Consider the following 57,671-nt stretch of genomic DNA (forward strand, 5'->3'; position numbering starts at 1 on the left):
TCGGGGTGAGACAGGTTTCTTTCAACCTGACGGGTTTGCCAGCTTCGCTGGGCAAACAAAAAACCACAGCCTTTAAAGACCGTGGTTTTTATTTTTCATATAAGTACAGAAAGAATTACTGACTCAATTCATTTACATTTTCTCTAAAGTAAGCAAGCGCTGCTTTTGCATCCACTTTGCGATCAGAAACAGAGTCAATCCATACCTGATCTATTCCCGCTTCTAATCTATTCATCTCTTTTACGATGGCGTCATCTTTAGATAGGTAAACTACGTTAACGCCATTCGCTTTTGCCTCTAAGATGCCGTCTTGATCAGCTTTCCCCCAAGCGGCACCAGCCAGCCTTGAAAGCTTTTCACCCGATACGCTCATGATAGCGTCCTGGTCTTTTTTACTCAGGCTATCTAACGTATCTGGATTCATCACAATACTAAATGCGGTGGTATAAAGCCCTTTAGGAAACAAGGTGAGATCAGTCGTCACTTCACTTAACCGAAGCGTTTTTTGCTGTTCAGCAGGCAAAAACGTACCATCTACTACGCCTTGCTGCATCATTTCATAAGATTTCGGCGCAGGAGCAGAAACGGGGGTCACCCCTAAACGTTCAGCAAGGGTATTCACCAAACCACCACCGATACGCATTTTTTTACCTTTCAAATCTTCTAATGAATTAACTGGAAAATTGGTATTCAACTGACCTGGACCATGAACAAACAAGGCAAGTAATTCAAGTCCTTTGAATTCTCCATCGGCTTTAAAGAATTTTTCATAGGTATGCCATAACGCCACAGAACCCACTTCTGCATCGGTGATCTCACCTGGGATTTCGGAAACGCTGGTTAGTTTGAATCGACCCGGTACATAAGAGTTAACAGCAAAACTAACATCATAAACGCCATCTTCTACAGCATCAAAAATCGCTTTAGGGTCACCAGTATAGTTTTCAATAACCACTTCAACACGACCCTCAGTAGCCTGTTCAACCCATTCTTTCCAAGTTGGCCAAACAATTGAGTTTTGCGAACTCGTTGGTGGTAACCAAGTCGCCACATGCAAAGTCGTTTCTGCTGCTGAAGTCAGTCCGGATGCTAAAATAGAAGTACCGCATACGGCCAAAAGTAGATTTTTTTTAACATTCATCATATTTATTATTCCTATAGTTTATGATTTACATTGATAAAAATTTCGCTCTCTCATAGCAATGACTTTACAACCTTATGGTTATTGAAAGTCATAAAAACGCCCCATTAATAAAAAAATTCATTTGAAAAATGTTTACTCATATAAAAAATTAGGCAAAAACATCGATACTGGAACGATGAACACAATGATCAAAAGTCGGATAATATCCGCACACCAAAACGGTGTAACCCCCTTGAAAATCGTGCCTGCTTTTACGTCTTTTAATACTGCACTTAATACAAAGACATTCATCCCCACTGGTGGCGTTATTAAACTGATCTCAGTCACTACAACAACAACAATGCCAAACCAAACAAGATCAAAACCTAAGCTAGACACAAGAGGAAAAAAAACCGGCACCGTCAGTAGCAACATGGAAAGACTTTCGAACACCATGCCAAGAATGATGTAGATGACGAGGATAACCATGATGACCAGCATAGGACTTAACTCCAATGCCGTAACAAAGCTCAATAAAGCATCAGGCAAGCCCGCTCGGGTAATAAAATCCGAAAAAATAAACGCGCCAATCACCACACAAAACAACATGGCAGACGTTCTCGAGGTGTCTACTAGCGTCTCAACAATTCCAACAAAGCTTAGACTACGGCGAGTCAAACCAATGATTAGCGCACCACCCGCCCCAATACCAGCCGCTTCGGTCGGCGTGAATACACCTAAATAAATACCGCCCATCACAATAGTGAAAAGCAATAAAACGCCCCAAATACTTTTTAGAGCAAGCATTCGTTCTTTAAAGCCCATCCGCTCCCCAGCGGGGCCCGCCTTAGGGTTTCGCCATACAACGTAACGAACAGCACACATATACAAGAAAATGCCTAACATGCCGGGAATAAAGCCAGCTGCAAACAACTCACGGATACTGGTCTGGGTTAACAAACCATAAATCACCAAGATAACGCTGGGAGGAATCAAGATACCTAATGTTCCACCTGCGGCTATCGATGCCGTTGCCAGACTATCCGCATAACCAAACTTGCGCATGGGTGGCATGGCCACTTTTGCCATGGTTGCAGAAGTGGCTAAACTGGAACCACAGATAGCCGAGAAACCGCCGCAAGCTAAAACAGTCGACATCGCCAAACCTCCTTTTCGATGACCTAAAAAAGCATATGACGCGTTATATAATTCCTGTGACAAACCAGAACGAGTCACTAAATTCCCCATCAGAATGAACAAAGGAATCACCGACAAATTGTAGTCTTGCACGGTTCCTATCACCCGACTGGATGCCAGAGTGAGTGCTGCCGTCCAACGAAAAGACAGCACATTGTCAAAACTTAGACCCTGCAAAATAGCGAAACCTAAAAAACCAACCACTCCCATTGCAAAAGCGATCGGCATACGAATAACCAAAATTAAAAACAAAAGAACGGCAAAGCCGATTAATACAACTGACATGCTACTCTCCAAACTGCTGTGTTTCGTTATTGCCCTTTAGCACTCGATACGCACCATATGTCAACATACAAGCCGCGGTTATCCAGCTCATAATGGCGATATATTCGGTTAAATATCCGGTAGGGATTTTTAAATACTCACTAACTTCACCACGACGCAGAGAGCGTTCTGCCAGTTCATCAATACGAACCGCTAAGAAATAAAACGAAGAAGAGACAATAAATACTGAAAAGATGCCAAGCACTTTAACGATACGATTGCCTAAAACATGATCCAATAAATCCACGACTACATGACTTCCACGCCATGTAATCAACGGCATTTGAGCAAACACCATGATAGCCAAGCCCATTTGAGTCAGTTCAAAGGCACCATTAATAGAATTATTAAAAAGATAGCGACCCACTACATCCACACACGTTAGCGCCATCAACAAAAACAACACCGTTGCAGAAATCCCCTCTAACACCACACCAACCCAACGATAAATATTTGGCTCTGGGTAATGCTTATCAATCCAGCCTTTTATCGACATGACAGCTCCTAAATTTTTATTATTGTATTGAATCAAAATGCATAAAATCCGAAAACAAGGGCGATGTAATCGCCCTGTCGGCATCAATCAAATTGCTTCTTAACCAAGGTTAAAATGTCATAACTAGCGACCAGCTCTTCATGCTGATTGGTGACTTGAACGTCCCAAACCACCACACCTTGAGGTTCACCTTTAGGGCTTAACTTACCTTGGTCAATTTTGCGTTTGCAGGTTAAACGCGCACGAATGGTGTCGCCAATTGGAACAGGTGTGATAAAGCGCAAGGTATCCAAGCCATAATTTGCCAATACCGGACCTTCTCCAGGGGAAACAAATAAACCCGCGGCAGCCGATAAAACAAAATAGCCATGAGCAATACGCTGCTCGAACTGAGAATCACGGGCGGCAATATCGTCAAAGTGCATATAAAAATGATCGCCAGACAAACAACCAAAGTTCACTATGTCAGTTTCCGTGACCGTACGACGATGAGTAAGCAAAGACTCGCCAATACGAAGGTCTTCAAAGTAACGACGAAATGGATGCACATCACTTTCATAGGTTTCGCCGCCACGAACATATTCTCCGGTGACCGCTGACAACATCGTTGGTGAGCCCTGAATCGCAGCACGTTGCATGTAGTGTTTAACACCACGTATACCGCCTAATTCTTCACCACCGCCAGCGCGTCCTGGACCACCATGCTTTAACATTGGCAGCGGAGAACCATGTCCAGTAGATTCTTTCGAGGATGCTTCATTCAAGATATGCACTCTGCCGTGCCATGCGGCTAAAGCGGGCACCACTTTTCTGGCAATCTCAGGGTCTTGGGTCACTAACGTTGTTACCAGAGATCCCTTGCCACGAGCTGCAAGCGCAATAGCATGGTCGATATTTTTATAAGGCATTAAGGTGCTGATTGGGCCAAACGCTTCAATATCATGAGCCCCGCCATCTGCATCAGGGTCATTACTCAGTAACAAAGTCGGCTGTATAAATGCACCTTTTTCTGAACCTTTTCCTAAAAGCTCAAACCCTTCATCATGACCACAAACAAGCTGACTACTTTTTAATAATTGCTCAAGTTGCGCTAAGACGTCTGCTTTTTGCTCAAAAGAGGCCAATGCGCCCATGCGTACCGTATCTAAATGCGGATCGCCGATAGACATTTTGGCAAGACGTGCGGTTAGGCGCTCAGAGACGGCCTGAACTTGATTTTCAGGAATCAATACACGACGAATCGCCGTACATTTCTGCCCTGCTTTCACCGTCATTTCCCGTGCAACTTCTTTGATGAAAAGCTCAAATTCTGGACTATCGACAGAGACATCCGGCGCAAGGATAGCGCAGTTCAACGAATCTGCTTCGGCATTAAAAGGAATAGAGTTATTGATGATATTCGGTGTGACTTTTAATTTGGCAGCGGTGCTCGCAGAGCCCGTAAAAGTCACCACATCTTGACCATCCAAACGATCTAACAAATCACCTGTACGACCAATGATTAACTGCAAACTGCCTTCTGGCAATAAACCAGACTCGTGCATTAAACGCACACAAGCCTCAGTCAAATACGAGGTAGACGTCGCAGGCTTCACAATACATGGCATGCCCGCCAAAAAGTTAGCTGCGAATTTTTCTAACATACCCCAAATTGGGAAGTTAAAGGCATTGATGTGTACGGCAACACCTTGGCGAGGCACCAGAATATGCGAACCGAAAAACTGCCCATCACGACCCAAAGGAAAGGCATCATCTTCGTGAATCAGGTTGCCGGATGGCAACTCACGTCGACCGACACTAGCATAAGCAAACAGCGTACCTGCGCCACCTTCTATATCGACCCAGCTATCATTGCGAGTCGCACCAGTTAACAGAGAAATAGCGTATAACGACTCTTTGTATTCGAGTAAATGCTTTCCTAAATCACGCAAACAAGATGCGCGACTCTGAAAGTCCATTGCCATTAAAGAAGCACGACCTTTGGTGCGGGCAAATTCCAGTGAACGAGCAAAATCAATAGTTTCAGCGTGCGTGTGATAAATCGTTTCACCGTTAACTGGGCTAGCTAGTGCTTGTCCAGCTTGATTACCTAACCACTCCCCAGCAATAAAACTTTGTAGAACTGGGCTTCGTGCAACTGGGCTTTGTACAACTGGGCTTTGGCTCATAATGTTCTCCATCGGTGGTCTATTTGCCACCGTCATCTTTGTTGTTTTTATGATGTCTCGATCTTTCATAGTCAGGCGATCGGTCAAGCCGAATTAGACTTGATCAAAATCCAGCACAACCTTTTTGGACACAGGGTAAGACTGACAAGAAAGCACATAACCCGCTTCCACCTCGTAGTCTTCAAGACCAATGCTAATGTCCATGTCTACTTCGCCCTCAACCACTTTACATTTACAGGTAGAACACACGCCCGCCCGACACGAAAATGGCAGGTCTGCACCATGCTCGTTACCCGCATTCAGCAAGTTTTCGGTATTCTGTTTTAGGTCAAAGCTCATCGCATGACCATCACGAATAACGGTAATTTCCGACATATCTGCACTGGCAGACGCTTGTGCACGCTGCTCTCGTTTGCGCTCATTACCAGCCGCGGCAAACAGTTCAAAATGGATATTTTTTTCTGGTGTACCAAACTCTTTTAAAAGGTCTTTCACCATTTCTGTCATGGACTGAGGGCCACAAATAAAGGCACCAGTCAGTGTTTTCACATTCACCCAACGATCAAACAAAGCACGGCATTTATCTGCATCAATGTGGCCGTTGTACAAATCGATATCTTGTTGTTCTCGACTCAAGACGAAAATCAGATTCAAACGATTCATGTAGGTGTTTTTAAGGTCCGCCAGTTGATCTCGGAACATGGTGGAAGAAGTAGAACGATTGCCATATAAAAGCGTGACTTTACTGTACGGCTCAGTAGCCAAAGTCGTTTTTGCAATAGACAGAATGGGGGTAATCCCACTGCCTGCGGCAACCAATAAATAGTCACCATGACGGGCAGGATCAAGCTCTGAATAAAAGTGCCCTAGCGGTGGCATTACCTCAAGCACATCACCGACCTTGATGGAATCGTTAGCAAAGGTAGAAAAAAGCCCATCAGGCACACGCTTTATTGCAACTCGCATTTCATTGTCTTGAACGCCACTGCAAATAGAGTAAGAACGACGTACTTCTTGGCCATCAATCTGAGTACGCAGTGTCAAAAATTGACCTTGTTTAAATTGATAGCTCTGCGCTAAATCCTCAGGGACAGCAAAAGCGAGCGAAATAGAATCACGAGTTTCACGACGTAAATCTGAAACGGTAAGTGAGTGAAATTGATTCATCTGTGTCTCCACGGCCAGGTTATTGTTATCTATGGCTCAAATGCATTTAAAATAATCAAAGGGTTCTAAACAGGACTTACATCGATACAAGGATTTGCACGCTGTCGAGCCGAATTCACTTAATTGTTCTGTGTCTTGGCTACCACAATTTGGACACTCAACTTGTGTTATTCCCGACAACAAAGAACGCTTATTTGAACTCCCGACTGGCGGTGCAATCCCGTAGGCTTTAAGGCGACTTCGACCCTGTTCGGTAATCCAATCGGTTGTCCAAGCTGGGTCTAAACGTTGCGCTACTTTAGGGTGTAAAAAACCCGCATTTTGCAGCGCATCACGTATCGAGGTTTCGATATATTCCGTTGCAGGACAACCTGAATAGGTTGGTGTGACGACTACATAAAGATGTCCATCCGCCCAGCCGACGTCCCGAACGATGCCAAGATCCATCACACTCACCACAGGCACTTCAGGGTCCATCACCTCTTCCAGCACTTTGTATGCTTGCTGGATATCAGCCGCGCCCCCTGAACGACCTTGTTGGTCAGTGATAATTAACTCACCAGCTTGCATCGGGATAAGCTCGTTGTAAGAATTGCATTTCTGCTAATAACGTCCCCAAGTGCTCAGAATGCATACCTGTTCGAGCACTCAAATAGAAAGTGTTTGGTGCATCAGGAACGGTTAGCGTCGCTTTAGCAAATACCTCGTTTACGGTCGCCAGCCATTTTCCTGGCAATTCAGTCAGCGCTGGAATATTGCCTGATTCAGACAAGGCTAATTCCGCATCGTTTTTTTCAACCAGTTCAAAGGTAAAACGCCAAACGGCATCTACCGCTTTTTCCATGCGCTGATGACTTTCTTCGGTACCGTCACCTAAACGTTCGACCCATTGAGAGGAACGACGCAAATGGTATGTCACTTCTTTTAAAGACTTCGCTGCAATCGCCGCAATACGTTCATCGTTTGCACCTTTTAGCATCGTCAGCAGGTGAAACTGCCAAGCGTCATAGAAAAACTGCTTCGTCATAGTGACGGCAAAGTCGCCATTAGGCTGCTCTACCAATAGCAAATTACGAAACGCACGCTCATCACGGCGAAACGCTAACGTATCGGCATCGGTATCGGTATCATCGTTAATTCGCTCGGCGGCGTATTCATACCAATTGCGAGCCTGACCGACTAAGTCAAGACCGACGTTCATCATGCCCATTTCTTCTTCAAGAGCTGGAGCACGCCCCGTCCACTCGCATAAACGCTGAGCTTGGATCAAGGCACTGTCACCAAGGCGCAATAAAAATTCGGTTAATTCATCGTATTTAGTCATAACCACCTCACATATGCCCTACTTCATCAGGCAACTCATAAAAGCTGGCATGACGATAGACTTTGTCTTCTGATGGATCGAACAATGGCTCTTTCTCATCACTCGCGGTTGCTGTGATTGATGCAGATGGTACAACCCAAATACTCACGCCTTCATTGCGACGGGTGTAAAGGTCTCTGGCATTCTCGATGGCCATTTCGGCATCCACAGCGTGAACGCTGCCAACATGCTTGTGATTTAGACCGTGCTTACTACGGATAAATATTTCAAAAAGTGTCCATTCAGACATGGGAGATACCTCAAAATTAGTTAGGCAGCAGCCTGTTGTTTTTGTTTTTTATTTGCATGAGCCACCGCTGCTTCACGCACCCAAGCTCCGTCTTGAATCGCATTTCGACGCGTTTCCAAACGCTCTCGATTACAAGGGCCATTACCTTTAAGCACTTCGTAGAACTCCTCCCACTGAATCTCACCAAAGTCGTAATGACCACGCTCTTCATTCCATTTCAAATCAGGGTCTGGAACCGTGCAGCCTAATAGCTCTAATTGCGGAATGGTTTGATCGATAAAGCGCTGACGCAGTTCGTCATTGGTATGACGTTTGATTTTCCATGCCATAGATTGAGCTGAGTTAGGGGACTCCGCATCACTTGGACCAAACATCATCAAAGATGGCCACCACAAGCGATTAATCGCATCTTGCACCATGTCTTTTTGTGCTTGCGTGCCATGGCGCATCATGTGCAAAAGGATTTCGTAGCCTTGGCGTTGATGAAAGCTTTCTTCTTTGCAGACTCGGATCATGGCGCGGGAATAAGGACCGTAAGAGGTACGCTGAAGGGGGACCTGATTTACAATCGCAGCACCATCAACCAACCAACCAACAGCCCCCATATCAGCCCAATTAAGTGTTGGATAGTTAAAAATACTCGAATACTTAGCACGACCAGAGTGCAGCTTTTCAATCTCTTCATCGCGATCCGCGCCTAGCGTTTCCATCGCGCTATACAGATACAAACCATGTCCCGCTTCATCCTGAATTTTGGCCATCAGTTGCAACTTACGTTTCAAGGTTGGCGCGCGAGTCACCCAATTACCTTCTGGCAACATACCCACAATTTCAGAATGAGCATGCTGGGAAATTTGACGGATCAAGGTTTTGCGATAGTTATCTGGCATCCAATTTTTAGGCTCGATTTTAATCTCGGCATCAATTTTTTCCTGAAATGCCCTTTCTTCTGGTCCCATTTCAGCTAGGGATTTTATTGCTTTCGTCCCTGTTTCAACTTGTTGTGCGTACATGAGAACATCTCCAATATCGTAGAAATAAGTCATTTTATTAATAAGAGAATAGACTAATGATACATAAATTCAAGTTAATTTTTAATTTTATGTATCATTTATAATTATAATTTTTTGGCAACAGAAAATCCTAGCCCCTTAAAACAAGAGGCTACTCTTTATCAAATAGAAAGATTAATTAAACGGAAATTCGTTCGTCGTAAACGTGCTTAGCCTTGCCCTCTGAACGAGCTATGCTACCTATTTCTCTTAGCTTAACGCTGATACTGATTCCCACGGAAGACTTCACATGGTGACGCAATTCATTAATGGCATCATTGATTTCTTGCTCATCAAAGCCAGCACAATCAGGGCGCAGCTCAACATGCACATCCATACTATCCATATTGCCTTTGCGATACAGATGTATTTCATAGCTTTCTGAAAAGTGATTTACTTTAATCACCTCTTCTTCAATTTGTGTTGGAAAGACGTTTACACCACGAATAATCATCATATCGTCGCTGCGGCCGGTAATTTTGTCGATGCGGCGCATACGACGAGCGGTTCCCGGTAATAAGCGAGTTAAATCCCGCGTGCGGTAACGAATCATTGGCAAAGCTTCTTTACTTAGACTGGTAAACACCAATTCTCCCATCTCACCGTCAGGCAAAACCTCACCCGTATTTGGATCAACAATTTCAGGATAAAAATGATCTTCCCATACCGTTGGTCCATCCTGACTTTCTGCGCATTCCATCGCCACACCTGGCCCCATGATTTCAGACAAACCATAAATATCCATGGCACGAATACCCGCTCGCTCTTCTACTGAACGACGTAATTCTTGAGTCCATGGCTCGGCACCAAAAATACCTAAACGCAATTTAAGCCCAAGTGGATCGATGCCTTGTTTTTCCATTTCGTCTAGCAAATTCAACATATAAGATGGCGTCACCATAATAATGTCAGGCTGAAAGTCTTGAATCAGGCGTACCTGTTTTTCAGTTTGCCCACCAGACATAGGAATAACCGTACAACCAAGACGCTCGGCGCCATAATGCGCCCCCAAGCCGCCAGTAAACAGACCATAACCATAAGCATTATGTAACATATCGCCTTTTCGCCCGCCTGCAGCACGGATCGAACGCGCCACAATGTTGGCCCAATTATCGATATCATTTTGGGTATATCCAACGACCGTTGGTTTGCCTGTTGTACCACTTGAGGCATGAAGGCGAACCACTTGATTCATCGGTGTCGCAAACATACCGTACGGATAGTTATCTCGTAGATCCGATTTTGTGGTGAAAGGAAGTTTGGCAAGATCATCCAGCGTTTTAATATCATCAGGGTGCAACCCTAACTGATCAAAACGCTGCTTATACATAGGAACATTGTTATAAGCATGACGAACAGTCCACTGTAAACGCTCTAATTGATGAGCTCGCAACTCATCAATACTGGCTGTTTCCATTGGGTCAAGTTGATCTGGATTAAACCGACTACGAATATCCATTGCTGCGCTCTCTCTTTTATTATTTTTAGAGTTTAGTATTCATGGCTGTATTATTTTTTTGGTAACACAACCTTATTGTTTTGACTGCTAGGTAAATTGAAACCGTTTTTACGACTACAAGGCGATGCATGACGCCCCACAACACCACGACAGCCCACGACGTTACGAGCGAAGCCAAGACAAGGCAAAAACAGACGAAAAAGCAGAGTTTATAGGTTATAAATGAGCATTTTGAGTCTGTTTTTAACACAGTATTGGCGAGCACAGTAGTCGTTAATCAAGTCGCTCAATCACCATCGCAATCCCCTGACCCACACCAATACACATGGTGCACAAGGCATAACGCTTATTCTTAATTTCCAATTCATTTAACGCGGTGGTAATCAATCGCGCACCACTCATCCCTAATGGATGACCTAATGCAATGGCACCGCCATTTGGGTTAACTCGAGCATCGTCATCTGCTAAACCAAGCTCGCGTAATACCGCCAAGCCTTGTGATGCAAAGGCTTCATTTAATTCAATAACATCCATATCCTCTATGGTAAGGCCCACTTGCTCGAGTACCTTTCTAGACGCTGGAGCTGGACCAATTCCCATAATACGTGGCTCAACACCTGCTGCAGCCATACCCAACACTCGACCACGCGCTTTTAAACCATAAGTCGCCGCAGCTTCTTCGCTTGCCAATAACAAGGCACAAGCGCCGTCATTTACACCCGATGCGTTACCCGCTGTCACTGACCCTTTGCCATCGCGACGAAAAGGCGTAGCAAGATTCGACAAGACCTCTAAACTGGTGTCTGCACGCGGATGCTCATCCCGACTAACCACGACTGGATCACCTTTACGTTGCGGAATCACAACGGGGATAATCTCTTTCGATAGACGTCCATTTTCTTGAGCAACTGCGGTTTTTTGCTGACTACGCAAAGCAAATAAATCTTGATCTGCTCGAGAAATATTAAACTCTTCCGCCACATTTTCAGCGGTTTCTGGCATGGAATGTACACCAAACTGGTCTGCCATCAGCTTATTAACAAAGCGCCAACCAATCGTCGTGTCGTACATATCCGCTTGACGAGAAAAAGCCTGATCCGCTTTACCCAATACAAAGGGCGCTCGTGACATAGACTCAACACCACCCGCAATCATCAATCCCGCTTCACCGGCACGAATGGTTCTAGCTGCCAAGCCAACCGCATCCATTCCAGAACCACACAAACGATTGATCGTCGAACCTGGTACGCTATGAGGAAGCCCTGACAACAAAGAAGACATGCGCGCCACATTGCGATTATCTTCACCCGCTTGGTTCGCACAGCCATACAAAACATCATCTACTTTTGACCAATCAACCGTCGGGTTTCGATCCATGAGAGATTTAATTGGAATAGCACCCAAATCGTCTGCCCTGACTGTAGAAAGCGCACCACCGTAGCGCCCAATCGGCGTACGGATAGCATCAATAATTAGAGCATCAGTCATTTACGTTCTCCTGTGAAAGTATCTCACCTTTAATTCGATAAGATTTACCGTGAAATATGGCAATCAATTGATCTTGTTGATTATGAATTTCGACATCGTAGTTTCCTGTGCGCCCACCACGACTTTTCTCACGACAACTTGCGCTAAGCACATCACCTTGAAAAGCTGGTGCCACGTAATCAATAGAACAACCGAGCGCGACAGTAGGTTGGTTATAGGTATTACAGGCAAACGCAAAAGCGGAATCGGCCAAAGTAAACATATAACCGCCGTGGCAAGTTTTATGACCCTGCAACATAAAGTCTTGCACCGTCATGCGAACCTTAGACTGACCCGGCGCGGAAAATAGCAACTCAATACCTAAATGCTGAGTGGCAACATCTCGTTCATACAAAGCTTGCGCGCAACGCTCGGCAAGCTGCATTTTTATCTGCTCTTCAGTAAGCTTATTTGACATGGAAGCTTCCTTCTAACATAGCGATACGACGCATTAACAAGGAAGGACGATAACGGTCCTCACCATAAGACTGCTGTAAGTTATGCAACACGGTTTCCACATCAGCAACACCAATAGAATCTGCCCACGCCAATGGACCTTTGGGATAATTCACGCCAAAACACATGGCAGTATCAACACCTTCTGCCGTTGCGACGCCTTGTAAAACCGCATCAGCGGCCTCGTTCGCCAGCATAGCGACCGTGCGCATCACAACCAAAGCGGGTGAATCCACTACTTCACTTACCTTAATGCCAAGCAGATCAAGACACTGAACCACATCATTAAATGCCCCTTCAGATGTCGCTGCCGAACGACTCAAGGCAATATGCGTTGCGCTCTGATAATCCAGCGCCAAATCCACCAACACCAGCTCACTCAACCGTTCATCTTTGGCTCGTTCGCACGCCATACGTCCGTCGGTTAACGCCAGCAAGGCCCTGCCAACTTTTAGATAACCTTTCGCCAACCCAGACACTTGCGTCACTTGAACACCCGCCTGAGACAAACGTTCAACCAACCCGGCTAGATGACCAACATCTTCAGATACTTCACACTTGATACTGCTCACATCAGTAGAGAGTGAGACAGAGACGATTTGAGCCTCAGGCTTTTCAGCACCCTCTTGATAACAATAAAAACCTTGACCGGTTTTCCGCCCTAAAAAACCAGCATCCACTAAGTCTTTTTGAATCAAAGAAGGCTGAAAGCGGAAATCGCCATAATAAGCATCGAATACAGAACAGGTAACGGCATAATTCACGTCATGACCTATCATGTCCGTCAGTTCGAACGCACCCATGCGAAAGCCTCCAGCGCCTTTTAATAAAGCATCTAAAGTCGCACAGTCAGCCACTTGCTCTTGTCGCAATCGAAAGCTTTCCGCGTAAAAAGGACGCGCCACTCGATTGACAATAAAACCCGGAGTAGACGCCGCATAAACTGGCTTTTTACCCCAACTTAATGCTGTTTCATAAAGACAGATTGCCACTTTCAAATCCGTGGCTAAGCCAGACACCACTTCCACCAGCTTCATAATGGGTGCCGGATTAAAAAAGTGCATTCCCACCATACGCTCTGGGTGTTTCATTCCGGCCGCTAAACGGGTAATAGAAATAGAAGAGGTATTACTGGCTAAAATACAATCGGCAGAACAAACCGATTCCAAAGTATCAAAAATTGCTTTCTTGACGTCGATGTTTTCAACAATGGCTTCTACCACCAATCCAGCCTCCGCCAAATCGTTCAGCGAATCTGCCACTTCCAATCGAGCCAATGTTTGTTGCACTTGCTCTGCGGTAAATTTTTTACGCTCTACCAATTTAGCTAATTGCTTTGCCATTGAATCGATAGCAATTTGAGCAACCCCTTCTCGATTGTCATAAAGCTTAACTTGATAACCCGCTTGAGCAGCCACTTGAGCAATTCCTGCTCCCATCGCGCCAGCACCAATCACCCCAATAACCGTACTTTGCTTAAAGGCAGGCATAATTATTCTCCCTTAAATTCTGGCATACGTTTCTCCATAAAGGCTTTTACGCCTTCACGGTAATCCTGCGTCTGCCCCGCCATTCGCTGCAAATCACGCTCGACATCGAGTTGAGTATTGAAATCATGATCAAAACTTTGATTCAAAGCACGCTTAACAAAAGACAGACCTTTGGTCGGTTGAGTGGCCAGACGACGCGCCAACGACATTGCCTCGTCACGCAAATTTTCATCGTCTACAACTTTATAAATCATCCCCCACTCCAACGCTTTTTCCGCCATCAATGGCTCTCCTAACAAGGCCAACTCTTTGGCTTTTGCCATACCGATCAAGCGTGGTAAAAACCAGGTTCCACCTGAGTCAGGTATTAAACCAATCTTGCAAAAAGCCTGAATAAATTTGGCAGAACGTGCTGCAATAACCAGATCACACGCCAAAGGAATATTCGCTCCAGCACCTGCCGCCACACCATTAACTGCACATATCACTGGCATTGGAAAAGCCTGCAACTGTTTAATCAGTGGATTGTAAAAACGTTCAATGGAAATACCCAGATCAGGTGACGCGGCATTAGGATCAACATTACGATCAGACAAATCTTGCCCAGCACAGAAACCTCGACCCTCTGCCGTTAAAACCAGCGCCCTAACCTGTTTATCTTTTAAAGCGGATTTTAATGCTTGCTGCACTTCAAGATGCATGGCCTCATTAAAGCTATTAAGCGCTTTGGGGCGATTTAAGCTCAGCAATGCCACACCAGAATCAACCGAATATAGAATATGTTCGAAGCTCATTTACTCTTGCCTCTCTAAGAATTGAAAAATAACACCCAAAAAATTAGCGACCAGAAAAGTTTGGTTGACGTTTTTCTTTAAACGCCAGAATCCCTTCTTTTCTATCCTCGGTACCTGCTAACACAGTAAAAGCATGGCGTTCAAAACGCAGGCCTGTTGTCAAGTCAGTATCCATACCTTTTAGAATGGATTCTTTTGCTAAACGCACAGCAAGACTGCCTTTACTCGCAATGACTGTCGCCAAAGCCAAGGCTCTGGTAACTGTCAGTTCAGGTTGGGTTATTTCACTGATGAGACCAGCATCTTTTGCCTGCTGGGCATTGATAGGTTGACCGGTGAGCACCATCTGCATGGTGAGAGATTTACCAACAGCGCGAAGTAATCGCTGAGTTCCGCCAGCGCCAGGCATGATACCTAGATTGATTTCGGGTTGACCAAATTGCGCATCACGACCGGCAATAAGAATATCCGCATGCATGGCCAACTCGCAGCCGCCACCCAAACAGTAACCATTAATGGCTGCAATAACAGGTTTAGAGAAACGCGTTATGCGCTGCCAATATCGCTGACGCGGATCATTCAACATACCAACAAGATCACGTTCTGCCATCTCGTTAATATCGGCTCCAGCGGCAAACGCTCTCGAACTTCCAGTAAGAACCAAAACTCGAATATCACCCGACGTCTCAGCGATATCCATAACTTCAGATAATTCTGCCAATAGCCCTGTCGTTAACGCGTTCAATGCCTCGGGACGATTCAACTGGATCAACTGAACCCCACTCTCCACCGGATGCACCACCAATGATTGGTAATTTTTATTTGTCATTTGATTCAAACACTCGATCTTATTGTTATTAATTCGCTCAGCCAAACACACTCTAGCGAGCTCAATCGCATTCCACTTAATATAAAGATGAACCATAATTAGATACAAAACAATAACAAAATTAATTTTTTTATGTATCTCTTTAGTGGAATATACAAATAAATCCAACCCACAAATTATAAATTCATTTAAAAATCAAAAAGTTAATATTAAAAAAGATGATTTTAAATTCATTAAAGCAAAAATAAATCTTGATAATTTTCAATTTTCACGTAAAAAAAGAAAGAATTCGAAAGATATCGACACAAAACAACCTAAAATTAAAAAAATAAAGAATCAAATTGGAAGAGAAAAAAGCATGCCTTACTACAAAATTGACAGTGTCACCCCAGTGGTACACCCTAGTGCATACGTACACCCAACCGCGACGCTGATTGGCGACGTGATCATTGGCGAAGGCTGTTATGTTGGTCCAGGAGCCTGTTTAAGAGGGGATTTTGGGCGTATTACCATGGAAGAAGAATCAAACATCCAAGACAACTGTGTTGTTCATGGCTTTTCTGACAGCCATACCATCATTCGTAAACATGGGCACATTGGCCATGGCGCTGTATTGCACGGCTGTATTATTGGAGAAGATGCTCTAATCGGCATGAACAGTGTCATCATGGATTACGCTGAGATCGGCGAAGGTTCAATCATTGCAGCATCCTCATTCATAAAGAATCGCTTTACTTGTCCACCAAGATCTTTGGTGATGGGTGCGCCAGGAAAAATCGTTCGGTCCGTCACAGATGACGAATTAAAATGGAAGCAAACAGGCACACAGGAATACATAGAACTGTCGAAAAGATGCCTAACTTCGATGGTCGAATGTATTCCACTCAATGCCATAGAAGAAGATAGACCAGCACTGCAAAGTCGGTCACATCAGCCCAAAAACTAGTACAATCACACATAGAAATGCGCTTAGTCTACTATTTAAAGACTATTCCACTTTACTAAGCCGGACAGGTTTAAGAGAATGACCGCTGGCTTAACTCACTGGATCACCAGTCACTAATGAACAAAATTAATACTTTAGACACGTTAATCACTCGTTTTCAACAGCAAAAACCCATTCGAGCCTCGTCTCTCGTCATCACCTTATATGGTGATACGATTGAACCTCATGGAGGAACCGTTTGGCTAGGTAGTTTAATTAAGCTACTGGAGCCAATGGGCATCAACGAACGATTAATGAGAACCACCATCTTTCGTTTGACTCAGGATGGCTGGCTAACCAGTGACAAGGTGGGAAGAAAAAGTTACTACAGCTTAACAGGTTCTGGTCGACGCAAATTTGAACAAGCTTTCCGACGCGTGTACAGCGCCAACCAAACCGTCTGGGATGGCTCTTGGTGTTTAATCATGACGCAACAATTGTCTGCCGAGGAAAGAAAACAACTATTAGACGACCTCAACTGGCAAGGTTTTGGCGTACTAACTGGTCAGCTTATTGGTAGCCCAAACACCAATCTAAGTGATGTAAATACTGTCTTAGCCTCATCCGGTTTACAAAGCAAAGTTATTGTATTTAAAACACACCAACAAGAAGAGCTGGCTGGAAGGCAAGTTCGAATGATGGTACGAGAGTGTTGGGAACTCGATAAACTTGGCGCTCACTACCAAGAATTTATCAACCTATTTCGCCCTGTGTGGCAAGAACTGGATGAAAAAGACAATCTCGATCCTGAATCCTGCTTCCTGACTCGTACTCTGTTAATCCATGAATACAGAAAGCTCTTGCTGCGAGATCCACAGCTGCCAGAAGAACTCCTACCGGGAGACTGGGAAGGCAAAGCGGCAAGACAATTATGCCGAAACATTTACCGTAAAATCACCCCAGCAACAGAGAAATGGCTAGAGAAAAACCTAGAATCCGCAGATGGGCCACTTCCAGAAGCTTCACAAGCTTTTTATCAAAGATTTGGAGGGCTGAACTAATCATCAATTAACGAATAAGGCTTTCATTTGTAAGCGATATAAATCCTTGTTAAGACATATAAAGGTGTTCTGAAGTCAGTTCATCGAGTCGCTGAACGCCCATTAAATTTAGACTGCGAGCCAGCTCTTCTTGCAAGATATCTAATATGCGTGACGCACCAATTTCACCACCGGCCGCAACACCGAATAAAGTAGCTCGTCCAAGCATAACACCTTGCGCGCCAAGGGCGGTGGCTTTTATTATGTCACTGCCGCGACGAATACCACTGTCTAACAATATGCCTATTTTACCACCCACGGCATCGACAATTGCTGGTAAAGCATCAATAGAAGACAAAGCACCATCGAGCTGACGACCGCCATGATTGCTGATCACAATGCCATCAAATCCTAACTTCACCGCTTGTCTCGCATCATCAGGATGCAGTACACCTTTTAAGATCATCTTGCCATGCCATTGATCTCTCATCTTGGCCATTTTCTCCCAATCCAACAAAGTATCGAACTGCTGCTGAATAAATTTAATTGCCCCCAAGGCACTTTGTTCATTATTAGGTAGATAAGGGTTCAAATTGCCCATAGTTGGCAAACCATTAGGAATCATAACTCGGCGAATCCAGTTGGGGTGCATCAGAACATTGACCTTGTTTTGCCATGTTAGTTGACGCGGCCTAACAAAATTACGTCGATCCCACTCGCGATTTCCAACAATTGCCGCATCCGAAGTGATAACCAAGGTGTTTACCTCGGTCGCTTTCGCTCGAGCCATTAAATCATTGTTAAATTGCTCCTTCTTTAAACAATAAAGCTGAAACCAAAAATCAAGACCCTGAGTGGCTTCGCGAACCTGCTCCATAGACGCATTAGATACGGTACTTAAACAGAAAGGAATTTTTTTCTCGTTTGCGGCCTTTGCCAAAGCAATGTCAGCCTGCGGCCACAACATGCCATTGAAACCACTTGGACCTATCATCATTGGTAAGACGCTAGGTGATCCAACCAATGATGTCGTCAATACTGGAGGATGATTGGCAACTAAAGTATGAGAAGTCAGCCGCATCTTGGCAAAATCGCTCTCGTTACTATGTAAAGTCTGTTCATTTTCTGCACCTCCCGCCAAGTATTCCCACGCGAAATCTGGTAATCGGTGGCGAGCAAGGGCCGCCATTTCAGCCACACTTTGTACTCTTGAAAAATCAGAACCTCTATAAAACCTACGCATCATATCTCCTAAGACAAATAACTGAACCCAATCCGTTGTACAACATTGCAGAAATCTTTTATTAATTACTTGGTCTGTTACACAGGCTATTCGTTCAGCGAATAATAGTCACAGTTGAAGTAAACGAAGCGGCATAATGAGCACCCAATGAAGTACCACCATTTTGACAGCCAGAGACGCCAACTAAGTTGACACTCACTACTTCTTAAACTCTTTAGAAGAAATACCCATTACAGACATCCCTGTTGCCATTGTTTACTTAGCTACTTAATTAATCATTCATAACCTTATTCTATTTAAGAAGGATTGTTTTCTGACCTAGCAAACATTAAATGAGTACCATTACATAACGATTCACTATGTCATAAATCATTATTTTCCCCAGTTTTCTATCACCTCAACAAAGTGACTCAGAAATAAATTAGTCTGATACGCATCCAAGGCACGATGATCGATACTAAGAGACACGTAGCATTTTGGTCGGATGACAATTGTGTCTTCTCCATTCACCTCTTCCACCACGGCTCTTTTTTCAAGTTTTCCGATACCCAAAATAGCAACCTGAGGCTGGTTGATAATAATTGGCGTAGCAAATAGGCTACCGCTCACGCCATGATTTGAGATAGTAAATGTGCCATCTCTCATGTCTGCGGCAACCAGTTTACCTTGTCTAGCTTTGTCTGTTTGTTGCTGAAGGGCGGATGCGATTTCAAACAGGTTCTTCTCTTGAACCTTTTTTACAACTGGGACAATCAGTCCATCATCGCCTAACGCTGTGCCGACACCTATGTTAATGTCTTCAAATATTTCCAAGCAGTCATCATGGAAACGCGAGTTTACGACAGGCACTTTTTGCATTGCCTTAGCACTGGCGGCCAAGAAATAAGCGGTAAAAGTTAGCTTTACACCCGCTTCTTCAAAGCCCATTTTGCACAGTTGTCTATGTTCTATGATTCGCCCCATATCCATTTCGAAGACGCTCGTCACATGAGGAGAGGTGTGAAGTAAGCTTTCCACCATATGATTGGCAATTTTCTTGCGCATGGAAGTATGAGGAACCAACTTACTTTTTACGCCATGCGATTTTTCTGCTTGGATAGAAGCACTTGAGTTGCTTTGCTCCTTGCCAATTTGGGTATCAACAAAAGCTAAAATATCATCTCGCGTAACACGTCCACCTTTGCCTGTGCCGTCAATCAAGGACAAGTTCAGGTTATGCTTTCTCAATAATTTCCTGACCGCAGGCCCGATCAAATGACGTTTTGAGTCATCGTCAGCCACATCGTATTTAACAACATCTACCACAGACTCATTTTGCAACGCGTCATTAGCAACAGGAGATGATGATTTGTCTGCCGCAACCTTATCTACCAGTGATTGTTCACCACAATTTAAGTAGCCAAGGATGGTTTTTTCATCAACATTGTCACCCGATGTCGCCAAGATTTTACCAATGGCGCCATCATTTTCAGCACACACTTCCATCGATACTTTGTCGGTTTCCAGCTCTAATATGGGGTCGCCTTTTCGAACTTGATCGCCCTCTGCTACCAGCCAAGTAGACAATATCGCCGCGGTTCCCTCCAACGCGCCCACTGGAAGCGTAATAGTCATTGATTCGTTCATCGTTTCCCCCTCACACTTCAATCAGTTTTTTCATGGCGAGAGCGATTTTTTGCTCACTAGGTACGGCTTTTTCTAACAACAAAAAATTGTGAGGATTAGGAATATCAGGCATGGTCAATCGCTGGACCGGCGCATCAAGACTAAAGAACAATTCATCGGCTAACGTCGCCGCGATTTCAGCGCCAAACCCAGCGGTTTTATTATCTTCATGAACAATCAAACAACGTCCGGTTTTCTCGACAGAGGCAAGTATCGCCTCTTTGTCCCATGGTTGAATGGTTCTAAGATCAATCACTTCAATGCCCATATCAAGACTCGTTGCAGCATTTTGGCAACGCTCTACCATCGCGCCCCAACACACTACCGTTAATGCTGTGCCTGATAGAATCGTCTTTGCCTTACCAAATGGGATGACATAGTCATCACCAGGATAAGGACGACGTGACCAGCTATTGTCCAGTAAAGATCGATGCTCAAAGAAAATAGTTGGGTTGTTGTCTCTTAGTGCAAAACGCAGCAAACCAACCGCGTCTTCAGCGTTTGAAGGCATAGCCAATTGCCAGCCGACTTTATGCGCCCACTCCACTTCGTCACTCATGGAATGCCATGGATCTCCTCGACGAGCAAAACCACCCGGAATCCTAACTACCATAGGCGCAGCAAATTGATTATTGGTTCGCCAGCGCATAATGCCAGTATCGGACAGTTGTTCAGCCGCAGGCTCAGCGTATTTGCGGAACTGTATTTCTGGCACTGGCATCAAGCCACTCAACGCCATTCCCACGGAACGACCAATAATGCCTTCTTCAGACAAGCTAGTATCAAACACTCGATTACCACCGAACTTTTCATTCAGCCCAAGCGTTGCTCCATGAACGCCGCCTTTTGGTCCAACATCTTCGCCGAATACCACCACTTTAGGATTCGTTGCGAGTTCGTAATCAAGCGTCTTGCGGATCGCTGTTAACATGTTCAGGCGTGAACCTTCTGGCTTAGCTTGATTGCTTTGAGTTGGAAATACATGACCACTTGCCGCTAAGCCACCTCGAAGTTGAACCTCATCTTTTTCGGCATAAACAAAGCGTGTCAGATTTTCTGGATCGGGTTGCTGGCGCTCTTTCGCTTTATCAACTGCATTGCGAATATTACGATGACTTTCTTCTTCTAAACTCTGCCATTCATCAGTCGTCATTAAGCCATTATTTAATAGATAACTTTTTAACTTAGGAAGCGGATCTCTTGATTGTTCATCAGCAATAAAGTCAGCTTCTTTGTAAGTTTGAGTGTCTTGGAAAGTGTGACCACATAGACGAGGGACTTTTAGTCGAAGTAAGCAAGTGCCTTGCCCAGATCGCACGTACTCGACAGCTTCTTTTATCAGTGCTGGAGCCAATTCTGGGTCGGTTCCGTCACCATCAATAATCTTAAGATTTTTATAGGCTTTAAGATTCGCCACCTGATCACCACCAGGCGTTTGCACTTCTTGAGGCACTGAAATGCCGTAACCATTGTCTTCAATGTAAAATAAATGCGGTAAGTTGTTAGTCGTTGATATGTTTAATGCCGCCCAAAAACCACTGGTCGACATAGAAGAATCGCCACCCATTGAAACCGCAATAGCGCCAGAATAGCTTGAGTCATTCAACTGATTTTTATGATAAAGAATGGATTGTGCCCAACCAGAGATAGGCGAATATTGTGCACCGACACCGCCACACATAGGAAATAATATGGCACCTTTTCTATCGGTATTCGGATAGTTACATACTACGCCGATGTCTCTACCATCACTGTAACCACCCGCTTTTGCCATAGGCGATGCAACCACTTCATCCAAATCTATCCCAAGACTCATGACAAAAGGTCTAGATCGATAATAGCCGCTGGCGGCATCGTGAGGATGTGTCAATAAAGAACCTAGGAGAATCTGAGCAAAGTCATGCCCTCGAGCAGAAAATTGGTTAAACACTAACTTCTCTGGCACTAGCTCTTTTTCTTCTATCTCATCCAGAGCACGAGATAAAAGCATTAATTGACTGACTTGAAACCAATCGAACTCAAGCTTTTGAGGTATAAAATTCGTGACGTGATTACTTTTTTCTAGCAATTGCTTCATAGAGGTACACCATCTTCAGCTGCTTTTCAGCTTTATTGTTATAAGTATGATGTAGTTAATCTTATCTATGATTTAGCGAAATTATCTTTCTTAATTGCTGAGTCTTTGACAAACTAAGCAACAAAGTTTCTTCAAATAACAAAAAATGGAAACACTTTCATGCTCGATAAATTTGACATCAGTATTCTTGCTGCCTTGCAAAAAGATGGCCGTCTGAGTAATAGAGATTTAGCCGATAAAATTGGTCTTTCCACTGCCCCCTGTTGGCGACGCTTAAAACGCTTAGAAGACGAAGGCTATATAAAGTGCTATACAGCAGAGCTGAATGCAAAGAAAGTGAACCTAAATGTTATCGCTTTCGCGCAAGTATCAATGGATAACCACCATCCAGAAACACTGGAACCCTTCCTTTCTATCGTACGTAAATTCCCAGAAATACAAGAATGTCATTCCGTCAGTGGCGATTGTGACTATCTACTAAAAATTATAATCAGAGACCTAGACAGTTACGATGAGCTGTTGAGCAAGCAACTTTTACAGGCGAAGGGAGTTCGCTCGGTCAATACTATGTTCTCGATGAAACAGCCAAAAATAACTAGGGAATACCCTTTAAGTGAATATCTTATACAGAATGGCTCCTAGGATCGGTTGACGCTTACCTCCCTTGACAGAGACTGACGCCCCTCAACCTTTAATTTTAAAATACTTTCTGACCGTATGTTGATATGTTCTTTTTGATGGAATATTCACCTAAATATTTTGACTCATTTGCAACAATTCCATTAAGACTTGTGGCACAAATTTACGTTGTGTGGTGATGGCGTAAAAGTGTTCGTAAGCATCGGGTAGGCGTTGATATTCTTCCAGCAATCCTTGTCGAATTTCGTCTTTGACCACCACTGGTGGTAGCACAGCTAAGGCGCCGCTGTCCCTCGCGAGTAGACGCAGCATCGCCATGTCATCGGCTTCGGCTTTGACATCGGGCTGATACTGCCATGTGGCACACAGTAGGTTAAACGCTGTCCGAATTTCAGTGTTTTTTCCGGGTAGTATCCAATGAGCCGATTCATAACCTTGCGGAAATGGTGTGTGTATTTTCCCTTCTTTCGGGCCCACAATCGCCAGTGGCTGACGGGAGACTTGCTGCACAATCCAAGGTGCGTCTTTCGTGTCGGCACTAATAGGACGATTGGTCAAAACAAGGTCCAATTCATGATTCGTTAAGCCATTGAGCAGATCACTCATGCCACGAGCGGTCAATGAAAAGCTCACCTCAGGTTTGGCCAGCAGTGGGCTGACAAAGTGCTCAACGAAGTTTCTCGATAACGTTGGCAATACCCCAATGGACAAATGCTGAGTTTCAGCAAGGATGCCTTTGTTTAAGAAAGATTCAAGCTCTTCTCCTTTATTAAAAATATCATCAGCATAAGCCAAAACCCGTCGCCCCATGTCGGTCAAAATAAGGCGACGGCCACTGCGTTCAAATAACGCGACATCCATATTATGTTCAAGTTGTTTAATCTGCAGTGAAAGCGCCGATTGCGAAATGTGCAGCTCCTTAGCAACCTGAGTAAGATTGCCCGCGACAGCGATGCGCCAAAAATAATACAAATGGTGGTAATTGAGTCGGCTCATAATCATTCTATAAAAGTGAACGTTTAGTTATTTTATATATATTTTTTTAATCAATCCAGTTCTGACATACTTGCCAACAGTTAATTAAGGGGCCAGCTATGAGCACGTTTTTCTCTTCCATTTTTTTCATCTGTATTCCCATCAGCTTGGTATTGGCAGGCTGGTTAGTCGGTCGCAAACCAACCCGAAGCCAAGGTCGTCGTCTTGTTTGTTTGAATCTTCTGCTCGTAGGGCTTTTTGCGGCTGGTGTACTGGCCCATTGGCTATTGCCATCACCACCGCCGACCCAGCAATACCTTAGTACTTCAAACCTTAGCCTGATTATGCTGGCGCTGGTGCTCTTTATGGGCACCATATTAATGACCTTTTCACGCAACTACATGGCGACGGAACCAAGATTAAACGTGTATTGGCGCTGGTTATTGCTCACGTTAGCTGCGGTTTCTTTGGTGGTGATGAGTAACCATTTAATACTCTTCTGGTTGGGTTGGGTGTGCATCAGTCTGGCGCTGCACAAGCTGCTCACCTTTTATCCAGAACGCCCACGGGCCGCGCTGGCGGCACATAAGAAGTTCTTATTGGCTCGAACCGCTGAACTGTGTTTATTGGTCGCTTTTATTTGCTTATATCAAGCCCACAACACCTTTTTCATCCATGAATTGGTGGACATTTTTAACCTCCAAGCAAGTAATACCGCTCTGTCGCTAAGCACAAATGAACACATCGCCGCTGTCTTAATCGCCATCGTGGCCTTAATTAAATGCGCGCAACTGCCTGTCCACGGTTGGTTAATCCAAGTGGTTGAAGCGCCTACGCCGGTGAGCGCGTTATTACACGCTGGTGTCATTAACCTAGGCGGTTTCTTATTAATACTCTTTGGACCTTTACTACTCCAAGTCGCCACAGCGCAGTGGTTAGTGCTCATTGTCGCGGGACTAACAACAGTGATCAGCGCCCTTATTATGACCACCAGAATCAGCTTAAAAGTGCGTTTGGCTTGGTCGACCAGTGCACAAATGGGCTTAATGTTATTGGAATGCGCGCTAGGGTTATTTGAACTGGCCCTACTGCATTTGCTGACTCACTCAGTTTACAAAGCGCATGCTTTCTTAAATTCAGGCAATGCCATCCATGACGACCTTCAGCGTCGTCTTGCTCCGGCAGAAGCCCCATCCGCTGTGGATTGGTTCGTCGCTGCCCTGCTCTCGGCTTGTCTTGTGGGTGGTGCAGCATACGTAATCCATTACCAAGGCGTTTGGAGTGCCTGGGTATTGTTTGGGTTGGCTTTAACAGTGTTAATCGCTCAACGTCATAGTCAGCAACGTAAAGCCAGCCTAATGTCTGCTATCGGCTTAACCCTAATACTGTTGACCATTTACAGCACCATGAAAGCCTTCTTTGGCCTTGTATTGCCAATCAACCCAATGTTGCGTGTGCCTGCGTTAAGCTTGGCGGATTTCTGGGTTATGGGACTATTTATCAGTTTATTTATCTTGAGTTGGTTGCTGCGTTATCAAGCACAACGACCGTCAGTGCAACATTTATCGATGGCGCTGTTTGCAGGTTTGTACCTTGATGAATGGTTAACCCGCCTGACATTAAAAGTGTGGCCATTGCGTTTACCCACGCGCATTAACAGCAAAACGTTAACACAACAAACGTCCATTAAGTAAACACGTCATACCAACGTTTCTAAGAAGGAGTAATCAGATGAATGCTACCATCAGCGCCACTCAAAGCTCGATGTTAACAGAGAAACAAATGGCGATATTACAGTCATCTGGACAACATATTGCACCCACTTGGCCATTGGATCAGATGATTGCCGTGAACCCTTTTTGGCCAATGCGCCATCAGCCCATTGAACACGCCAGCGCAATACTCAGTACCCTAGGCGATGCGCAATTATTGATGCCAACATCCTATTATTTGCAGGGTTATCAATCCGGTGAGATTTCATCCAGTGCTTTAATGAAGGCGGCACAGACACAAGGTATCCCCTTAAAAGAAGCCGCACTGGTCGCGTTTTTACAAGAAGACACGGCCATCGCAAATTGGCATAACATTTCAGACTTATTGGACAATCAACGCGATCCGCACAAAATGGCCTGGCGCGATGAAATCACGCATCAAATTAGCCAGTTTTGCGCCGCACATTATCAACAATTGCGCCCTATTCTTGGACGTCAGGACACCGCCCATCAGCCAGACCTATATCAACATTGGCTAGACGTTACTCGTCGAGACAAAGGCCTCAGTATTATCTTAGACGAACCAGGGTTACAGGCCTTCTTTCAACAACTGCCCAACACACCTGAGCAAGTCATCGCAGAAGCCATAAAAACCTTAACACTCAGTGACGATCTACTCGGCCATTATGCCCATGCGTTATTACTTGATATTAATGGCTGGGGTTCGTGGGTAGCTTACCTGCGTTGGCAAGGTGATCTTTATGATCAGCCACATGACGACATGTTGGCACTCTTGGCCATTCGCATGGCGTGGGAGCTGGTCATCTGGCGCTACTATCAGGCAAAAGATCCAGATACCGCCGAACTGTTAAAAGTTCTATGGACAAGAGAAAAAAGTCAGCTCCCTCACCTTATACGTCAACAACAAGACGCACAACGTCTGTTGTGGGTGTGGGCCAAAGCCGCGGAAATGAGCTATCAACAACGACTCAATCACACCTTACTGACAGCAAAACCACAGCCTGCCGTTCAAACACCCACGCTACAAGCGGCGTTTTGTATTGATGTGCGCTCTGAAGTCATGCGTCGTGCGTTGGAGGCGCAAAGTGATCATATTCAAACGCTAGGATTCGCGGGATTTTTTGGCCTGCCATTGGAATACCAACCCCAAGCAAGCGCCCTCTCTCGCCCACAATTACCAGGGCTGTTAAAACCGGCGATTCGCGCCACCGAAGCCATCGCATCAGACAACCGCCCGTTCGACTCTTCATCCGTCGTAAAAACGGCGGTTGGGCTCAATAAACGCGCTCGTTGGCACGGCTGGTCGCAAGCGGCACCGTCCACCTTCTCCATGGTGGAATCCATGGGTTGGCTGTACGCGTTCAAAATGCTGAAAAAGTCGTTTTTCCCCAATAGCGGAGAAAATCCACTGAACCGTCTCAGTCATCATCACAAATGGACACTGACAAAAGAAGATAAACTCTTAACCTTAGAAGAGAAAGCGGGCTTGGCAAAAGGCATCTTGCACGCCATGGGCTTAACGCATTTTGCGAAGACTATTTTATTGGTTGGACACGGCAGCCACACGACGAATAATCTCCATGCGGCTGGGCTAGATTGCGGTGCCTGTGGCGGACAGACAGGGGAAATTAATGTACGAGTGCTCGCTCAACTACTCAACGACCAAGCTGTTCGAGCGGAGCTACGAACATCTGATATTGACATCCCAGACTGCAGCCGATTTGTTGCGGCGCTACACAACACCACCACAGATCACATAAGCTGCTTTGATGACAATGTAGAGGAAAACGTGTGTCACTGGCTCAACGCAGCCACCAAAAAAGCCCAACGAGAACGCATCGCGCAAATAGATCCAACACTACTCAACGCCAATGATGACAAACTCAACAAAGCGTATCTAAAACGCAGCCAAGACTGGTCTCAAGTACGCCCCGAATGGGGATTAGCCAATAACGCTGCGTTTATTGTTGCACCAAGAAATTGGACTCGCCAAGTAGACCTACAAGGTCGCTGCTTTCTTCACGATTACCAATGGCAAAACGATACAGGGTTTAACGTGCTCGAACTCATCATGACGGCCCCGATGATCGTCACCAATTGGATTAATATGCAATACAACGCTTCTGTCACTGATCCCTTAAAATACGGCAGCGGCAACAAGGTATTACATAACGCGGTCGGAGGAAACATAGGCGTATTTGAAGGCAATGGTGGCGACCTGCGCATTGGCCTTTCATTGCAATCCTTACACAATGGCGAAAAATGGATGCACCAGCCACAACGACTGGCTGTGTATATCGCCGCGCCAAGAGAAGCCATCGAACAGATCACCGCGAAACACGATAATGTTCGCCACCTGATCGACAACGAATGGCTCTACCTACTGCGCTGGGATGAAAAAGGCACAATTGAACGCTTTTACCAACAAACATGGGAGATGCAAACGACAGCTGAAAGCATGTGTGAAAGGAAACAGCAATCTAACATTATTTAACTAGGTTGGCACCGCTATAGCCTTCTATAACGAAGGCTAAAACTTTCACACCTAAATCAGTAAAAAAGAGTTGGTGTCGTATAGGCCACAGCTAATGAACATTAGCACTAAGTTGACGTAACTTCAGTAACTTGAAAGTCTTTGATAATTTGATCTTTAATCGCTTCTGTTCTTCCTGCAACAATTACGCCTTTTCGAATAGATGGCTGGTAGTGTGAGCCATCTAACATACTGACATAACCACCAGCTTCCTGATACGCGAGAATGCCAGCAGCGTGATCCCACACTTTTGGTTTTGGACTCACAAAAAAATCAACGCCGTTCTGCACCATAGTTCGGTATTCATGACAACAGCAACGCAGGCTAGAAGCTCGAGCATAGTTAACTTGCTGAATGGCAACACGCTCACGAACTGTGACATTTTCAAACAAGAAGGGTGAAAAGAATCCCACTAATTTAGCGGCGACAGGCTGATCATTTAGCCGTAAACGCCGTGGCAATTGACTCGGTCTAACATACCATGCCCCTTCCCCTAAGCTGGCCTCGATCCAATCATCATTTAACGGATCGTATAACAAGCCATATATCGTCTTACCTTGATAAATTGCCGCTATTAATACACCAAAGGTGGCTAAACCATGAGCAAAATTCCAAGTTCCATCAATAGGATCAATGATAATAACCAGTTCATCAGTATCAATTTGATCTAATACTGACTCATTTTCTGAAACAGCTTCTTCACCAATAATAACTGCGTGGGGTAACAATGCTTGAAAGCGCTGCGTTAACGCTTTTTCAGAGGCAACATCCGCTTCGGTAACCAAGTCATCGAAGCTTGTTTTACACGACACAGCCTCATCCGAAAGCCGTCTAAATCTAGATAAAATCTCTACCTTAGCAACGTCTCGAACGATATCTATCACCTCTGATTTTTGCTTACGAGTTAACACAGCATCTCCACTTTATAATTTATATCAATGAATTACGGACGAACATGATATTTCTCATCAATGGAATTAATGGCTTTGACATTATCTGCCGAACGACCATTTTCATCAAAAACTTGTGCCAAAAATGCATCCGCAATGGACTTTGCTAACTCTTGTCCGATTACACGAGCGCCCATGGTAATAATTTGTGCGTTATTAGAAAGGGCAGCACGCTCAGCGGAATACGTGTCATGAGTGAGCGCTGCGCGAATTCCAGGTACTTTACTTGCCGCTATGCACACACCAATTCCCGTTCCACAGCACAAAATGGCACGATCGTATTTTCCATCCAAAACAGCATTGGCGACACGATCAGATAAATTAGCGTAAAACGGCTCCATCTCTCCTGTGTCTGTGCGTGAAATTTCTTCCACATCGTAACGATCTTTTAAGTGATCCGCTAAAATTTTTGCTAAACCTTCACCCGCGCTGTCTCCAGCAATTGCAATTCTCATGATGCTATCCTCGGTTTTTATAGTGACTTTTGAATCGCTGCGGCACATTTGTTTAAAATATCGATATACCCCTCTACATTCCAAGCGGATCGACCGATAAATAAACCATCAATATGTTCACAAGCTATCAGTTCTTCACAGTTACTAGGGTTCACCGAGCCTCCATACAGGCAAGGAACTTTACGTCCCAACACCTGTTCGGCCACATCCAAAATCTCAGCTTGTCTTAAGTCGGCATACTCTGCAGAAGCGGGCACCCCTCGCTCACCGATCGCCCAAACGGGCTCATAGGCAAACAAAATAGGGGCGTTTTTTTGGTCGTCGCTCAAAAATTGCAGCGCACCACGCACTTCTTTTGCCAAAACATAAGAGGCTTGACCACTTTCTTTATCTGCCAAGGTTTCACCAACACAGATAAGAGGAATTAAGCCATGACGAATGGCTGACTCGACCTTACGGCCGACCGTCTCATTCGTTTCACCAAAATACTCGCGTCGTTCTGAGTGCCCCAGTTCAACGATATCGAGCTGACAGTCATTTAGCATGAGAGGTGATACTTCACCTGTCCAAGCACCATGCTCTGCCCAATGCATATTTTGAGCCCCAACTTTTACAGAGGTATCGCGAAGCATTTCTTTTACGTCACGAACACATGTAAAGGCAGGAATAACAAATCGCTGAATATTAACATCGGCGTTCACATCATCGGCTTTTAGTGCCGCCGAGAAAGCGTGTGCTTCTTCTAATGTTTTATTCATTTTCCAACTTGTACCAACCCAAAACTGCTTTTTATTTGTCATGTCTCTTCCAGTGGTCTCGCAATAGTTAACTGAATACCAGCGTCCACTAATTGTCGTTGAACGCTGGGCTCTGGAACTTGGTCGGTGATGACCCAGTCAAAATCATCGAGATTTGCCAACACGTGAAGTGCTACGTGGTCAAACCGTGTATGGTTAACCAGCAAACATGTCTTAACCGCTGCGTTTAGCATGGCTTTCTTCACTCGAATAACATCTGCATCCATATGAAACACTTGGTTTCCTGATACAGCAGGACTCGATAAAAAAGCAATGTCCGCTCGCAAGCTGATTAAATTTTGTTCAGCCAATACACCGAAGTAACCATTAAACTTAGAAGAATACATTCCCCCAAGTGCAATAAGATCAATCCCCTTTTCAAGCTTTAATGTCTCCAAAATAGAGGCATTGTTCGTAATCACCGTCAGTGGTTTTTTACGAGGCAGTATGCTCCCAAGCACGGCCGCCATAGAGCCATCGTTGACCATAACCGTCATACCAGGCTCAATCAGTTGCAACGCTTCAAACGCCATACGTTCTTTAGCCACACTGCCTTGACGCTCGCGTAACCTGAAATCACTTTCAAATTGCATTCCCGCTTCAATTGTGGCGCCACCACGCACTTTACGCAGTAAACCACCCGCTTCAAGCTCATCTAAATCGCGGTGAATTGTCATCTTTGAAACAGCAAAACGCTTTGCCAGTTCCTCTAGATCAACAACCCCTTTTTCAACAAGGAGATCGATAATTTGCTGTCTACGTTCATCACGCTTCATAAACACTCACTTCGATAGCAAATCTCTTATGCATGTTATAACGTTAAAAATAGCAAATTTAAAGTTATATTTAACAAATTTTACTTTATTTTGTTAAATATAATGTTATAAACACAACAAACCTAAGAGATTCTGGGTTAAAATCACAAAAAAACATGAAAACGTCCCGTCTCCACATGACTTGGTCACTAGAATAACACTTATAAAACAGAATTTTGATAGTAATATGGGAGGGGCAAAGAAAGGAAAAACGTACCAAACACTTAAAATTTGTGAAAAATCACAAAAAAAATCACATCTAACATGAAAAAACAGTCATGACACGACCTCGACCCTTGGCCCAATAATCATCTAGACAAATAAGATGGCTATTGGGCATTTTTTATAATAAATAATATTAAGGTCGCAAAATACAACTTCCCCATTGAAGGGGCATTAAAATAATAACCCCTAGTGGTAGGCTAGAATCGCACGGGCAGTGAGCTCATCAGTGATCAACCCTGTTAATAAACTTCCTTTGAGAGCCGCTCGAATTGCTTCAATTTTCTCTTCTCCACCAGAGACGGCAATAACTTCACCCTTATTACCCTCTAATGAAACCGATAGCATACGAGCACTTAAAGATGTTTCAACGATACATCCGTTTTCATCATAAAAATGCCCCATTACCTCACCCACCGCGCCAGACCTAGCGATCTCAATAATCTCTTCTGGCTTGATAGGACCAGACGCAACCAGCTGAGCCGTTTGAGCGACGGTTCCAATCCCTATGAACTTTACATCCGCATTATTCGCCATCGTAAAAACGTCTTGCACACCTTTTTGAGCAAGCAGCACAATTCTGTCTTCTACTGAGTTTGCCAACAGAGGAACTGGCATCGTGTAAGCTGGAGCACCCGTTTTAGCAGCAATCCAGTGTAAAACATCGTCTCGATTAATCGAGTAATCTCTGGTTAATCCCCCCAATAATGAAACAAATCGGATATTAGGGGTGTCTAATCTAGGTAGTTGATGAACCACAGCGGCCAACGCCCGCCCAAGCGCGAGACCAATCGTTATATTAGGCCTCATCGTCAAAACGTTTTGTAGATAAGAAGAACCCGCTTGACCAAGCGTTTTAAGCGGAATCCCCTCTTCCCCTAAATCTGGTGCAACAATACACTGGCCTAAACCAAACCGCTCGATGAGCTGATTTTCTAGTCTCACACACTCGGTAATATTACCGTCAATAGTAACTTTTACTGCACCCTCGGTGACTGCTTTTGAAATTAACCTATGAACTTTTACAGACGTTAATCCAAGCCTTTTAGCCACAGCCGCCTGAGTCAAACCACCAACATAATGCAGCCAAGCTGCTCGAATCGCCAATGAGCCATCGGACTCACTGTTGGATTTTCTTTCATCCACCCTATGTTGCTCCATCGTTTTCAGTTATGGCAAGTAAGCACGATATTTATACCTGCCTTCCGCTCAATGTTACAGCCTAATTCACCCTATTAAAAACCACAAAGCAAAGCCTTAACAATAACACGTCTATTCTAAATACTATGTCAGCCTATAGGATAAAGCCGTGTCTCTTTATATGTTTAAGTCTTGCGCACCACTGTCAATATACGGAGCCCAAAAAGCAATACTTTCAGCTATTTGCGCCACTACCTGCCGGTCTGTAGGGTCACGCTCTTTGAAACTGAGTTCAAGACAAATTTGATTATCCTTAGCTCCACCTTTCAATAACGCTTCTAATAAAGGTTTAGGTTGAATTCGACCCTTTTGATTATACTCTTTTATAAATGGTCGATGTCCTCCTTTATCCATAAGACTCTGCTTGATATGAATAATAGGCGAAACCGATGGCACCTCTTCAGCCCAAGCGTAGGGATCATAGTCCGCTGGATTACTGGATGTGACATCCCCATGATCAATATCTGCCATCATCCACATTGGTATCGCCATATTCGCAGCGGTTAGGCGTCTTTGCAGTGCCATAGCGGAAGCAATAGTGTCACCAAACTCCCGCCCGATACTCATTGGCTCCCAGTAGACATAATCCAAACCAGCTTGCTTTGCGTGCTCGGCAACTTCTGCCCAGCAATCAATGGCAATTTTAGTTAACTCTTCTCTACGAGCCTCAGTATCAAAATCTTTGTATGTCATAATGGCAAACTGTGTTCCAACGGCATGACCGCCTAAATCCGCAGTGATATCAGCAAAAGTTTTAAACCATTCCACATAATAACGTCGGACATCAGCATCTGGATGTCCAAAATGATTCAAGCGCCCATAAGGACCTGTCATCCCAGATGTAATTCGAACCCCTGTTCGATTCAAAGCCACCTGCATCTCTCGTGTTAACCGACGAATCACAGAAACTGGCCAACTAGGATTAATGAATTCATGCGTTAATTGAACATCGCGAATTTTAAGATCATGGGCAACGGTATCAATTAAATCAGCAGGTTCAGCAAATCGATTGACCAGAGGATTGGTATTAAGTCCTAGTGTTAATGGCATATTTCATCTCTCTTATGATATTTTTTCACTGACGTTTAAAGTAGCAAACTGCTCAGCAAACCATTCAGCAAAAAACGTTTTTTGAGAAGCACTCAAATGAAGACCTTCTTTTGTACGACGAGTCAATATATCTTCTGGCGTCATAGCCCATTCGTTTTCGACTAAATAGCGTACTTCAGACTCATAAAGATTCGAGCCAAAATGAAGCCCAAGCCCATCAACGCTTTTTGCGTCTCCCACAATTTTTGCAATCAAAGAGCCATAATGGCGCCCGTAGTGGATAAGCAGTGCACGTGGCATCCAGCTGTAGGCCTCCTTAGCGTCTTGGATAAAACAATGAAAATCTGCGTTACGAATATCGCCACCAGGTAACACTGCACCTCGAGTCCAATCCCCACCCATATCTGGAAAGAATTTCTCAATTTTTTGAATCGCGTGCTCTGACAACTTACGAAATGTCGTGAGCTTACCGCCAAATACATTTAATAATGGCGCACTACCACTTTCATCAAGATCAAACACGTAATCACGAGTCACAGCTGAAGGGTTTCCCTTGCCATCGTCAAACAAAGGACGAACCCCTGAAAAACTTGTGATGACATCACTACGCTGCAATGACTCTTTAAAATAACGATTGACTGCCGCCAGCAAGTACTCAATCTCAGACTCATCAGGCGTCACATCTTCTACACGACCTTCGTAAGGAATATCCGTCGTACCAATTAACGCTTTATTGTCTTCATAGGGATTAATAAAAATCACACGCTTATCATGATTTTGCACAAGGTAAGCTTGCTGCCCTTCCCAAAACTTAGGCACAATAATATGCGAACCTTTAACCAATTGAATATTTCGAGAGCTCTGTGAGTGAACAACATCATCCACAATATTACGCACCCAAGGGCCCGCGGCATTAACCAACAGTTTCGCTTTAAAATAGTGAACTTCTTTGGTGAATTCATTCTCTGTTTTAATAAGCCAGTGGCCCTCTTGACGTTTGGCAGATACACAGCGGGTTCTCGTTAATACTTGAGCACCTTTTTGCGCAGCGTCCAACACATTCAAAATAACCAAACGCGAATCATCAACCCAGCAATCTGAATATTCAAAACCCTTCGTATATCGATCCTTGATTGGTGCGCCTTCGGGATCACGCAAAAGGTCCAGTGTTCGAGTCCCTGGGAGACGCTTACGCCCACCTAAATGGTCATACAGAAAAAGTCCAAGTCGTACTAGCCATGCAGGACGATCCTCTTTACTATGAGGCAAAACAAATCGCATAGGCCAGATAATATGGCTAGCAGAATTCAATAAAACTTCACGTTCAATCAAGGCTTCACGTACTAGGCGAAACTCATAATATTCAAGGTAACGTAATCCACCATGTACCAGCTTTCCAGAACGAGATGACGTTCCTTGTGCTAAATCATTTTTCTCACACAAGGCAACACTTAAGCCTCGACCCGCGGCATCACGGGCAATACCAGCACCATTGATCCCCCCACCTATCACAAAAAGATCTAACACCTGTTCGTTATTCATAAAGAACCTCTTATTTCGTCACCAAAGACAGCACTATGCCTTCTTTGAAGAACCCACCGTTGACAGTATCGTAGGGCGCTCTCTTAATTGATCCATGGCAAGCCACGTCTCTGGGAACGTCAAACGCTGCTGATAAAATGCTTTGAAAAGCATGTCATAGCGTTCGCCAAGCGCTGCATCAGTGCTTTCAATTTGGCCAAGTAGCGGCGTAACCCATTCAGCAATACAGTCATCCATTGTTGGATACTTCCCAATCGCTACGGCGGCCATCATAGCCGCCCCTGCAGCACCCGCTTCTTCACGTCCAGACACTCTTACATTGGCACCGATCGAAGCGGCTAAAATTTTACGAAGAGTTGGCGACCTGACCGCACCACCACTCAACCTAAGCTCATCTGTCGCTCCGCCCATAGCCTCGTAACAATCACGCATAGCCATCCCAAGGCCTTCCACCACAGCGCGGACCAAATCGGCAAAGCGATGATGATAAGTCAGCCCCATAAAGCTGGCTCTGGCACGACCATTAACAAACGGGCCGCGTTCTCCCGCGTCAGAGATGTAAGGGTGGTAAAGTAGCTGCCCCTCATCCGCTTGTTGTAACCAATCCTCGACTTTATTCACCAGCATTTGAGGGGTATGCTCACAGCCAAAATCGTTTAACAGTCCTGCCGCGACGTTTAGTAGCCAATCTAAATTTAGCGCCGATGCCATGTTGGTTTGAACTTGTGTGACCCTTCCCGGAAGTGGCAAAGTAATCACATAACCCGTACCTTGATCATTTAAAAAAACATCATCGGATAAAACAGATCTCATGTGCACGCCAGTAGAACCCACCACAGAGCAAACAACGTTATCTTGCCCGGTGTGAACTCCAGCACCTAAAGCCGTCATCACCATATCAACATAAGCCAAAGACACCGGAATACCGGCTTTTAAGCCTGTAAGGTTGGCCGCTTCTTGAGACAGAGGGTGGGTTATTTCACTGCCATCGATAATGTCTGGTAGCAGCTCTCGATGCCCACCCAACCCTAGACTCTCGATAACTTGATCATCGTATTGACGAGTACGAAAATTGCCAAAAGTAAAACTGGCTTCAGATGGATCGGTCGCTCTTACGCCAGTAAAATTGAAATACAGCCAATCCTTACAATGAAAAGCTGTTGTTGCCGTGTTCAACAACTGGGGAAAGTGTGATGCCATGTGTGCAAGCTGAACACCTTGCTGGCAAGTATTAAGACCTGTACCTGTTTTTTCAAAACGCTGGCGCTCACTGATTTTCTTATTGAGAATATCTACCGTGGGAGCAGAACGTCCGTCTAACCAAAGCCAAGCGTCACATACTGGCTCACCTGCGCCGTCTATTAACCATGTACCGTCACCTTGCCCAGTAACAGCAACGGCAACCACACGTTCACGCAACATCTCTACTTGTTTATCTAAGCCTTTAATTGCACAAACACAATCTTCCCATGTTTGACTCAAAGACTGCGTCGCAGCACCATCAGACGTTGTTTTATATGAATTGCGAACAGCTGAAACCGCCAACTGTTTTCCATCAAGGGAAAAAACAACGGCCTTAATGACAGATGTACCAGCATCAATTCCTATGATCAGATCAGTATTCACTTGTCAGCCCTCCAAATACTTAAAAAAGCACTACGAAGGAAAACAAAGCGGGACAACTTTATTATTAGAAGCATGATTGAACCCCGTTTTGCTCTAGCCAATAAATCATAACTAGAGTGAAATTTATTTCTTGTTTTGTTAATTATTTCTATTCAATACCATTCTGTCAACAAGCAATCTGATTCTTTTTTACTCACAAAAATTGGCTTAAAAAGAGCCTAAAACGTATTAAAAATAAAAAACCGAACAATAAAAAATAAAAAAACCTTTTAATTTCATTGAATTATAATTTTTTCACGGACAGTAATAAGATCATACCTTTGTGCAAACAAGAGACGAACGCCATCGCAAAATAATAAAAAATGATATTTATTGTATTTGATGTAATAAATTTCATTGACAGCTATTTATTTTTATTCCATTGTAATGAACAAAGATCACACAATCCTCTAAAAACAAACGTAGATCTTGGCTCGATCAAAAAGCACACAGCGGCAATTATTTAAAGTTTGTGTACTTTCGATTTAGAGGAGAGAACAAGACAGCCGGAGTAAAATAAAAATGATAAACACTACTGTGCAGACGCAGCTATCCAATCAGCTCGCGTCAAAAAAAAGAAAAATAATGCTGATCAGCGCTATTGCAACAGCAATGGTCGTCAGCGCTATGGCGTTGGATACAAAAGTCATCACTAATGGCTCTACAGATGACCTAAGACAGCAAGCTTTTTCCGCAGACAATTATGCAAAAGCCCAGTACGACGAAATAAAAACCTACGTATTAGAAAATGCTGTTGATGCGAACCTTCTACTCAAAGAATTAAACGCTGATAAAAAAGCAGCGGGGCAAAAATATGGCATAGGCGGTGGTGTTGGCCCAGTTATTCCTGTGTCTTTTGAGGGCGAAATAATCGTAGGAAAGTCAGGTATCTTTGATGTAAAAATCGAAGGTTTTCCTAGTGGACAAAAAGTTCGTATACAAACTGGCCCAGCCATTAATGGTACCGACCTACGTGATGCAACAGGAAAGATCACCTTTGGTGAATTCACCAATCAAATAGAATACCAAGATGTTGGTGCCGCACTAAACCGAGTCATGAAAGAAGACATTCTTGAAAAGATTGATCAAAGCACCCTCACTGGCAAAACGGTAGAAATATCAGGTGTATTCCGCCTCATCAATGCTAAAAACTGGCTCATAACACCAGTAAGGATGAACCTGAAATGACTCTCGCAGCTAATCACTCAAACAACCTCCCTGCAAATGATGTCGTTCTATCTGCTCATCATATTACAAAGTCTTTTGGGAACACCCATGCACTTAAAGGCGTTAATTTTGATGTGTATCATGGACAAGTAACAACGCTATTTGGTGAGAATGGCGCGGGGAAATCCACTTTAATGAAGATCTTGTCTGGTGTCATCACACCCACATCTGGCGAGATCATTCTAGATGGAACGCCAATCCATTTCCATAACGCCAATGAAGCCAGAGCGCATGGCATCTCTATTATTCATCAAGAACTCAGCCTTGCCCCAAACATGAATGTGCGAGACAACATATTTATGGGTCGTGAAATCATCACCAATGGCAGTGTCGATTTTGCAGAGGAAGAACGTCAAACACGTGAATTAATGGCTGAGCTTGAAGAAGAGATTGACCCATTAACACCTGTCGAAGAGCTTCGACTTGGGCAACAGCAAATAATAGAAATTGCTCGAGCTATATCGCAAAAATCTAGAATCCTAATTATGGATGAGCCCACTTCCGCCCTCAGTGCGGCAGAAGTAGAGGTCCTGTTTAAAGTAATCCATGACTTAACCAGCAAAGGTGTATCCATTGTTTATATCTCACATCATCTAGAAGAAGCCCTGTTGATCACGGATCATGCCGTTGTTCTTCGGGACGGCACTATGACGGCATACGCACCTCGTAAAGATATCGATCTTGAGTGGATTGTACGCAACATGGTTGGTGAAAATTTTGATTTAGGCTCTCCACCGGACGGCTATCAGTTTGGTGAGGTCGCTCTAAAAATCGAGGACCTAGTCATCACTGATCCTAACGGTGGCAATTTTAATGTAGTGGATAAACTCTCCTTGGAGGTCAAAGCCGGTGAAGTTGTCTGTATCTATGGATTAATGGGGGCTGGACGTTCCGAACTCATGGAATGTATCGCTGGTCGATTCAGTGCTCAAAGCGGCACCGTTTTTTTGGGTAATGAAGACATTAGCAAACTGACCATTGCAGAGCGTATTAGAGTTGGTCTTGCTCTGGTACCAGAGGACCGTCAAAAAGATGGCCTCATTCAAACCATGTCAGTTGGGCAAAATTTATCTTTGGCAAGCATAACTGAATTTACCAAAAAGCTATTCACCTCAACCGATACTGAAAATACGTTAGTGGATAACTCTATTGAAGCCGTGACGGTTAAAACATCCAGTGCTAATGCCGCCATTGGATCTTTATCTGGCGGCAATCAGCAAAAGGTCGTCATCGGAAAGATGTTAGCAACCAACCCAAAAGTACTTTTGCTAGACGAGCCCAGCCGAGGCATCGATATTGGAGCCAAAGCTGAAGTATTCAGATTGCTCTCAGAGCGCGCAAAAGAAGGCCTTTCCGTCATCTATTCAACTTCTGAAGTCGCTGAATGCCTGAGCATTGCACATCGAATTATTGTCATGCACAAAGGCCATATTTCCGCTGAATTTGACTCAACAGTAAGCAAAGAAAAGATTATGGCAGCATCCGGTGAATCGGTTGCCCATTAAAGAAAATAAGAATAATTTGGAGTACAACCATGTCTACGACAACTCAAAATAAACTGGCGACCCGTTCGCGCGATCAATCAAAGAAATTAGACATTGGCCGCTTATTACTTGAAGGTAGAGCTTTTTTTGCCTTGATAGCGATCATTATTTTTTTCTCATTCATGTCGCCTTACTACTTTACTTTGAATAACTTTCTCATCATGTCTTCACATGTCGCTATCTTTGGATTGTTGGCACTTGGCATGTTGTTAGTCATATTAAATGGTGGCATAGACTTATCTGTAGGCTCGACTCTTGGTTTGTGTGGTGTATTCGCAGGATATTTAATGCAAGGCGTCAACATCGAAATACTAGGGCTTACTTTTTATCCCTCGCTATGGGTTGTGGTCGTTTTAACCTGCGTGTTGGGAGCCGCTGTTGGCAGTGTCAATGGCATACTCATCGCATATTTCAAAGTACCCGCCTTTGTCGCCACGCTTGGCACCATGTATGTTGCACGAGGCATCGCCCTACTGATCACGAACGGGCTGACATACAACAAACTTGATGGTAAGGCGGAGCTAGGTAACACAGGATTTGAATGGCTAGGTTTTAATCGCTTAGCAGGTATCCCTATCAGCGTTATCGTATTGATCATCGTCGCTCTTTTGTGTGGCTTAGTACTAAGTCGTACTGCTTTTGGCCGTTGGTTATACGCTTCTGGCGGTAATGAAAGCGCTGCAAACCTGTCTGGCGTTCCAGTCATTCGAGTAAAAGTACTTGTCTACGTTATTTCAGGCATATGCGCCGCTCTTGCCGGTATTGTGCTTGCTTCTCAATTAACCTCCGCAAGCCCAACAGCTGGAACCACCTACGAATTAACAGCCATTGCAGCTGTAGTAATAGGTGGCGCAGCACTAACAGGAGGGCGAGGCACGGTTCGCGGAACCATTCTTGGCGCATTAGTGATCGGCTACCTTTCGGATGGCCTGGTCATCATTGGCGTCTCTGCTTATTGGCAAACCGTATTCACAGGCACTGTTATCGTCTTAGCAGTATTACTCAACAGCTTGCAATACAGATCAGCGGGAAAAAGCCGCTAGAAGATTTTGTGTCTGCTCACTTTTTAGAAGTACGGTTAGCAGACACAAACAACTCGCCGAATGTCGGCAAACTCTTAAAATAATAAATCGGAGTATTTCATATGTTCAACATGACAAAACGTTTATTGATAGCGTCCGCCACAAGCTTAAGCCTTATGGCAAGCAGCGCATGGGCCGATGGATTAATCACAATTATAGTTAATAACCCCTCTAACCCTTATTGGTTTACTGAAGGCCAAGTCGCTAAAAAAACAGCCGAAGATATGGGCTACGAAGCAAACGTATCCGCTCATAAAGGAGATACCAATACAGAGAGTAAACTCATAGATACAGCTATCACCAACAAGGCGAAAGCCATTATATTAGACCCAGCTAACGCTGATGGCTCCATTGGAGCTGTTCGTAAAGCGGTGGCAGCTGGCATTCCAGTCATCATTATTAACGCTGAAATAAACCAAAGCGGTCTTGCAAAAGCGCAACTGGTATCCAACAACGCACAAGGCGCCGCGATGGGGGCAATGCAGTGGGTTGAAAGCGTAGGAGACTCGGGCGATTATGTTGAACTATTTGGTGCGCCAAGCGACAACAATGCACAAACTCGTTCAAATGGTTTCGAGACCGTTCTATCTCAATACCCAGACTTGAAAAAAGTCGCAAGCGAAGTTGCCAACTGGGATCGTACTCAAGGCTACACTAAAATGCAGTCCATTCTTCAAGCAAACCCTAATATAAAAGGTGTTATCAGTGGTAATGATGACATGGCGCTGGGTGCTATCGCAGCACTTAAAGAAGCTGGCAAACTGGATCAAGTAAAAGTTGGTGGGTTTGATGGCTCTCCTGACGCAGCAGAAGCCATTTTAAAAGGAGAAATGGAGTACACAGTACTTCAACCAGTTGCCACATTTGCCGCTGAAGCCATCCGACAAGCAGACAACTACATTAAAAATGGCAGCACAGGCGTTGATGCTGAAAAACAATTGTTTGATTGTTATTTAATTACATCTGAAAACATTAAATACTACACTTCAGCTTTTATGTTATCTGAATATTAAACGCAGATAAGAAAATCCCCAAGGATAAGATTGAAACACTTCCTTGGGGCTGCTTTATAAGATAAAGCTACATGAAATGTAGCTTTACATTTAGATATTTCAGTTTCTCTCTTATATCTTTTTCAAGTCCGTCATCGGTATAAATCTCTGAAAACTGCTCTAACTCAGCCACTTTAAACAAAGAAAAACTATCATATTTACTGCTATCAACGACTAAAATGCTTTCCTCCGCACATCCTATCATGTCAATTTTAAGTGCTGTTTTTGCTTCCTTAGGCGTAGTAACGCCGTGTTCAAAACTCCAAAAATTACTGCTTATAAAAGCGATATCAGTATGTATAGACTGCAGCAACCTCCTAGCATGTTCTCCTACACAAGACTGACTCGCATTATCTATTTCTCCGCCAAACATAGTTACCTCAATCTGTTTGAATTCACTTAAAAAAAGTGCAATTCTAAGATCAGGAGTAATAACCCTAAGTGGAAGGTGAGTAATATTTTTCGCAATCTCCATTGTCGTTGTACCTGCATCCAAAATAATAGAGCTTCCAGACTCTACTCTTCCTGCCGCCGCTTTTGATATCCTCTCTTTCTCAGCTTTGAACAATTGATTTTTTTCTTGCACAGAAAGCTGAGTTGCAACAAAACTATTCAGCGTTACTCCACCGTGAGTTCTCCTAACAACACCCTGGTTTTCTAAATCGATCAAATCTCTTCTTATCGTTGCAGGGGAAACATTTAGGGCACGAACAAGTTCTTCAACAGTCGTTAAATTGGTATCTTTCAGGTAATCTACTATATCTTTATAGCGATACTTTTTTTTCATCAACTTGGGTCACCCTAGTTAAGTAAATAATCACGAATTCACCCAAAATAGTGTAATCGAAGGGAATATTGTAATGGCAACAAGGCAACAGAGCAAAGTAACCAGAGGTACTAATGTCGCAAATATAACTTTTTCCACTTGTATTTCAGCAACCTGACTTGCTGCAAATAAGGTAACTCCAAGCGGAGGAGTAAACATACCAATTGCTAAATTGACCACCATAACAACGCCAAAATGAACAGGGTCTATACCATAGATCACAGCAATAGGGGCAAGTATGGGAGCAAGTAGCAATATAGAAGCCGACGTTTCAACAAACATCCCCACAACTAGAAGTAACAAATTAACCGCTAAAAAAAATTGTAACTTAGTGGAAAAATTATCTGTTGCAAACGCTGACAGTAACTGAGGTAAATCTGATCGGCTTACCAGAAAGCTCAATAGCGAAGCCGCAGCAATGATTAACATTACTGAAGATGTTGATACCACGGATCCTTTTAGGATTTTGGGTATATCTTTTAATGCAATTTCTTTGTAAACAAACACACCAAGAATTAAACCATATACTACAGCCACAGCAGACGCTTCTGTAGGAGTAAAAATACCACCATAAATACCTCCAAGAATCATAGTAGGCATCAACAATGCCAATAAGGCATCTTTTGATGATGCAAGCAAACTCTGTTGATCATTTGCATCATTTTTACCATGTCCCGTCACAATACACCAAATAATCACCATGATAATCAATGCTATACCCATAAGCAGTCCTGGACCGATTGCTGCAAGAAAAAGCTTTCCTATGGAAGTATTAGTACTAACGCCATACATAATCAATGGAACGGATGGAGGAATCACAATACCCAAATTAGCAGACGATGCCTGAATCGCTGTTGCCATAGGTTTAGGATAACCATGTGCTATCATTGCTGGAAGTAAGATTGCTCCTACCGCATACGCCGTAGCAACACTTGACCCAGATACCGCAGCAAAAATCATACTAGTAATCACACAAGAAATAGCAAGACCGCCTTGGAGGTTACCTACTAAAGATTTTGCAAAAGTAACCAAACGCTTTGAAACGCCCCCTTGCCCCATAATATTTCCAGCTAAAATAAACAAAGGAACAGCCATTAATGGGAAACTATCTAGACCAATAAACATTCGCTGTGGAATGATTATTAATGGTAAATTACTGAAGAAATAAAGACCTATTGCTGACGCAATAACAATAGCAACAGCAATAGGTACAGACAATGAAATAAATGAAAGTAATAGCGAAACAATGGCTGTTGGCATGACTACACCTCTGCGGTTTTAGTTATTTTAAGATCGTCAGATTTGGATTTATTCTCGACATTTAATATATGCCATTCAAGTAAGGAGGGAATGCTTAAAACAGCACCAATGGGAATACTGATATAAAGCCAAAATGCAGATATATTTAACATAGCGACATTTTGATTTTTTACTCTTACAGCAATATCCCAGCCATACCATATCAATACACCAAAAAAAATCAGTACGATAATAGTTACTGCTCTCTTTACCCATAGACCAAATATATCTGGTAGCACTTCAACAAAAAAAGTAATACTTATCATGCTTCCACGACTAAAAACACAACCCATGGAAATATAAACCATCCACACCATCATAACTCTAGCCGAAATTTCAGACCAAGCTGATGGAGCACCAAAAACAAATCGCGTGATGACTTGATAAAACACCAATAAAGCCATAAGCCCCATAAGAACCGCAGAAACATTTAAAGCAGAATTATTAAGGAATCGACTAAATTTAATAATGAATTTTGCCATTTTCGTATCCTCAAACTAGAAGGCTGATATTTAAAAACCAGCCTTCTTAAGCTATTATTTCATACTTTTTATTTCAGCTAGCTTCTCAGTAAATTCCAACTCTTTTGCGATCTTATTACGTACATCCTCAGTTGCTTTTACAAAAGGCGCTATATCCACTTTATGTATAGTCATACCTTTTTGAGTCAACTGATCAGAGGCTTCATTTTCAAGTTTCTCGCGTGACTGACGCATCACTTTGGCGGCAACATCAGCCGCTTGCTGAACCCACTTTTGCTCATTCGAATTAAGCCCATCCCAATACCCCTGAGACATAGCAATCACAGCTGGACTATATAGGTGCTGAGTCATAGAAGCTTGCTTTTGAACTTCATAAAGCTTTGAGGTTACAGCAAGATTGATCGGATTTTCTTGCCCATCAATGGTTCCTTGTTGAAGCGCAGTGAACACTTCCGTCCAAGACATTGGGATTGGGGAAGCACCTAACGCGTTAAATGTCGCCAGATGAACCCAGTTTTCCATCGTTCTAATCTTTTTACTTTTAAGATCTTCAGGCTTCAAGATCGGGTCGCCATTATAGGTAAGCTGACGAAATCCATTTTCTCCCCAAGCCAAACCTTTAATCTGATGCTCTGTCATTCCGTTAAGAATATCCTTCCCTATATGGCTGTCTAATACACGATGCGCATGATCATAACTTTCGAATACATAAGGAAAATCAAATAGATAAACATCTTTATCAAAGTTTCCTAAAGGCCCCGTTGAAGAAATAGTCATTTCAATAATACCTAACTGCAAACTCTCAACCACTTCACGCTCACCACCCAAAGCACCCGCAGGTTTCAAATCAACTTCAATTTTATGGTCACTTAGCTTTTCCAGTTCTGATTTAAAAGCATTACCAGCTGCACCATATTGTGAATCCATAGTTTGGGTAAAAGCGAGGTTAATAGTTTTAGCCTCTAAAGCCAACGGAGAAAGTGCGAGAGTAGTTAAAGCAGCACATTGAATTATTTTTGTCTTTATTATATTCATTGGGGTTTCCTTTAATTTATGTTATTGCTTATGATCATTTTATAAGTTGAAATTCACTTAAGTGATTAATTGAATACTGTGAGCAAGTTCATCTTTATTGAAGACTTTCTTCCAATCTGGATAGAGCAACTTACTCAAACCATTATCGATTGCTTTATTACAAGCATCAGAAAATTGACCATCAATCTCATCAAAAATAACCGCTGACAGAATGTTCATATGACCTAAAAGAAAATCACGAGCACAGTCATACGGAACACCACCATCAACCACTTCATCCATAGCTTGACGCATTGCAGTCAACAATGTTGCGCAAACAGTTTCAGACAAACCTGGCTCTAACATTGCCATTTGATGCAAAGTAACACGATACGAATTTTTGATCGGTGCATAGATAGTCTTTGCAATATTTTCCCCAAGCTCCCAAGCAGAATCAGGACCTTGCAGTAAAGTTGAAACAACACTTTGTTTTGCATGTAAACCACCAAAGTGGTCATTTAAAGCATCTTGATTAAGTTCTTTATTAAAAATGACGGGGTGACAAGGATGAGTCACAAAGTACACAAGATCATCACGCTTAGGAAGATGGCCAGCAAATGGTGCAGCTGCATCAAGAACCACAACCATAGTTCCCGGTTTCAAATGCTCACAAACCTGACTACTAATTTTACCAATAAGAGTATCTGGAACGGCTAAAATAACCGCATCAGAAGCTTCTAAAGCCGAATTTTGCTGATCAGGACCAATCGCATCAATATTAAGCTGCTCTTTTAGGTTCTTACGACCTTGCTCGCTTATTTCAACGTGATTGACCTTATAATTTGAATTTTGCAGGTTTTTAGACAAACGCATGCCCATTTTTCCGCCAGCACCGATTAACGATATAGTTGTCATACTTACTCCACTTTTATTGTTTTGCTTTATGAGAAAAATACGATAATGCCTGAGATAACTCAGGATGAGTCACGGCATAATCATGTATATTTTGATCTAAGATACAGGAGTCCCAAGCTTGTCTAATGGCTTTTACTCCACCCTGGGCACCCAATGGGTGACCATGTATACCACCACCGCCGAGATACATTAGTTTTGTAGATTTACCTGTTCTGTTGTAGGTTTCTGGCACCTGACCACCCCACTGACCGGAGCAAAAAACAGGTAAAGTTGCAGATAAATGTCCAAGAGGTTGAGTCATTGCATAATAAGCCTCCATCACGGAATCATTACTTTGCCAATACTTCCCATCAATACCATTAATTTGGAGATGATCAATTCCTAATAGACGCCAAACTTTTTGCCAAACATTGAAAGAAATCCCCCAATCGCTGCGCTCATTAAAAGCCAAGCCATTAGTATGAGCATGCAAAATAACGTCACTAAACTTATTAATTGAATCTAAACCGCAAATACCTATTTGATTGACATTTATAACTGCAGCATCGCCGCCTTTGCTTTTCAAATACTCATGATTACGTTCAATTTCGCCAATATCTGAATGACAAATGTTAAATGCATAAATAACTTTCTTACCGCTTTTCTGCTGCCAATCATCAATAACAGGCATAATAGCGTCGATGCGATCTTTTACATGAGAGTACGGCGGACTTTGTAGTTTCTCATCGTCTTTGATGAAATCAATGTCAGCAGCCGCCAATTGTGTAACCAGATTGGCACTATCTGCTGGTGTGATACCAATATTCGGTTTTAATATCCCACCGATAACTGGTCCTTCTGACATTCCCAATTTTCGGTAAGTGCCTTCTATACCAAATTTTGGACCTTGAAATTGAGTAATAAACTGATCGGTAAATTGAATGTCTTCTATTTTCAAACGCTCAATCACCTTAATAGAAGAGACACCACCACAAGCAATAGTGAAAATAGCAGACAAGTCATATCCGCATAAATCAATAGGATAAGAGATAACCACACGGCCACAATATTGCTTTATTGATGAAAAAAATTTTTCTTCTACAGAAATAATTTCAGCCGAAAAACATCCTACATTACCACTTGAAATATCTGGAATTTTCGTAAAAGTTCCCGTTGTTTGATCATTACAAATTTTCTCAGCAACTTGAGCTAAACTGATGAAACTATAAATTAAGTACGTAACCTCAAATCTATCCATCATTTACTCTCCACCTGAGCATAACCTAACAAAGAAACCTTCAGATCCCATCTGCCCACCTTTAAGAGCTATCTCTAACCCATCTATATCATTGTCTTGAGCATGAGCTCGGCATAGAGGAACACCTGGACAAAGTGGCGCAACAAATGTCAAAGCATCTAAGTTTAAACTTTGTATACAGTAACCTGAGGTATCACCACCAGCGACAGCAAGCCGCTCAATAAGACCAGTCTTTGTAACAGCTAAAGCAATAGCTCCAAGGAAACTACCAAGCATTTCGTCAAAATGTAGATCTCCGTCTTGAAAAGAGATCATTGAGCCGCTTTTCTGAGGACCCAAAGCGGAATACACCAAAGGCGATTTATTGCTACTAAGCAAATCAATACAGGTTTGAACGATCTCATCTAAATATTGAGACCTGCTTTCAAATATCAATAATCTGGCGATATCAAGTTCAACGGGAATGAAACCATGGCTCAACGCATAATCAATTTGACTACTTGTAACAGAAGAACAACTACCGGATAGTGCCAAAATCCTAGACTTAGGCGTGATATTGATATTCTCGACAAGTTTATTTTGGCTATAAACGGCATCTTCGAAGCCAGATGAAGAAACAGAAAAGTGCAGACCCTCTTGGCAATGCTCATTAATCAGCGCCCCAACTTTGGACTGAGAGGAATGATCAACAGAATCAAAGATAACCACTTTATTCTCAGCAATAAATTGCTGTAATTTAGTCGCCGCAGAGTCGTCTGAGTACATATTCAAATTAACTGAGGCGCAATCAACCTCACCCAACTGATGCATATGCTTAACTAGATTCGCTTCTGTCATTGGTGTTGCTGGATGGCTACTCATCACAGGGTGCCGGTCTATGCGATAAGTCTCCCCTTTTAAATCAGCAAACAACTCACCAAAGCACACGTAGCGTTTAATTTTTGGAGTGCCCACTACTATGGATGTCCAGCTGGGCGACAAAACGTCAATTCCGATTTGAGTAGCTACGGCTAAGTTGCCTTTATGAAGGTTAGAATCGAACGTTGAACAGACTTTATAATGTATATATTTAGGACCGAAAGAATTTAGAAACTGATATACTTTCGGTAATTCAGCTTTCATCCACACCGGATCTTTGCTTCGACTTATCCCTGCTACTCCTATACAGGAATAATCAGAAAAGCTAATCGCATTGTTTTTCTCTGGCATACGAAGCAATAGAATCGTTTTCTTACCACGTAAACTTAGACTTTCAAGCACATCAGTGGAGCCTGTAAAGTCGTCACCATAAAATGCTAATTCCACCGCTGAGTTCAAAACCAATTCCTTCTTATTGTTTTTATAAATTATTACTCTACTGGCATACATGCAGCTTAACTACATCATCACCTTAGAAGCAAAATAATCAATAAAAAAACAAAAATCAATCATTTTTTTGATTATTTGAAATCAAAAAAAGATAAAAAAACAAAAAATGATTGAAAAAAATCAAAATATTGAAAAATAAACCAAATTATCCCCACAGATAGACCCAAGCAACTATTGCGCCCAATAAAAACCTTATAAAAATGAGTACTAACCCACCTAAAATGCAGAAAAACTTGTTTTTCGTTTCATTTTTTTGGTATTTGAGCGAGAAGTCGATAGCAAAATATCGGATCTGATACCCAACATTTCGGCAATACAGGCAACCATAGGCTTACGTTAAAATGATGTCATGGCGTTCTTTCAAGGCAACGTTATGGTATAAATTACGCTAGAGATATCCCTAGTTGTTAGTTACTCTATTGTGCTAACAATTTGTCATCCATGGTGTGGTTTAAGCAGTGAAAGTTGAACAATGAAATCGACGATTAAACTTGCGTCGTTGGCGCCAAATGATGAGTTATCGCCCTTTATCGAAAGCTACTGGATGATCAAAAATCCAACGAATAAGGACGAGGAGCTTGTCACCTTTCCTGACGGGGGGATCGATTTATACTTTTTTCACAGCGAGCAGTATCCGCTCCATGTTTCTTTGGTAGGGCTGGAAACCCATTCGCAAAAAGGGTACATGCCAGCCAACTCCGTCCTCTTTGGGGTTCGACTAAAACTTCTCGCCGCAGAATATTTGTTGCATAGGCCGGTAGCGGACATAATCAATGATCGCGTTACTCTAGCAAACGGTTTTGCGGGCATAGAAATCAATGATCTACTAGAGTTCCCTCTTTTTTGTGACAAACTAAGCCAATATTTTACAGCGCAGATGACAACACCAACGGACCCGCGCAAAAAAATCATGTCTGAATTAATTTATCAATCTAAGGGCGACATATCAGTAGCCGATATCGCCTCAGCGGCAAATTGGAGCAGTCGTCAAATGAATCGCTATTTCAATAAATGGCTTGGTCTGCCGCTGAAGAGCTACTGTGATATTTTGCGGTTTCGTAGCAGTTTCGAATTTTTAGAAGTGGGTCAGCTGTTTCCTGAAAATGGCTTCAACGACCAATCGCATTTTATTAAGCTAGTCAAAAAATACTCTAGCCTCACGCCTAAGCAAATAGCCCAAGACAAAAACGACCGATTTGTACAATTATCCTCTAAATAATCCCTCTATCATTGATCGCTGCATAAAATGATTAGCTTCTAACGCTCCCGTTGTCGCGACATCAAAGCCTTGTTTTACAATCAAATACATCCCATTGCACCCAATAGTGAACCCATTGAATGTTTGGTGAAAAAATGAATTTAGTATCAATTATCATTATTACCATTACCTTTATCTTTTCTAGTGTCTCTTTAGCACAAGAAGAGTCTCAGTTTCCCATCACCATTCAGCATGCTTTTGGCTCATCGATTATTAAACAACAACCTAAACGTGTTGCCACTGTCGCTTGGGCAAACCATGAAGTGCCATTAGCGTTAGGAATCGTGCCCGTTGGTTTCGCTGCGGCCAAGTTTGGCGACGATGATGGTGATGGCGTGTTGCCTTGGGTCGCCGCTAGACTGAGAGAGTTAAACGCCAAAACGCCGGTCTTATTTGATGAAGGAGACGGGATCGATTTTGAAGCGGTAGCCGCCACACAGCCAGACGTTATTTTAGCGGCCTACTCTGGTCTGAGCCAATCAGACTACGACACCCTCAGCATGATAGCGCCTGTCGTTGCTTTTCAAGACGCGCCTTGGTCAACAAACTGGCGCAGTATGATTCGCATTAACAGTGCCGGTCTAGGAATGAAAAAAGAAGGCGACGCACTGATCAAGAAGATTGAAACAGACATTGCCGAACAAGTGGCGCGCTATCCCGAACTACATGATAAATCTGCCATGTTTATTACCCACCTTGATCCCACCGATTTAAGCGTCATACGTTTTTACAGTACCCATGACGCACGCGTGAGTTTTTTTGATGATCTAGGTCTGCACTCTCCTGATAGTGTCAAAAAAATAAGCCGCAATGGGCAATATTCTGGTGAAAGCAGCATTGAACAAATAGACGAATTTAATGATGTTGATATTTTTGTCACCTACGGCAATGACAATCTACTAACACCGCTGAACGCGAATCCCCTTATGTCAAAAATGCGCGCCATTAAAAACGGCGCCATTGTTATGCTTGGCAACAGTCCGCTGGCGACCGCCGCTAACCCAACACCCTTATCGATATCTTGGGTGCTCAATGACTACATAAGCGCGCTCGCGGCGGCCGCACGAAAATCACAATGAATAAACATCATACGATCAACTCAGACGCGCTATTCCGACGAAATATCTTTGCTCTGGTTGTCGCAGCAGCCGTATTAGCAGCCTTATGTTTTCTTTCGATTGCCATTGGCACCAGAGACGTGTCTTGGCAAGAGATAGTTGGGGCTCTGCAAGGCAAGATGGACACCATGGGGGAAGCCTCGGTGACCATGCGCATTCCTCGAACTGTGTTAGCCGTATTAGCTGGCAGCGCCTTAGGCCTATCAGGTGCGATTATGCAAAGCGTTACCCGTAATCCTTTAGCTGACCCAGGTATTTTGGGCGTCAATATAGGGGCGGCGTTTTTTGTGGTCATTGGGCTTGCATGGTTCGGCATCGATCAACTCAACAGCTATATCTGGCTGGCTATTCTAGGCGCTGGAAGCACCGCACTCTTTGTCTATCTCATAAGTTCATTAGGCCGAGGAAAATCGACACCACTGAAGTATGCACTGGCGGGAGCCGCCACCTCTGTCGCTCTATCGTCTTTTACCATGGCGGTGATTTTACCAAGAAATGACATCGCCGGTGGCGCACAATCATGGCAAATCGGTGGCGTTGGCGGTGCCACGTTTGACAGCATACAGCTCATACTGCCGTTTCTGCTCGTGGGCTATTTCATGAGTGCCATAGTGGCAAGAAAACTCAATGTCTTAGCACTAGGTGAAGATATCGCCGCAGGCTTGGGAGAAAAAGTAGTCTGGACTCGATCTATGGCTTGGCTGTCGGCGGTTGTTCTGTGCGGTGCCACCACCGCTATCTGCGGCCCTATAGGCTTTGTTGGCTTGGTTATTCCCCACTTATGTAGACTGTTGGTAGGCGTTGATAATCGTTGGTTGTTGGTGTTTTCAGCGTTGGGCGGAGCCAGCTTGTTATTAATCGCCGATGTTCTTGGCCGCATTATATCCAGACCCAGTGAATTATCAGTTGGTGTGGTGACCGCCTTTGTTGGCGCGCCCTTTTTCATCTGGATTGTGCGGCGCCAACGGGTGAAAGAACTATGACAAATCGCCTAGACCACACTGTTCATCGAGTTAGAACAGGACGCCAACGACGATCAAAACAGTGGACAACCATTGTTACCATCTTGTGTGTTTTGGCCATGGCTGTGTTTATGATCACGCTAAGTATCGGTCAATCCGTTACGCCACCGAGTCAGGTTTTGCGGGTACTACTGGGAGAAACGGTACCGGGTGCCTCTTTTACCGTTGGTCACCTTCGCTTACCGCGTGCCGTCATTTCCATGCTGGTTGGCATGAGTTTTGGCATGGCTGGCGTCGCGTTTCAAATTATGCTGAGAAACCCACTTGCTAGTCCAGACATTATCGGAGTCAGCTCTGGTGCTTCTGCCGCGGCTGTTTTTGCCATTATTATGCTCAATATGAGCGGCAGCAGCGTGGCCTTTTTCGCCATTTTCACCGGCCTATTAGTCGCACTTGTCGTATACGCTTTAGCATTCCGCCATGGAGGTGTCACAGGAACACGGCTTATTTTGGTTGGTATCGGTGTCTCCGCCATGATTGAAAGCGTTATTGTGTATTTGCTCTCCCAAGCTCAATCCTGGGATAGGCAAGAAGCCATGCGCTGGTTAACAGGCAGCGTCAACTCAGCGCAATTGGATCAAGCTTATCCATTACTGGTTTCTTTATGCATTTTTGGTGGACTGCTATTGAGCCGCGCACGGGAACTGGACGCTTTACGAATGGGCGATGATACCGCCCAAGCGCTTGGGGTTCGCACTGGCATGACACGCATAACCGTCATGGTGGCCGCCGTTGGACTCATCGCCGTCAGTGTCGCCATCACCGGGCCGATTGCTTTTGTCGCCTTTTTGTCCGGGCCTATTGCCATGCGCCTCATCAAAAATAATGGCTCTCTGATTATTCCAGCCGGTCTGGTTGGCGCCTGCCTCGTCATGGTGGGCGACTATATTGGACAGTTTCTTCTACCGAGTCGTTATCCTGTTGGCGTCATTACCGGAGCTTTAGGCGCGCCCTATCTTATTTATCTGATTATTCGCGTGAATCAAAAAGGGAGCGCGCTATGACACAAAAACATCAACTGGTTGTGGACTCTCTGTCAGCAGGTTACGGCGATAAAACCATTCTAGAAGACATAACGCTAAAGATTGCCCCCGGCCAAATCACCTCGATCATTGGTGCCAATGCCTGCGGAAAATCCACTTTGCTGCGCACCATGTCACGCTTACTGACGCCCAGCAAAGGTCAGGTATTACTAGACGGAAAATCCATACACAAAAGCCCAACGCGACAATTGGCACAGACACTTGGTCTGTTGCCACAATCGCCTACCGCGCCAGAAGGCATTACGGTGGGCGATCTGGTAAGCCGAGGACGCTATCCGCACCAGAGACTCATGTCGCGCTGGAATAAAGCGGATGATGAAGCTGTCGCCAAGGCGCTCGAAACCACCCAAACCACGGAGCTACTGGAGAAAGATGTTGATGAACTCTCTGGCGGACAAAGACAACGCGTATGGATCGCCATGGCGTTGGCACAAGAAACTGAGATTTTACTGCTTGATGAACCCACGACGTTTTTAGATGTGGCTCATCAGATTGAGGTATTAGACCTGCTCGTTGATTTAAACAAAAGTCGAGGCACAACCATTGTTCTGGTCTTACATGATCTCAACCTCGCGGCCCGATATTCAGACCAGCTTATTGCCATGCAACAAGGGCGCGTCTTTACCTATGGCACAGCAACACAGGTCATCACTGAAGCCACCGTTCAGACGGTATTTGGCTTGAATAACCAGATTGTGTCCGACCCTATTTCGGGTTCACCGATGGTCTTACCCATTGGGCGACACAAGAACACCACACTTTAATAAGCTTTAAGTCATTGGAGCAGTCTTATTAAATGTTTTAATTAATAATCATTAACAACAGCATTTTTAAATAGATTCATGTAATAATTCATTAGAGGAACCCAAAAAATGAAGAAAAAAAGCACTCTTTCGTTAACCTTAAAGCCGCACCACTACGCCACCACGGCGCTTTTCTGCTGCTCAATCATGACACCTATGATGGCAAATGCAGAAACAGAAGAGACAAAAGAAAGCGAAACCTTTCGGCTTTCTCCTATTCTCGTCAATGATTACGTAGAAGTAGACAATGATGCCGAATCAGTGGTCGCCAAAGAATTGTGGGTAGGCGGCAAAGTGGCCACCAGCATTCAAGATACACCGGCTTCTGTTTCCGTCATTACTGAAAAAGAAATCACCGAACGCAACGCCAGCACCACAGAAGAAGTCCTTGAATACACACCAGGCACATTAACCGGCTACTACAGTACAGATGATCGAAATGATTATTTCCAGATTCGTGGCTTTGATGCCACCACCTACCGCGATGGATTGACTCTTGGATCACTGCGTGACATTCGAGAAGACGCTTACGCCTTTGAGCGTGTCGAAGTCATCCGCGGTGCAAACTCCACTCTGTTCGGTCCCGCTGAGCCCGGTGGCTCCATTAACTTTGTCAGCAAACGCCCTAAATTTGAAGAATTCGGTAACGCGTATGTGACTTATGGTTCCAACGACCACAAAGAAGTTGGGGTCGACACAGGTGATACACTGGATGCCGACAAAACCCTTGCTTACCGCTTTACCAGCAAAATCAAAGACAGTGATCGTGAATACGATTATTCAAAAGATGACTCACAGCTTTTGATGGGGGGACTCACTTGGGAACCTACCGATGACACCAGCGCTACCCTCATTGTCGACTACCTGAAAACAGATGCCACCCCCAATAGCGGCGGCTACCCATTTGATCGAGAATACAGCCGTAGTGATTTTTTTGGTGAACCGGACTTCAACTACCATGATGTCGAACGAACCAATATCAGTGCTCAAATAACTCATAACCTCAATAACAGTGTCAAAATCAGAGGAAACTTTAGATATAGAGACTCAACAGATTATGCTGGTTATACCTATATTTCTGACAATGATAGCAGAACAGGCACCACAGTAGACCGCGCCTATATTACATCAGAAAAAGAAAACCAACAGTTCAATGGCAACCTCGTTGCGCAATACGATTTAAGCAAAGGCCGTATTGACAGCAGCACTTTAGTTGGAGTCGAGTATCAAGACTCTACATCTAATTCAGTAAGCGCTTATGGAGCTGCGAATAGCATTGATATTACAAACGTTGTATATAGCGGCACTCCAAATAATCTTAACATTTACAGTAATACTGATACAAAAACTCTTACAAGGGGTGTTTTCTTACAACAAAACTTTGCACTGGATGATAAGTACATTGTGACGCTAGGCGTTCGTAATGACGATATAGAACTCACTGAAGTCAATTATCTAACCAATACAACCACACGTAATGATTTTTCAGAAAACTCTTTCCGTTCGGCCTTCACGTACAAATTTAACGACGAAGTTTCCGCTTATATTAGCCAGGTTGAATCGGTTTCCCCACCGTCTTCTGGAACAGAAATTGTGCGTGGCGAACAACTGGAAGTGGGTGCAAAATATTCACCAAACAATATGAACGCCCTCTTTTCTGTTGCTGTGTATGATCTTACGAAAAACAATGTTGACACTTCTGTGGTTCAGGATAATGGCACTATTGAACGTGAAATCATTGGCGAAAACCGCACAAAGGGAGTTGATCTGGAAGTAAAAGCCGAATTAACAGACAGCCTAAGCATCACTGGCGGCTATTCCTATATGGATTCAAAAGTCGTAGAAGATGATAACTACCAAGGCAATGAAATTAAAATAGCGCCACATCATACGGCCTCTGTATGGAGTCACTATACGCTACCAAGGCAAGACATGACGGTTGGCTTTGGAACTCGATATATCGGTTCTTATTATTTTAATGAGGCAAACTCCAAAAAAAGCGAGGCGGCGATTCTTTTTGATGCGTCCTACGGCTATGACTTAACACAACAGACTACGCTGTCACTGAACATAAGCAACCTTCTAGACAAACAGTATGTTGTTGGTTCAGGGACCGCAAACTATTACAACCCAGGTCGTAATATTAGCCTTAAATTGGACCACAGCTGGTAATTAAAAAAACCGTCTTCACATAACCTATTGGGCCAGAATAACGGTTATTCTGGCCCAATATCTGTTCAAAGCACGCGTCTAACTAAACCCCTATCAAAGCTTCACCAAGTTCACTAACACGCTCATTTTTAGGCAAATATTTCTGCATGACACTCATCAATTCACGGTGTTCCAAAATCGCGAGACACTCTTTTTCATTGAGATGATCCAGCAGGTTTTGAATATCGTCACTGTTGAGAATTTGCCACTCAGCACAAATCCACGCACGACAAAACTCTTTATTAGGCTGGTCCTTTCGCATTTGCGCTAGATGCCAATAGAAAAGCGTTGAATCGGACACTAAGCGTTTAAGAGAGGACAAAGAAGCATCAAACGATAGAGTTTTTTGTTCAACACTGTGTCTGTGCTGCATCGCAACGATCGGATGAGGTCTTTTCTCTTCAGGCGCACGCATCAGCCCCAAGTAACGAATCACATTACCGCGTTTAGCACCACCACTGAGCCATGACAACGGAATAGACAGAATCAGACCAAAGCTAATCGGCAACGACCAGTAAAAAAGCTCTCGACTTAAAAACAAAGCCCCAGCAGCCAATACAAATCCTAAAACCGTGTGACTAAAATGAGCGCGAGCCACCACTTTCCATGATGTGGCACCATCATCACGAGATTGAGGTTTCCAACCGCTGTCACGCCCTTTAAATACATCGTACACAACCTGAAACTGAGACAGCATCAAAATTGGCGCATACAAAGCCGATAGAAGGGTTTCAACTAAAGTGCTTAATGTCAGTAATATCGGCCCACCAAATTGCATACAGCGGCGAATGTTCAGCATCGCCGCCAACCAGCCATAGACTTTTGGAGCCAATACCAACGCCATCGACAAGATAAACAAAGAACGTGCTTTTTCAAAATCAAACACAGGCCAAGTAGGAAACAAGGATGGATTAGCAAAATACTCAGGGCGAACAAAATACGCTTGTAC

50 protein-coding genes (1 of these 50 running past the window's edge) are annotated in these 57,671 nt (G+C 43.8%); 15 read left to right on the forward strand and 35 right to left on the reverse strand.

The annotated features are described in order from the left end of the window. Positions 1-115 precede the first annotated feature (115 nt). From DK187_RS04895 to paaF, 15 genes are all read right to left on the reverse strand, one after another. Positions 116-1,144, reverse strand: coding sequence for a TRAP transporter substrate-binding protein (locus DK187_RS04895; RefSeq protein WP_111606225.1), 1,029 nt, complete (start codon positions 1,142-1,144; stop codon positions 116-118). Positions 1,145-1,276: 132 nt separating this feature from the next. Beyond that, on the reverse strand, positions 1,277-2,605 hold the full coding sequence (locus tag DK187_RS04900; RefSeq protein ID WP_111606226.1) for a TRAP transporter large permease: 1,329 nt from the start codon (positions 2,603-2,605) through the stop codon (positions 1,277-1,279). A 1-nt stretch (position 2,606) separates the two neighbouring features. Beyond that, a complete protein-coding gene (locus tag DK187_RS04905; protein ID WP_111606227.1) occupies positions 2,607-3,140 on the reverse strand; it encodes a TRAP transporter small permease in 534 nt (177 codons plus the stop codon). 83 nt (positions 3,141-3,223) lie between these two features. Further along, positions 3,224-5,308 carry a phenylacetic acid degradation bifunctional protein PaaZ gene (gene paaZ / locus DK187_RS04910; protein ID WP_111606228.1) on the reverse strand — a complete coding sequence of 695 codons (2,085 nt, stop codon included), beginning with the start codon at positions 5,306-5,308 and terminating at the stop codon, positions 3,224-3,226. A gap of 93 nt (positions 5,309-5,401) precedes the next feature. Continuing rightward, the gene (gene paaE / locus DK187_RS04915; RefSeq protein ID WP_111606229.1) at positions 5,402-6,475 is read right to left on the reverse strand and encodes a 1,2-phenylacetyl-CoA epoxidase subunit PaaE; all 1,074 of its coding nucleotides are present in this window, start codon (positions 6,473-6,475) and stop codon (positions 5,402-5,404) included. Positions 6,476-6,511: 36 nt separating this feature from the next. Continuing rightward, on the reverse strand, positions 6,512-7,045 hold the full coding sequence (paaD, locus tag DK187_RS04920; RefSeq protein ID WP_111606230.1) for a 1,2-phenylacetyl-CoA epoxidase subunit PaaD: 534 nt from the start codon (positions 7,043-7,045) through the stop codon (positions 6,512-6,514). Next, positions 7,032-7,799, reverse strand: coding sequence for a 1,2-phenylacetyl-CoA epoxidase subunit PaaC (gene paaC, locus DK187_RS04925; RefSeq protein ID WP_111606231.1), 768 nt, complete (start codon positions 7,797-7,799; stop codon positions 7,032-7,034). Before paaC ends, paaD begins: the two co-directional genes overlap by 14 nt. A gap of 7 nt (positions 7,800-7,806) precedes the next feature. Then, positions 7,807-8,088: a 1,2-phenylacetyl-CoA epoxidase subunit PaaB gene (paaB, locus tag DK187_RS04930; RefSeq protein WP_111606232.1), complete on the reverse strand. Its 282-nt coding sequence runs from the start codon at positions 8,086-8,088 to the stop codon at positions 7,807-7,809. Between the two features lie 20 nt (positions 8,089-8,108). Further along, entirely contained in the window at positions 8,109-9,101 is a 993-nt protein-coding gene (gene paaA / locus DK187_RS04935) for a 1,2-phenylacetyl-CoA epoxidase subunit PaaA (protein ID WP_111606233.1), read from the reverse strand. A 178-nt stretch (positions 9,102-9,279) separates the two neighbouring features. Next, entirely contained in the window at positions 9,280-10,599 is a 1,320-nt protein-coding gene (gene paaK, locus DK187_RS04940; protein ID WP_111606234.1) for a phenylacetate--CoA ligase PaaK, read from the reverse strand. 273 nt (positions 10,600-10,872) lie between these two features. Continuing rightward, on the reverse strand, positions 10,873-12,087 hold the full coding sequence (pcaF, locus tag DK187_RS04945) for a 3-oxoadipyl-CoA thiolase (RefSeq protein WP_111606235.1): 1,215 nt from the start codon (positions 12,085-12,087) through the stop codon (positions 10,873-10,875). Next, on the reverse strand, positions 12,080-12,544 hold the full coding sequence (paaI, locus tag DK187_RS04950) for a hydroxyphenylacetyl-CoA thioesterase PaaI (RefSeq protein WP_111606236.1): 465 nt from the start codon (positions 12,542-12,544) through the stop codon (positions 12,080-12,082). Before paaI ends, pcaF begins: the two co-directional genes overlap by 8 nt. Then, positions 12,534-14,072 carry a 3-hydroxyacyl-CoA dehydrogenase PaaH gene (paaH, locus tag DK187_RS04955; RefSeq protein WP_111606237.1) on the reverse strand — a complete coding sequence of 513 codons (1,539 nt, stop codon included), beginning with the start codon at positions 14,070-14,072 and terminating at the stop codon, positions 12,534-12,536. Before paaH ends, paaI begins: the two co-directional genes overlap by 11 nt. Before the next feature lie 2 nt (positions 14,073-14,074). Beyond that, on the reverse strand, positions 14,075-14,866 hold the full coding sequence (gene paaG, locus DK187_RS04960) for a 2-(1,2-epoxy-1,2-dihydrophenyl)acetyl-CoA isomerase PaaG (protein ID WP_111606238.1): 792 nt from the start codon (positions 14,864-14,866) through the stop codon (positions 14,075-14,077). A 43-nt stretch (positions 14,867-14,909) separates the two neighbouring features. Next, the gene (paaF, locus tag DK187_RS04965; protein WP_111606369.1) at positions 14,910-15,695 is read right to left on the reverse strand and encodes a 2,3-dehydroadipyl-CoA hydratase PaaF; all 786 of its coding nucleotides are present in this window, start codon (positions 15,693-15,695) and stop codon (positions 14,910-14,912) included. 358 nt (positions 15,696-16,053) lie between these two features. On the opposite strand from paaF, the gene DK187_RS04970 reads away from it, so the two are divergent. Together DK187_RS04970 and paaX are read left to right on the forward strand one after the other, a co-directional pair. Further along, positions 16,054-16,641 (forward strand): phenylacetic acid degradation protein PaaY, encoded by a 588-nt coding sequence (locus tag DK187_RS04970; RefSeq protein WP_111606370.1) that lies wholly within the window; start codon positions 16,054-16,056, stop codon positions 16,639-16,641. Positions 16,642-16,757: 116 nt separating this feature from the next. Next, positions 16,758-17,681: a phenylacetic acid degradation operon negative regulatory protein PaaX gene (paaX, locus tag DK187_RS04975; protein WP_111606239.1), complete on the forward strand. Its 924-nt coding sequence runs from the start codon at positions 16,758-16,760 to the stop codon at positions 17,679-17,681. A 49-nt stretch (positions 17,682-17,730) separates the two neighbouring features. Here the strand turns inward: paaX and DK187_RS04980 are convergent, their stop codons facing one another. The 3 genes from DK187_RS04980 to DK187_RS04990 form a co-directional block, all read right to left on the reverse strand. Beyond that, positions 17,731-18,903: an alpha-hydroxy acid oxidase gene (locus tag DK187_RS04980; protein ID WP_111606240.1), complete on the reverse strand. Its 1,173-nt coding sequence runs from the start codon at positions 18,901-18,903 to the stop codon at positions 17,731-17,733. A gap of 372 nt (positions 18,904-19,275) precedes the next feature. Then, positions 19,276-20,529 (reverse strand): dihydrolipoamide acetyltransferase family protein, encoded by a 1,254-nt coding sequence (locus tag DK187_RS04985; protein ID WP_111606241.1) that lies wholly within the window; start codon positions 20,527-20,529, stop codon positions 19,276-19,278. A 10-nt stretch (positions 20,530-20,539) separates the two neighbouring features. Continuing rightward, complete coding sequence (locus DK187_RS04990; RefSeq protein WP_111606242.1) at positions 20,540-22,645, reverse strand: alpha-ketoacid dehydrogenase subunit alpha/beta; 2,106 nt, start codon at positions 22,643-22,645, stop codon at positions 20,540-20,542. A gap of 159 nt (positions 22,646-22,804) precedes the next feature. On the opposite strand from DK187_RS04990, the gene DK187_RS04995 reads away from it, so the two are divergent. Then, positions 22,805-23,287: an Lrp/AsnC family transcriptional regulator gene (locus tag DK187_RS04995; protein WP_111606243.1), complete on the forward strand. Its 483-nt coding sequence runs from the start codon at positions 22,805-22,807 to the stop codon at positions 23,285-23,287. A gap of 108 nt (positions 23,288-23,395) precedes the next feature. Here the strand turns inward: DK187_RS04995 and DK187_RS05000 are convergent, their stop codons facing one another. Next, on the reverse strand, positions 23,396-24,280 hold the full coding sequence (locus DK187_RS05000; protein ID WP_111606244.1) for a LysR family transcriptional regulator: 885 nt from the start codon (positions 24,278-24,280) through the stop codon (positions 23,396-23,398). A gap of 98 nt (positions 24,281-24,378) precedes the next feature. Here DK187_RS05000 and DK187_RS05005 point away from each other — a divergent pair, with 98 nt between their 5' ends. Both DK187_RS05005 and DK187_RS05010 read left to right on the forward strand, forming a co-directional pair. Then, on the forward strand, positions 24,379-25,953 hold the full coding sequence (locus DK187_RS05005) for an NADH-quinone oxidoreductase subunit L (RefSeq protein WP_111606245.1): 1,575 nt from the start codon (positions 24,379-24,381) through the stop codon (positions 25,951-25,953). 37 nt (positions 25,954-25,990) lie between these two features. Next, on the forward strand, positions 25,991-28,486 hold the full coding sequence (locus DK187_RS05010; RefSeq protein WP_111606246.1) for a YbcC family protein: 2,496 nt from the start codon (positions 25,991-25,993) through the stop codon (positions 28,484-28,486). 107 nt (positions 28,487-28,593) lie between these two features. Here the strand turns inward: DK187_RS05010 and DK187_RS05015 are convergent, their stop codons facing one another. The 8 genes from DK187_RS05015 to DK187_RS05050 all read right to left on the reverse strand — a co-directional run bounded on the left by DK187_RS05015 (position 28,594) and on the right by DK187_RS05050 (position 37,182). Next, positions 28,594-29,436, reverse strand: a complete 843-nt coding sequence (locus DK187_RS05015; protein WP_111606247.1) for an inositol monophosphatase family protein — start codon at positions 29,434-29,436, stop codon at positions 28,594-28,596. Between the two features lie 32 nt (positions 29,437-29,468). Beyond that, positions 29,469-29,930, reverse strand: coding sequence for a D-erythrulose-4-phosphate isomerase (gene derI / locus DK187_RS05020; protein ID WP_111606248.1), 462 nt, complete (start codon positions 29,928-29,930; stop codon positions 29,469-29,471). 17 nt (positions 29,931-29,947) lie between these two features. Continuing rightward, complete coding sequence (locus DK187_RS05025) at positions 29,948-30,730, reverse strand: triose-phosphate isomerase (protein ID WP_111606249.1); 783 nt, start codon at positions 30,728-30,730, stop codon at positions 29,948-29,950. Then, positions 30,727-31,503: a DeoR/GlpR family DNA-binding transcription regulator gene (locus DK187_RS05030; RefSeq protein WP_111606250.1), complete on the reverse strand. Its 777-nt coding sequence runs from the start codon at positions 31,501-31,503 to the stop codon at positions 30,727-30,729. Before DK187_RS05030 ends, DK187_RS05025 begins: the two co-directional genes overlap by 4 nt. Before the next feature lie 450 nt (positions 31,504-31,953). Continuing rightward, positions 31,954-32,910 carry a sugar-binding transcriptional regulator gene (locus tag DK187_RS05035; protein WP_204355580.1) on the reverse strand — a complete coding sequence of 319 codons (957 nt, stop codon included), beginning with the start codon at positions 32,908-32,910 and terminating at the stop codon, positions 31,954-31,956. A 171-nt stretch (positions 32,911-33,081) separates the two neighbouring features. Continuing rightward, positions 33,082-34,014, reverse strand: coding sequence for a sugar phosphate isomerase/epimerase family protein (locus DK187_RS05040; protein WP_111606252.1), 933 nt, complete (start codon positions 34,012-34,014; stop codon positions 33,082-33,084). Positions 34,015-34,026: 12 nt separating this feature from the next. Then, complete coding sequence (locus tag DK187_RS05045) at positions 34,027-35,556, reverse strand: glycerol-3-phosphate dehydrogenase (protein ID WP_111606253.1); 1,530 nt, start codon at positions 35,554-35,556, stop codon at positions 34,027-34,029. Between the two features lie 33 nt (positions 35,557-35,589). After that, positions 35,590-37,182, reverse strand: coding sequence for an FGGY-family carbohydrate kinase (locus tag DK187_RS05050; RefSeq protein ID WP_111606254.1), 1,593 nt, complete (start codon positions 37,180-37,182; stop codon positions 35,590-35,592). Positions 37,183-37,806: 624 nt separating this feature from the next. On the opposite strand from DK187_RS05050, the gene DK187_RS05055 reads away from it, so the two are divergent. The 4 genes from DK187_RS05055 (at position 37,807) to DK187_RS05070 (ending at position 42,087) form a co-directional block, all read left to right on the forward strand. Further along, a complete protein-coding gene (locus DK187_RS05055) occupies positions 37,807-38,409 on the forward strand; it encodes a DUF2291 family protein (protein ID WP_223232327.1) in 603 nt (200 codons plus the stop codon). Beyond that, entirely contained in the window at positions 38,406-39,953 is a 1,548-nt protein-coding gene (locus DK187_RS05060) for a sugar ABC transporter ATP-binding protein (protein ID WP_111606256.1), read from the forward strand. Before DK187_RS05055 ends, DK187_RS05060 begins: the two co-directional genes overlap by 4 nt. A 29-nt stretch (positions 39,954-39,982) precedes the next feature. Next, positions 39,983-41,035, forward strand: a complete 1,053-nt coding sequence (locus DK187_RS05065) for an ABC transporter permease (RefSeq protein ID WP_111606257.1) — start codon at positions 39,983-39,985, stop codon at positions 41,033-41,035. Positions 41,036-41,136: 101 nt separating this feature from the next. Then, a complete protein-coding gene (locus tag DK187_RS05070; RefSeq protein ID WP_111606258.1) occupies positions 41,137-42,087 on the forward strand; it encodes a D-ribose ABC transporter substrate-binding protein in 951 nt (316 codons plus the stop codon). Positions 42,088-42,154: 67 nt separating this feature from the next. Here DK187_RS05070 and DK187_RS05075 read toward each other — a convergent pair whose 3' ends face one another. From DK187_RS05075 to DK187_RS05105, 7 genes are read right to left on the reverse strand one after another with little or no spacing between them, the layout of a single operon-like run. After that, on the reverse strand, positions 42,155-42,913 hold the full coding sequence (locus DK187_RS05075; protein ID WP_111606259.1) for a DeoR/GlpR family DNA-binding transcription regulator: 759 nt from the start codon (positions 42,911-42,913) through the stop codon (positions 42,155-42,157). A 30-nt stretch (positions 42,914-42,943) separates the two neighbouring features. Next, complete coding sequence (locus DK187_RS05080) at positions 42,944-44,212, reverse strand: TRAP transporter large permease (protein ID WP_111606260.1); 1,269 nt, start codon at positions 44,210-44,212, stop codon at positions 42,944-42,946. 2 nt (positions 44,213-44,214) lie between these two features. Next, complete coding sequence (locus DK187_RS05085; RefSeq protein WP_111606261.1) at positions 44,215-44,733, reverse strand: TRAP transporter small permease; 519 nt, start codon at positions 44,731-44,733, stop codon at positions 44,215-44,217. Between the two features lie 54 nt (positions 44,734-44,787). Continuing rightward, positions 44,788-45,768: a DctP family TRAP transporter solute-binding subunit gene (locus DK187_RS05090; protein WP_111606262.1), complete on the reverse strand. Its 981-nt coding sequence runs from the start codon at positions 45,766-45,768 to the stop codon at positions 44,788-44,790. A 57-nt stretch (positions 45,769-45,825) separates the two neighbouring features. Next, a complete protein-coding gene (locus tag DK187_RS05095) occupies positions 45,826-46,662 on the reverse strand; it encodes a phosphogluconate dehydrogenase C-terminal domain-containing protein (RefSeq protein WP_111606263.1) in 837 nt (278 codons plus the stop codon). Between the two features lie 13 nt (positions 46,663-46,675). Further along, positions 46,676-47,902, reverse strand: a complete 1,227-nt coding sequence (locus DK187_RS05100) for a ribulose-bisphosphate carboxylase large subunit family protein (RefSeq protein WP_111606264.1) — start codon at positions 47,900-47,902, stop codon at positions 46,676-46,678. Continuing rightward, positions 47,903-49,216 carry a four-carbon acid sugar kinase family protein gene (locus DK187_RS05105; protein WP_111606265.1) on the reverse strand — a complete coding sequence of 438 codons (1,314 nt, stop codon included), beginning with the start codon at positions 49,214-49,216 and terminating at the stop codon, positions 47,903-47,905. A gap of 523 nt (positions 49,217-49,739) precedes the next feature. Here DK187_RS05105 and DK187_RS05110 point away from each other — a divergent pair. The 6 genes from DK187_RS05110 (at position 49,740) to DK187_RS05135 (ending at position 56,683) form a co-directional block, all read left to right on the forward strand. Further along, positions 49,740-50,486, forward strand: a complete 747-nt coding sequence (locus DK187_RS05110) for a helix-turn-helix domain-containing protein (protein ID WP_111606266.1) — start codon at positions 49,740-49,742, stop codon at positions 50,484-50,486. Between the two features lie 134 nt (positions 50,487-50,620). Next, a complete protein-coding gene (locus DK187_RS05115) occupies positions 50,621-51,604 on the forward strand; it encodes an iron-siderophore ABC transporter substrate-binding protein (protein WP_111606371.1) in 984 nt (327 codons plus the stop codon). Further along, positions 51,601-52,626 carry a FecCD family ABC transporter permease gene (locus DK187_RS05120; RefSeq protein WP_111606267.1) on the forward strand — a complete coding sequence of 342 codons (1,026 nt, stop codon included), beginning with the start codon at positions 51,601-51,603 and terminating at the stop codon, positions 52,624-52,626. Before DK187_RS05115 ends, DK187_RS05120 begins: the two co-directional genes overlap by 4 nt. After that, the gene (locus DK187_RS05125; protein WP_111606268.1) at positions 52,623-53,669 is read left to right on the forward strand and encodes a FecCD family ABC transporter permease; all 1,047 of its coding nucleotides are present in this window, start codon (positions 52,623-52,625) and stop codon (positions 53,667-53,669) included. The genes DK187_RS05120 and DK187_RS05125 overlap by 4 nt, the downstream gene beginning before the upstream one ends. Continuing rightward, a complete protein-coding gene (locus DK187_RS05130) occupies positions 53,666-54,472 on the forward strand; it encodes an ABC transporter ATP-binding protein (protein ID WP_111606269.1) in 807 nt (268 codons plus the stop codon). The genes DK187_RS05125 and DK187_RS05130 overlap by 4 nt, the downstream gene beginning before the upstream one ends. Positions 54,473-54,580: 108 nt before the next feature. Then, the gene (locus tag DK187_RS05135; protein ID WP_111606270.1) at positions 54,581-56,683 is read left to right on the forward strand and encodes a TonB-dependent siderophore receptor; all 2,103 of its coding nucleotides are present in this window, start codon (positions 54,581-54,583) and stop codon (positions 56,681-56,683) included. Between the two features lie 82 nt (positions 56,684-56,765). On the opposite strand, the gene mdoH is transcribed toward DK187_RS05135, so the two are convergent. Beyond that, positions 56,766-57,671 carry the final stretch of a glucans biosynthesis glucosyltransferase MdoH gene (gene mdoH / locus DK187_RS05140; RefSeq protein WP_111606271.1) on the reverse strand. The gene runs 1,248 nt beyond the window's last position, so 906 of the gene's 2,154 nt are visible here — the last part of the coding sequence; the start codon falls outside the window, past its right edge — the gene reads right to left on this strand; it ends in the stop codon at positions 56,766-56,768.

The organism is Marinomonas arctica (genome assembly GCF_003259225.1).
Taxonomy (GTDB): Bacteria; Pseudomonadota; Gammaproteobacteria; order Pseudomonadales; family Marinomonadaceae; genus Marinomonas; species Marinomonas arctica.

What these genes read in the sequence shown, in the direction of transcription:
- DK187_RS04895 (WP_111606225.1), bottom strand. Translation starts at nt 1,144, where the DNA reads ATGATGAATGTTAAAAAAAATCTACTTTTGGCCGTATGCGGTACTTCT.
- DK187_RS04900 (WP_111606226.1), bottom strand. Translation starts at nt 2,605, where the DNA reads ATGTCAGTTGTATTAATCGGCTTTGCCGTTCTTTTGTTTTTAATTTTG.
- DK187_RS04905 (WP_111606227.1), bottom strand. Translation starts at nt 3,140, where the DNA reads ATGTCGATAAAAGGCTGGATTGATAAGCATTACCCAGAGCCAAATATT.
- paaZ (WP_111606228.1), bottom strand. Translation starts at nt 5,308, where the DNA reads ATGAGCCAAAGCCCAGTTGTACAAAGCCCAGTTGCACGAAGCCCAGTT.
- paaE (WP_111606229.1), bottom strand. Translation starts at nt 6,475, where the DNA reads ATGAATCAATTTCACTCACTTACCGTTTCAGATTTACGTCGTGAAACT.
- paaD (WP_111606230.1), bottom strand. Translation starts at nt 7,045, where the DNA reads ATGCAAGCTGGTGAGTTAATTATCACTGACCAACAAGGTCGTTCAGGG.
- paaC (WP_111606231.1), bottom strand. Translation starts at nt 7,799, where the DNA reads ATGACTAAATACGATGAATTAACCGAATTTTTATTGCGCCTTGGTGAC.
- paaB (WP_111606232.1), bottom strand. Translation starts at nt 8,088, where the DNA reads ATGTCTGAATGGACACTTTTTGAAATATTTATCCGTAGTAAGCACGGT.
- paaA (WP_111606233.1), bottom strand. Translation starts at nt 9,101, where the DNA reads ATGTACGCACAACAAGTTGAAACAGGGACGAAAGCAATAAAATCCCTA.
- paaK (WP_111606234.1), bottom strand. Translation starts at nt 10,599, where the DNA reads ATGGATATTCGTAGTCGGTTTAATCCAGATCAACTTGACCCAATGGAA.
- pcaF (WP_111606235.1), bottom strand. Translation starts at nt 12,087, where the DNA reads ATGACTGATGCTCTAATTATTGATGCTATCCGTACGCCGATTGGGCGC.
- paaI (WP_111606236.1), bottom strand. Translation starts at nt 12,544, where the DNA reads ATGTCAAATAAGCTTACTGAAGAGCAGATAAAAATGCAGCTTGCCGAG.
- paaH (WP_111606237.1), bottom strand. Translation starts at nt 14,072, where the DNA reads ATGCCTGCCTTTAAGCAAAGTACGGTTATTGGGGTGATTGGTGCTGGC.
- paaG (WP_111606238.1), bottom strand. Translation starts at nt 14,866, where the DNA reads ATGAGCTTCGAACATATTCTATATTCGGTTGATTCTGGTGTGGCATTG.
- paaF (WP_111606369.1), bottom strand. Translation starts at nt 15,695, where the DNA reads ATGACAAATAAAAATTACCAATCATTGGTGGTGCATCCGGTGGAGAGT.
- DK187_RS04970 (WP_111606370.1), top strand. Translation starts at nt 16,054, where the DNA reads ATGCCTTACTACAAAATTGACAGTGTCACCCCAGTGGTACACCCTAGT.
- paaX (WP_111606239.1), top strand. Translation starts at nt 16,758, where the DNA reads ATGAACAAAATTAATACTTTAGACACGTTAATCACTCGTTTTCAACAG.
- DK187_RS04980 (WP_111606240.1), bottom strand. Translation starts at nt 18,903, where the DNA reads ATGCGTAGGTTTTATAGAGGTTCTGATTTTTCAAGAGTACAAAGTGTG.
- DK187_RS04985 (WP_111606241.1), bottom strand. Translation starts at nt 20,529, where the DNA reads ATGAACGAATCAATGACTATTACGCTTCCAGTGGGCGCGTTGGAGGGA.
- DK187_RS04990 (WP_111606242.1), bottom strand. Translation starts at nt 22,645, where the DNA reads ATGAAGCAATTGCTAGAAAAAAGTAATCACGTCACGAATTTTATACCT.
- DK187_RS04995 (WP_111606243.1), top strand. Translation starts at nt 22,805, where the DNA reads ATGCTCGATAAATTTGACATCAGTATTCTTGCTGCCTTGCAAAAAGAT.
- DK187_RS05000 (WP_111606244.1), bottom strand. Translation starts at nt 24,280, where the DNA reads ATGAGCCGACTCAATTACCACCATTTGTATTATTTTTGGCGCATCGCT.
- DK187_RS05005 (WP_111606245.1), top strand. Translation starts at nt 24,379, where the DNA reads ATGAGCACGTTTTTCTCTTCCATTTTTTTCATCTGTATTCCCATCAGC.
- DK187_RS05010 (WP_111606246.1), top strand. Translation starts at nt 25,991, where the DNA reads ATGAATGCTACCATCAGCGCCACTCAAAGCTCGATGTTAACAGAGAAA.
- derI (WP_111606248.1), bottom strand. Translation starts at nt 29,930, where the DNA reads ATGAGAATTGCAATTGCTGGAGACAGCGCGGGTGAAGGTTTAGCAAAA.
- DK187_RS05025 (WP_111606249.1), bottom strand. Translation starts at nt 30,730, where the DNA reads ATGACAAATAAAAAGCAGTTTTGGGTTGGTACAAGTTGGAAAATGAAT.
- DK187_RS05030 (WP_111606250.1), bottom strand. Translation starts at nt 31,503, where the DNA reads ATGAAGCGTGATGAACGTAGACAGCAAATTATCGATCTCCTTGTTGAA.
- DK187_RS05040 (WP_111606252.1), bottom strand. Translation starts at nt 34,014, where the DNA reads ATGCCATTAACACTAGGACTTAATACCAATCCTCTGGTCAATCGATTT.
- DK187_RS05045 (WP_111606253.1), bottom strand. Translation starts at nt 35,556, where the DNA reads ATGAATAACGAACAGGTGTTAGATCTTTTTGTGATAGGTGGGGGGATC.
- DK187_RS05055 (WP_223232327.1), top strand. Translation starts at nt 37,807, where the DNA reads ATGCTGATCAGCGCTATTGCAACAGCAATGGTCGTCAGCGCTATGGCG.
- DK187_RS05060 (WP_111606256.1), top strand. Translation starts at nt 38,406, where the DNA reads ATGACTCTCGCAGCTAATCACTCAAACAACCTCCCTGCAAATGATGTC.
- DK187_RS05065 (WP_111606257.1), top strand. Translation starts at nt 39,983, where the DNA reads ATGTCTACGACAACTCAAAATAAACTGGCGACCCGTTCGCGCGATCAA.
- DK187_RS05070 (WP_111606258.1), top strand. Translation starts at nt 41,137, where the DNA reads ATGTTCAACATGACAAAACGTTTATTGATAGCGTCCGCCACAAGCTTA.
- DK187_RS05075 (WP_111606259.1), bottom strand. Translation starts at nt 42,913, where the DNA reads ATGAAAAAAAAGTATCGCTATAAAGATATAGTAGATTACCTGAAAGAT.
- DK187_RS05080 (WP_111606260.1), bottom strand. Translation starts at nt 44,212, where the DNA reads ATGCCAACAGCCATTGTTTCGCTATTACTTTCATTTATTTCATTGTCT.
- DK187_RS05085 (WP_111606261.1), bottom strand. Translation starts at nt 44,733, where the DNA reads ATGGCAAAATTCATTATTAAATTTAGTCGATTCCTTAATAATTCTGCT.
- DK187_RS05090 (WP_111606262.1), bottom strand. Translation starts at nt 45,768, where the DNA reads ATGAATATAATAAAGACAAAAATAATTCAATGTGCTGCTTTAACTACT.
- DK187_RS05095 (WP_111606263.1), bottom strand. Translation starts at nt 46,662, where the DNA reads ATGACAACTATATCGTTAATCGGTGCTGGCGGAAAAATGGGCATGCGT.
- DK187_RS05100 (WP_111606264.1), bottom strand. Translation starts at nt 47,902, where the DNA reads ATGATGGATAGATTTGAGGTTACGTACTTAATTTATAGTTTCATCAGT.
- DK187_RS05110 (WP_111606266.1), top strand. Translation starts at nt 49,740, where the DNA reads ATGAAATCGACGATTAAACTTGCGTCGTTGGCGCCAAATGATGAGTTA.
- DK187_RS05115 (WP_111606371.1), top strand. Translation starts at nt 50,621, where the DNA reads ATGAATTTAGTATCAATTATCATTATTACCATTACCTTTATCTTTTCT.
- DK187_RS05120 (WP_111606267.1), top strand. Translation starts at nt 51,601, where the DNA reads ATGAATAAACATCATACGATCAACTCAGACGCGCTATTCCGACGAAAT.
- DK187_RS05125 (WP_111606268.1), top strand. Translation starts at nt 52,623, where the DNA reads ATGACAAATCGCCTAGACCACACTGTTCATCGAGTTAGAACAGGACGC.
- DK187_RS05130 (WP_111606269.1), top strand. Translation starts at nt 53,666, where the DNA reads ATGACACAAAAACATCAACTGGTTGTGGACTCTCTGTCAGCAGGTTAC.
- DK187_RS05135 (WP_111606270.1), top strand. Translation starts at nt 54,581, where the DNA reads ATGAAGAAAAAAAGCACTCTTTCGTTAACCTTAAAGCCGCACCACTAC.